At 58.0% G+C, this 57501-nt stretch carries 55 protein-coding genes and 2 tRNA genes (1 of these 57 cut by a window edge); 24 read left to right on the plus strand and 33 right to left on the minus strand.

The genetic code is table 11. From position 1 onward, the window contains the following. The 7 genes from AACV31_RS09540 to tssJ all read left to right on the plus strand — a co-directional run. Positions 1-465 (plus strand): DUF2931 family protein (locus tag AACV31_RS09540; RefSeq protein ID WP_166337081.1); only part of this gene is annotated, 465 nt, incomplete at its 5' end. A 69-nt stretch (positions 466-534) separates the two neighbouring features. Continuing rightward, complete coding sequence (locus tag AACV31_RS09545; RefSeq protein WP_161588890.1) at positions 535-801, plus strand: PAAR domain-containing protein; 267 nt, start codon at positions 535-537, stop codon at positions 799-801. A gap of 3 nt (positions 802-804) precedes the next feature. Next, positions 805-1962 (plus strand): hypothetical protein, encoded by a 1158-nt coding sequence (locus tag AACV31_RS09550; RefSeq protein WP_105596618.1) that lies wholly within the window; start codon positions 805-807, stop codon positions 1960-1962. Further along, the gene (locus AACV31_RS09555) at positions 1946-5344 is read left to right on the plus strand and encodes an ImcF-related family protein (RefSeq protein ID WP_165153781.1); all 3399 of its coding nucleotides are present in this window, start codon (positions 1946-1948) and stop codon (positions 5342-5344) included. The genes AACV31_RS09550 and AACV31_RS09555 overlap by 17 nt, the downstream gene beginning before the upstream one ends. A 449-nt stretch (positions 5345-5793) precedes the next feature. Continuing rightward, entirely contained in the window at positions 5794-7557 is a 1764-nt protein-coding gene (gene tssF / locus AACV31_RS09560) for a type VI secretion system baseplate subunit TssF (RefSeq protein WP_165153783.1), read from the plus strand. Further along, on the plus strand, positions 7512-8609 hold the full coding sequence (tssG, locus tag AACV31_RS09565; protein ID WP_165153785.1) for a type VI secretion system baseplate subunit TssG: 1098 nt from the start codon (positions 7512-7514) through the stop codon (positions 8607-8609). Before tssF ends, tssG begins: the two co-directional genes overlap by 46 nt. Further along, a complete protein-coding gene (gene tssJ / locus AACV31_RS09570) occupies positions 8587-9153 on the plus strand; it encodes a type VI secretion system lipoprotein TssJ (protein WP_165153787.1) in 567 nt (188 codons plus the stop codon). The genes tssG and tssJ overlap by 23 nt, the downstream gene beginning before the upstream one ends. Before the next feature lie 442 nt (positions 9154-9595). Here the strand turns inward: tssJ and AACV31_RS09575 are convergent. The 3 genes from AACV31_RS09575 to mdtK form a co-directional block, all read right to left on the minus strand. Beyond that, positions 9596-9672: transfer RNA gene (locus tag AACV31_RS09575), tRNA-Val, on the minus strand. Between the two features lie 9 nt (positions 9673-9681). Continuing rightward, a tRNA-Val gene (locus AACV31_RS09580) sits at positions 9682-9758 on the minus strand. A gap of 190 nt (positions 9759-9948) precedes the next feature. Continuing rightward, positions 9949-11322: an MdtK family multidrug efflux MATE transporter gene (gene mdtK, locus AACV31_RS09585; RefSeq protein ID WP_165153789.1), complete on the minus strand. Its 1374-nt coding sequence runs from the start codon at positions 11320-11322 to the stop codon at positions 9949-9951. A gap of 236 nt (positions 11323-11558) precedes the next feature. On the opposite strand from mdtK, the gene AACV31_RS09590 reads away from it, so the two are divergent. After that, the gene (locus AACV31_RS09590) at positions 11559-12209 is read left to right on the plus strand and encodes a riboflavin synthase subunit alpha (protein WP_105539087.1); all 651 of its coding nucleotides are present in this window, start codon (positions 11559-11561) and stop codon (positions 12207-12209) included. 16 nt (positions 12210-12225) lie between these two features. Here the strand turns inward: AACV31_RS09590 and AACV31_RS09595 are convergent, their stop codons facing one another. The 5 genes from AACV31_RS09595 to punC all read right to left on the minus strand — a co-directional run bounded on the left by AACV31_RS09595 (position 12226) and on the right by punC (position 18757). Next, positions 12226-13146: a LacI family DNA-binding transcriptional regulator gene (locus AACV31_RS09595; protein WP_165153791.1), complete on the minus strand. Its 921-nt coding sequence runs from the start codon at positions 13144-13146 to the stop codon at positions 12226-12228. 44 nt (positions 13147-13190) lie between these two features. Then, positions 13191-14576: a glycoside hydrolase family 1 protein gene (locus tag AACV31_RS09600; protein WP_165153794.1), complete on the minus strand. Its 1386-nt coding sequence runs from the start codon at positions 14574-14576 to the stop codon at positions 13191-13193. A 54-nt stretch (positions 14577-14630) separates the two neighbouring features. Further along, the gene (locus AACV31_RS09605) at positions 14631-15950 is read right to left on the minus strand and encodes a PTS sugar transporter subunit IIC (RefSeq protein WP_105539086.1); all 1320 of its coding nucleotides are present in this window, start codon (positions 15948-15950) and stop codon (positions 14631-14633) included. Between the two features lie 195 nt (positions 15951-16145). Then, positions 16146-17294, minus strand: a complete 1149-nt coding sequence (gene cfa / locus AACV31_RS09610) for a cyclopropane fatty acyl phospholipid synthase (protein ID WP_165153797.1) — start codon at positions 17292-17294, stop codon at positions 16146-16148. A gap of 287 nt (positions 17295-17581) precedes the next feature. Beyond that, positions 17582-18757: a purine nucleoside transporter PunC gene (gene punC / locus AACV31_RS09615; protein WP_075198417.1), complete on the minus strand. Its 1176-nt coding sequence runs from the start codon at positions 18755-18757 to the stop codon at positions 17582-17584. 111 nt (positions 18758-18868) lie between these two features. Between punC and punR the strand changes: the two genes are divergently transcribed. Then, on the plus strand, positions 18869-19780 hold the full coding sequence (gene punR, locus AACV31_RS09620) for a DNA-binding transcriptional activator PunR (RefSeq protein ID WP_075198416.1): 912 nt from the start codon (positions 18869-18871) through the stop codon (positions 19778-19780). A gap of 18 nt (positions 19781-19798) precedes the next feature. Here punR and purR read toward each other — a convergent pair whose 3' ends face one another. Beyond that, on the minus strand, positions 19799-20824 hold the full coding sequence (gene purR, locus AACV31_RS09625) for an HTH-type transcriptional repressor PurR (RefSeq protein ID WP_007760781.1): 1026 nt from the start codon (positions 20822-20824) through the stop codon (positions 19799-19801). A 292-nt stretch (positions 20825-21116) separates the two neighbouring features. Between purR and cydH the strand changes: the two genes are divergently transcribed. Together cydH and AACV31_RS09635 are read left to right on the plus strand one after the other, a co-directional pair. After that, entirely contained in the window at positions 21117-21206 is a 90-nt protein-coding gene (cydH, locus tag AACV31_RS09630; protein WP_015386754.1) for a cytochrome bd-I oxidase subunit CydH, read from the plus strand. 265 nt (positions 21207-21471) lie between these two features. Further along, positions 21472-22638 (plus strand): MFS transporter, encoded by a 1167-nt coding sequence (locus AACV31_RS09635; RefSeq protein WP_165153801.1) that lies wholly within the window; start codon positions 21472-21474, stop codon positions 22636-22638. A 69-nt stretch (positions 22639-22707) separates the two neighbouring features. Here AACV31_RS09635 and AACV31_RS09640 read toward each other — a convergent pair whose 3' ends face one another. Then, the gene (locus AACV31_RS09640; RefSeq protein WP_105539215.1) at positions 22708-23532 is read right to left on the minus strand and encodes a C40 family peptidase; all 825 of its coding nucleotides are present in this window, start codon (positions 23530-23532) and stop codon (positions 22708-22710) included. Positions 23533-23877: 345 nt separating this feature from the next. Here AACV31_RS09640 and AACV31_RS09645 point away from each other — a divergent pair, with 345 nt between their 5' ends. Next, positions 23878-24225: a Grx4 family monothiol glutaredoxin gene (locus AACV31_RS09645; RefSeq protein WP_007760793.1), complete on the plus strand. Its 348-nt coding sequence runs from the start codon at positions 23878-23880 to the stop codon at positions 24223-24225. 69 nt (positions 24226-24294) lie between these two features. On the opposite strand, the gene rnt is transcribed toward AACV31_RS09645, so the two are convergent. From rnt to eptA, 5 genes are all read right to left on the minus strand, one after another. Then, positions 24295-24966, minus strand: a complete 672-nt coding sequence (gene rnt, locus AACV31_RS09650) for a ribonuclease T (RefSeq protein ID WP_004385023.1) — start codon at positions 24964-24966, stop codon at positions 24295-24297. A 95-nt stretch (positions 24967-25061) separates the two neighbouring features. After that, positions 25062-25469, minus strand: a complete 408-nt coding sequence (gene gloA / locus AACV31_RS09655; protein WP_007760795.1) for a lactoylglutathione lyase — start codon at positions 25467-25469, stop codon at positions 25062-25064. 91 nt (positions 25470-25560) lie between these two features. Next, positions 25561-26658, minus strand: coding sequence for an alkene reductase (locus AACV31_RS09660; RefSeq protein WP_075198413.1), 1098 nt, complete (start codon positions 26656-26658; stop codon positions 25561-25563). 74 nt (positions 26659-26732) lie between these two features. Next, a complete protein-coding gene (locus tag AACV31_RS09665) occupies positions 26733-27314 on the minus strand; it encodes a TetR/AcrR family transcriptional regulator (RefSeq protein ID WP_075198412.1) in 582 nt (193 codons plus the stop codon). Between the two features lie 64 nt (positions 27315-27378). Then, entirely contained in the window at positions 27379-29007 is a 1629-nt protein-coding gene (gene eptA / locus AACV31_RS09670; protein WP_075198411.1) for a phosphoethanolamine transferase EptA, read from the minus strand. A gap of 205 nt (positions 29008-29212) precedes the next feature. Between eptA and AACV31_RS09675 the strand changes: the two genes are divergently transcribed. The 3 genes from AACV31_RS09675 (at position 29213) to sodC (ending at position 31000) form a co-directional block, all read left to right on the plus strand. Further along, on the plus strand, positions 29213-29452 hold the full coding sequence (locus AACV31_RS09675; RefSeq protein WP_015741121.1) for a DUF1289 domain-containing protein: 240 nt from the start codon (positions 29213-29215) through the stop codon (positions 29450-29452). 53 nt (positions 29453-29505) lie between these two features. Then, on the plus strand, positions 29506-30402 hold the full coding sequence (locus AACV31_RS09680) for an aldo/keto reductase (protein WP_165153804.1): 897 nt from the start codon (positions 29506-29508) through the stop codon (positions 30400-30402). 79 nt (positions 30403-30481) lie between these two features. After that, positions 30482-31000 carry a superoxide dismutase [Cu-Zn] SodC gene (gene sodC / locus AACV31_RS09685; protein WP_165153807.1) on the plus strand — a complete coding sequence of 173 codons (519 nt, stop codon included), beginning with the start codon at positions 30482-30484 and terminating at the stop codon, positions 30998-31000. Here the strand turns inward: sodC and AACV31_RS09690 are convergent. From AACV31_RS09690 to AACV31_RS09700, 3 genes are read right to left on the minus strand one after another with little or no spacing between them, the layout of a single operon-like run. After that, positions 30993-33026, minus strand: a complete 2034-nt coding sequence (locus tag AACV31_RS09690) for an FUSC family protein (protein WP_165153810.1) — start codon at positions 33024-33026, stop codon at positions 30993-30995. The two genes, sodC and AACV31_RS09690, sit on opposite strands and share 8 nt — an antisense overlap. A gap of 9 nt (positions 33027-33035) precedes the next feature. Beyond that, a complete protein-coding gene (locus tag AACV31_RS09695) occupies positions 33036-33893 on the minus strand; it encodes an efflux RND transporter periplasmic adaptor subunit (RefSeq protein WP_105580730.1) in 858 nt (285 codons plus the stop codon). A 4-nt stretch (positions 33894-33897) separates the two neighbouring features. Next, a complete protein-coding gene (locus AACV31_RS09700; protein ID WP_165153813.1) occupies positions 33898-34134 on the minus strand; it encodes a DUF1656 domain-containing protein in 237 nt (78 codons plus the stop codon). 175 nt (positions 34135-34309) lie between these two features. Here AACV31_RS09700 and slyA point away from each other — a divergent pair, with 175 nt between their 5' ends. Continuing rightward, a complete protein-coding gene (slyA, locus tag AACV31_RS09705; protein ID WP_015741127.1) occupies positions 34310-34750 on the plus strand; it encodes a transcriptional regulator SlyA in 441 nt (146 codons plus the stop codon). Positions 34751-34865: 115 nt separating this feature from the next. On the opposite strand, the gene slyB is transcribed toward slyA, so the two are convergent. Beyond that, a complete protein-coding gene (gene slyB, locus AACV31_RS09710) occupies positions 34866-35333 on the minus strand; it encodes an outer membrane lipoprotein SlyB (protein ID WP_007760837.1) in 468 nt (155 codons plus the stop codon). Positions 35334-35608: 275 nt separating this feature from the next. Between slyB and anmK the strand changes: the two genes are divergently transcribed. From anmK to pdxY, 5 genes are all read left to right on the plus strand, one after another. After that, the gene (gene anmK, locus AACV31_RS09715; protein WP_075198406.1) at positions 35609-36763 is read left to right on the plus strand and encodes an anhydro-N-acetylmuramic acid kinase; all 1155 of its coding nucleotides are present in this window, start codon (positions 35609-35611) and stop codon (positions 36761-36763) included. Positions 36764-36821: 58 nt separating this feature from the next. Further along, entirely contained in the window at positions 36822-37145 is a 324-nt protein-coding gene (gene mliC, locus AACV31_RS09720) for a C-type lysozyme inhibitor (RefSeq protein ID WP_007760847.1), read from the plus strand. A gap of 56 nt (positions 37146-37201) precedes the next feature. Continuing rightward, on the plus strand, positions 37202-37858 hold the full coding sequence (gene pdxH / locus AACV31_RS09725; protein ID WP_007760850.1) for a pyridoxamine 5'-phosphate oxidase: 657 nt from the start codon (positions 37202-37204) through the stop codon (positions 37856-37858). Positions 37859-37996: 138 nt separating this feature from the next. Further along, a complete protein-coding gene (gene tyrS, locus AACV31_RS09730; RefSeq protein WP_165153816.1) occupies positions 37997-39271 on the plus strand; it encodes a tyrosine--tRNA ligase in 1275 nt (424 codons plus the stop codon). A gap of 74 nt (positions 39272-39345) precedes the next feature. Continuing rightward, complete coding sequence (gene pdxY, locus AACV31_RS09735) at positions 39346-40206, plus strand: pyridoxal kinase PdxY (RefSeq protein ID WP_105538469.1); 861 nt, start codon at positions 39346-39348, stop codon at positions 40204-40206. A gap of 48 nt (positions 40207-40254) precedes the next feature. Here pdxY and gstA read toward each other — a convergent pair whose 3' ends face one another. The 11 genes from gstA to ydgT all read right to left on the minus strand — a co-directional run bounded on the left by gstA (position 40255) and on the right by ydgT (position 50380). Beyond that, positions 40255-40863: a glutathione transferase GstA gene (gene gstA, locus AACV31_RS09740; protein WP_165153818.1), complete on the minus strand. Its 609-nt coding sequence runs from the start codon at positions 40861-40863 to the stop codon at positions 40255-40257. A 108-nt stretch (positions 40864-40971) separates the two neighbouring features. Next, positions 40972-42471 (minus strand): dipeptide/tripeptide permease DtpA, encoded by a 1500-nt coding sequence (dtpA, locus tag AACV31_RS09745; RefSeq protein WP_032807353.1) that lies wholly within the window; start codon positions 42469-42471, stop codon positions 40972-40974. A gap of 592 nt (positions 42472-43063) precedes the next feature. Further along, entirely contained in the window at positions 43064-43699 is a 636-nt protein-coding gene (gene nth, locus AACV31_RS09750; RefSeq protein ID WP_161588878.1) for an endonuclease III, read from the minus strand. Next, complete coding sequence (locus AACV31_RS09755) at positions 43696-44382, minus strand: electron transport complex subunit E (protein WP_007760866.1); 687 nt, start codon at positions 44380-44382, stop codon at positions 43696-43698. Before AACV31_RS09755 ends, nth begins: the two co-directional genes overlap by 4 nt. Then, on the minus strand, positions 44375-45004 hold the full coding sequence (gene rsxG, locus AACV31_RS09760) for an electron transport complex subunit RsxG (RefSeq protein ID WP_007760868.1): 630 nt from the start codon (positions 45002-45004) through the stop codon (positions 44375-44377). Before rsxG ends, AACV31_RS09755 begins: the two co-directional genes overlap by 8 nt. A 9-nt stretch (positions 45005-45013) precedes the next feature. Then, positions 45014-46066, minus strand: a complete 1053-nt coding sequence (rsxD, locus tag AACV31_RS09765; protein WP_165153820.1) for an electron transport complex subunit RsxD — start codon at positions 46064-46066, stop codon at positions 45014-45016. Next, positions 46067-48400 carry an electron transport complex subunit RsxC gene (rsxC, locus tag AACV31_RS09770; RefSeq protein ID WP_165153822.1) on the minus strand — a complete coding sequence of 778 codons (2334 nt, stop codon included), beginning with the start codon at positions 48398-48400 and terminating at the stop codon, positions 46067-46069. Beyond that, entirely contained in the window at positions 48393-48971 is a 579-nt protein-coding gene (gene rsxB, locus AACV31_RS09775) for an electron transport complex subunit RsxB (protein ID WP_075198400.1), read from the minus strand. The genes rsxC and rsxB overlap by 8 nt, the downstream gene beginning before the upstream one ends. Next, positions 48971-49552, minus strand: coding sequence for an electron transport complex subunit RsxA (rsxA, locus tag AACV31_RS09780; RefSeq protein ID WP_165153824.1), 582 nt, complete (start codon positions 49550-49552; stop codon positions 48971-48973). The genes rsxB and rsxA overlap by 1 nt, the downstream gene beginning before the upstream one ends. Positions 49553-49626: 74 nt before the next feature. Further along, a complete protein-coding gene (locus AACV31_RS09785) occupies positions 49627-50070 on the minus strand; it encodes a DUF2569 domain-containing protein (protein WP_032806474.1) in 444 nt (147 codons plus the stop codon). 94 nt (positions 50071-50164) lie between these two features. Next, on the minus strand, positions 50165-50380 hold the full coding sequence (gene ydgT / locus AACV31_RS09790; protein ID WP_007663080.1) for a transcription modulator YdgT: 216 nt from the start codon (positions 50378-50380) through the stop codon (positions 50165-50167). Between the two features lie 639 nt (positions 50381-51019). Here ydgT and AACV31_RS09795 point away from each other — a divergent pair. Beyond that, a complete protein-coding gene (locus tag AACV31_RS09795; RefSeq protein WP_007760881.1) occupies positions 51020-52063 on the plus strand; it encodes an oxidoreductase in 1044 nt (347 codons plus the stop codon). Positions 52064-52216: 153 nt separating this feature from the next. Then, the gene (locus AACV31_RS09800) at positions 52217-53215 is read left to right on the plus strand and encodes a bile acid:sodium symporter family protein (RefSeq protein WP_105538474.1); all 999 of its coding nucleotides are present in this window, start codon (positions 52217-52219) and stop codon (positions 53213-53215) included. A gap of 14 nt (positions 53216-53229) precedes the next feature. Here the strand turns inward: AACV31_RS09800 and add are convergent, their stop codons facing one another. The 3 genes from add to malX all read right to left on the minus strand — a co-directional run bounded on the left by add (position 53230) and on the right by malX (position 57110). Then, positions 53230-54231, minus strand: coding sequence for an adenosine deaminase (add, locus tag AACV31_RS09805; protein ID WP_165153826.1), 1002 nt, complete (start codon positions 54229-54231; stop codon positions 53230-53232). Positions 54232-54337: 106 nt separating this feature from the next. Beyond that, complete coding sequence (locus tag AACV31_RS09810; protein WP_165153827.1) at positions 54338-55507, minus strand: MalY/PatB family protein; 1170 nt, start codon at positions 55505-55507, stop codon at positions 54338-54340. A gap of 13 nt (positions 55508-55520) precedes the next feature. Continuing rightward, a complete protein-coding gene (malX, locus tag AACV31_RS09815) occupies positions 55521-57110 on the minus strand; it encodes a maltose/glucose-specific PTS transporter subunit IIBC (protein ID WP_165153828.1) in 1590 nt (529 codons plus the stop codon). Positions 57111-57284: 174 nt separating this feature from the next. Here malX and AACV31_RS09820 point away from each other — a divergent pair, with 174 nt between their 5' ends. Next, a protein-coding gene (locus AACV31_RS09820; protein ID WP_105538478.1) for a Mal regulon transcriptional regulator MalI crosses the window boundary here: on the plus strand, positions 57285-57501 show its 5' end (the start). The gene runs 812 nt beyond the window's last position; only the first 217 of its 1029 coding nucleotides appear in the window; its start codon is at positions 57285-57287; the stop codon falls past the right edge of the window.

A 57501-nucleotide genomic window follows, 5' to 3' on the forward strand; every position in this document is an offset into this window, starting at 1 on the left:
AAGGTTTTCCGCACGATAGACCAGCCGCAGGGCGACAGCGTGGGAAGCTGGGACCAGTATGTAGGGCTTGGGCCATCTCCGTTTAACCAGGCGGTCTCTCCGCCGAGTATGATGATCTTCTGCTGGGATTCCATCATTGACAGGAAAGTGTATGAAACCTCGCTGATATTCTCGCCAGAGACCTGGCAGAAAATGCTGCGTACGGAAAAAAGTAACTACAGTCCGAAAGAGACCTATTACTTCCGGTATTTGGTTATCGGGCTTGCGCCGGAAGGAAAAGTCCGGGTGTGGCTGAAGAATAATGGCCGCCCTAACCTTGAGCAAACGAAGACGGAGATTAAAACCCGGTCAGGGAAAGATCTCAATATGTGCAAGGGAGTTACGGGAAGTGATTTTTCCAAAGGCTATAGCAACACTACAACAAAATTTATAAAAGATAAAACCTATCCCTACGGTAGCTGGTGAGCTAACAGATATTTATTTCGATACAAATGAAACCTGTATTCAGGTTCTGCTAATAAACGGAGAATTAAATTGTCAAAAGGATTAATATTACTGGGCGATAAAACTACCCATGGCGGTGTGGTGATTTCTGCCTCGTCAACAATGATAGTGAATGGGCGAGTAGTAGCTCTGATAGGGGATAAAGTGAGTTGCCCGGTTCCAGGGCATGGTACTAATAAAATTATTGAAGGCTCGCTAGAGTGGATTTCAGATGGCAAAGCTCTTGTTGTGAATGGGTGTCGGTGTGAATGTGGCTGCCAGGTCATTTCTGGTGACCCGGAATGTTCAATAGGATGACTAATGAGCTGGAAAAGGAAAAAAGCTGTTGTAACCGAGTTGCCTCCGGCACCATCAATATATCGATGGTTGTGCGCAGGCGTGTTAGCATTTATTGTAGGCTCAATGCTATTTGTTATTCATGCGTCCAGTAAAATAAAAGTGTTATCGGCGCTTAACATCTGGGTAATTTCTTTATTACCAATAATAGTCTGGCTTTTAATGTTTTTTGTGAGGTGCTATTTACGGCTGCGGGAGGTGAAAAAGCATATTTTTTTGCAGAAAGAAGCGCAATACAGCCAGCAACAATGGATGCAGTGGGCTGAACGCTATGTAGCCATTTTGGCAAGCGCTGTCATGCTGCCTGACCATTTCTCTGCCCGCTCTTTTGGGACAGAAAGCGTTCAACAATACGGGTTTGCTCGTAGATTAGTTTTTCCTTCCCGTGAGAAGATGAATGATATCCGTATCCTAAAATTACTGATAGGTGCTGTAGAAAATGAGTTGAGAGATGTTTCTCGAATGTTGCCTTTGCAAATTACGATAGTGAAGGATTGCCCTTCTGATCGGTTGACGGATCATTTCTTTAATGTCTGGCAGGAATATCTATATCAACCGATTGCACCTGAAAATTTACAAATTACAGCTTCACTCTCTTTTTCGGCCATGGAAGAACGACTGAAAAATCCAGAGCTGGCGGCTGAATTAATTCTTGTGATGCAACTAGGCGGCGAAGAAAACTACTCCGATGGTTTGGCGGTTCTGCTGCTGGTAAGTGATGACGTAGCGCGCAACTGTTTAATGCCACATCCTGTGCGCTTGCTCAGACCCATGCAGCTCGATACGACCCGCTTTGAAACGGAGCTCAAGGTGTTTCTCCAGACACAGACCGCCGCATGTAGAACAAAAAATATTATTGGCGATGCAAAAAGCTGGAGTAGTTATTTTGCTGCGCTGATCACTACCGGTAACACTTTTGGCACAATATGGAAACCGGAAGAAAATGAACTACTGGAGAAATGGTGCGGTAAACCAGGGCCATTCTCGCCGTGGCTTTTAACAGCGTTTGCTGCTGATTGGGTGAAATTACATAACTGTTCCGTGTTGGCGCTATTTTCGCATGAGCAGGACTACTTTATTAGTTCATTAACTCCAGGGAGCGGAGATGAAGATACCAGGTAGTTACCTTGGCAGGTTTGGTCTGGCAGGGTTGACGATAGCAGGGCTAATATTTCTCGGCTGGCTCATTAACACTTTTGGTCCTGCGTGGGGAATCAATACCCCGAAAGAACAACTTTTTGCTTTTTTACTGATAACTCTGCTGGTAATTTTTGTGCGCTTTTTACCTGCACTTCACCATAGCGCTCAGGAGCGTTTGTATCGTCATAAGGCACAACTGGCAAATGTTTTACCTGCTGATGATAAGCGACTCGCGCCTGTCGCTCCCTTGAATGTTACCGTTAGTGATATCAAAGATATGATGCGCCACCTTTACGGGCGCTTGTGGGTAAGCAAAATCCGTATTCTGTTGGTCGTTGGTTCAGTTAGTGATGTACAACGGCTTGTTCCTGGCCTTTCGCAGGAGTGCTGGCAAGAAGATCAGGGTACGCTGTTGCTATGGGGAGGCGAGTTGTCTGGTGATATTGATACCGCCTGGCTTTCCGCGCTGCGCAAACTGCGTCGTCGGCCCATTGATGGCGTCGTGTGGGTGACATCTGCTTTCGACACGCCAGCCAATGATGACAGTTTTTCTCATGATAACGTGATGTCCCAGGAGGCGATGAATACCTTCGCCCACGTTTTTTATAATCTTTATGACGCGCTGGGTTGGCACCTTCCACTGTACATATGGTCGTTGCATTCGCAAATCGTCGATCAAACCGGATATGTCACCCAGCCCATTGGCTGTCTGCTGCCGCCAGACTGCTCGCCTGAAAACCTTTCTACGCAACTTTCCTCACTCTCTGCATCATTGATGACTCATGGAGTGCAGCACATTTGCGAAGTACCCAGGCACATGTTTTTACTGAGTCTTGCAGACAGGCTCATCCGCAAATCAGAAACCATCGCCGGACCGCTGGCGGTATTGCTAAATGCCTGGCGTCCTCTACCGCTGGCTGGCCTCTTGTTCAGCATGCCCTCACTGGGAGCAGCGCGGAGTATGCGCCATCACTGGTGTAAAGATAAACGCTGGGACGTATTGCCGGAGTCCGCACGCGCGCTGCCCGCAGGGCTGCGCCCCCGCAAGCCTGGGCCTGACTGGCGGCGGGTGATGGCCGCTTCACTGGCTCTGTTGATGACGCTGTGGGGCGTATGGATGCTGGTTTCCTACACCAGTAACCGCAACATGATCAGTCATGCTCAGGAACAGGCGTCGCTTACCGCACAACAAAATCAGCCTTTAGCCTCTCGCCTGAGTTCCCTGTCTGAACTTCAGAAGACGCTGGAGCGCCTGCAGTACCGTTCAGAACACCGCGTCCCCTGGTATAACCGCGCCGGGTTAAGCCATAACAACGAACTGCTGGCCGCCCTCTGGCCACGTTACCGCGACAGCGCGCTGCCGCTTCTGCGCGATGCAGCGGCGGCGCATCTTCAGCAACAGTTAACCGCTTTTGAACAGTTGCCACCGGATAGTCCGCAGCGGGAGATGAGGGCGAAAGCCAGCTATGACCAGTTGAAACTCTACCTGATGCTGGCGCGTCCTGAGCGTATGGATGCGGCCTGGTTCGGCCCGGCGCTGCTGCGCGCGTGGCCGCAGCGCGACGGGATAAGCGACGGCGTCTGGCAGGGGAGCGCGCCGTTGTTGCTGTCGTTTTATGGCGCGAATCTGGCGGCGCATCCGCAATGGCGCCTGCCAGCGGATGAGGCGACGATAAACCAGGTGCGTTCGCTGCTGATTCGTCTGATGGGAATGCGTAACAGCGAGTCTTCCCTGTACCAGAAAATGCTCTCACAAGTGGAACATCTGTATGTCGATATGCGCCTGGAAGACATGACCGGCGACACCGATGCGTCACGGCTGTTTACCAACGTTGAAGTGGTGCCGGGGATGTTCACCCGTCAGGCGTGGGAGCAGGCCATTCAGCCCGCCATTGAGAAAGTGGTGGAAGAGCGGCGCGATGAAATGGACTGGGTGCTGACGGACAGTAAACAGGCACCGCTGGGCGATGGTTCGCCGGAGGCGCTGAAAAAACAACTGACTGAGCGCTATTTTGCCGATTTCGGCGGCGCCTGGCTGGGGTTCCTCAATGCGCTGCGCTGGCAGCAGGCCGCCACGCTGTCAGACGCTATCGACCAGCTCACGCTGATGGCCGATGTACGCCAGTCGCCGTTGGTGGCGCTGATGAATACGCTCAATATCCAGGGGCGTACCGGCCAGACCGGGGAGGCTATCTCCGATTCACTCGTGAAATCGGCGAAGAACCTGCTCAGTAATGAAAACAGCGACGCCATTGACCAGAACGCGGGCCCGCATGGTCCGCTGGACGCTACCTTCGGCCCGGTGCTGGCGCTGATGGACAAAAATCACGCCGGCGAGCAGGCTCAGAGCCTGCAGGCTTACCTGAGCCGCGTCACCCAGGTTCGCCTGCGTCTGCAGCAGGTGACTAACGCCGCCGACCCGCAGGCGATGACCCAGACCCTGGCGCAGACGGTCTTTCAGGGTAAAGCCATCGACCTGACGGAAACCCGCGACTACGGCAGCCTGATAGCGGCGGGGCTCGGCCAGGAGTGGAACGGTTTTGGCCGGACGGTGTTTGTTCAACCCATGGAAGAGGCCTGGCAGCAGGTGCTGGCGCCAGCGGCGGACAGCCTCAACGTCCAGTGGCAGCAAGCGGTGGTCAGTGACTGGAATGAAGCGTTTGGTAGTCGCTATCCATTTAACAACTCTGACAGCGATGTCTCCCTGCCGTTGCTGGCCAAATATCTCAATGCCGATTCAGGGCGTATTGCGCAGTTCCTGCAAACCCGTCTGAAGGGCGTGCTGCACCGCGAGGGCAGTCACTGGGCGCCAGACAGCGTGAATGCGCAGGGGCTGACCTTTAATCCGGCATTCCTTACCGCCATCAACACCCTCAGCAACATCTCGGATGTGGCCTTCACCGAAGGCAACGCCGGAATGAGCTTTGAACTACGGCCGGGGACGGCGGACGGCGTGATGCAGACCGACATGATTATTGACCATCAGAAGCTGAACTATGTGAACCAGATGCCGCACTGGAAACGCTTCACCTGGCCTGCGGATACCGACGCGCCGGGCGCGACATTAAGCTGGATAAGCACCCAGGCGGGAACTCGCCAGTATGCCGATATGGCTGGCGCCTGGGGCTGGATACGCCTGCTGGATGAAGCCTCCGTCGCGCCTTATCCGGGCATCGGCAGCAGTTACAGTCTGCGCTGGAAAGCCCAGGACGGGCGTTATCTCAACTACACCCTGCGCACCGTCGCCGGTGAGGGGCCGCTGGTGCTGCTTAAACTGCGTAATTTCCGTTTGCCGGAAACTATCTTCAGCGTCGATGCGTCGCAGGCTTCCTCTGAAATGGATGACAGGAAGGAGGCTGACTGATGTCATCGCTGAATGCGCTGCTGAACGCCTGTCAGACCAAACAGAAAACTCCCTAAGGGGCTGATGACATCGGGCCAGCAGACGCTGATCGATATGGTTGTGGCGTACCTGAAGGGCTTACTGACGTGCCTGCACAGTCTGAAAACACTGATCTTTAACGATGGCACTTGTTTGTCGATGAGTGACGCAGAACTGGATACAGCAGGATGAAATGGCGTCAGCCAGTGACTGGCGTCCTGAGGCGCTCGTTGCAGCTGGTAGTCGTGCTGACAACGACACTCTGCAACTGAAGCCGGAAGCGTCGTCAATTGCCGACAGCGACAGGGTTAAGGCCGACCTGAAATCATTGCACCCCCATCATGAAACACCTGCTCGCCGGGCTGATTGCCATCGACCCGGCCCGCGCGGCGGTGCTTTGTGGATAACACTCAACGGAAAAACGAAAACGAATGGAAGATTTAACCCTGCGCTATTTCGACGCGGAAATGCGCTACCTGCGCGAAGCGGCGAAAGAGTTTGCGCAAGCCCATCCTGACCGGGCGGCGATGCTCGATCTGGATAAGGCCGGAACGCCGGACCCTTATGTTGAACGTCTGTTTGAGGGCTTCGCTTTTTCGGTCGGACGCCTGCGCGAGAAAATTGATGACGACCTGCCGGAGCTGACGGAAGGGCTGGTCAGTATGCTGTGGCCGCACTACCTGCGCACCATTCCGTCGCTGTCGGTGGTCGCCTTCACGCCCGCGTTGCAGTCAATGAAAATGGCTGAGCATGTACCCGCCGGGCTGGAGGTTTACTCCCGTCCCGTGGGGCCGAAAAACACGGTCTGCCGCTATCGCACCACCCGCGACATGATGCTTAACCCGCTCAGCGTGTCGGGCGTCACGATGACGATCGAGCCGGACGGGCGTTCGTTACTGCGTATTCGCTTCGCCTGTAGCGAACAGGCTGACTGGTCGCAGGCCGATCTCAGCCGCCTGAGTCTTTATCTGGCGACGGAGGCGCCGGTCAGCAGCCATCTTCATCTAATGCTGACCCGGCGGCAGGCGGCGATGTATCTCCGTCTGCCCGGCCAGGTCGATCGCATCCGGCTTGAGGGTTACTTCTCACCGGGTGGTTTTCGCGAAGAAGACAGCCTGTGGCCGCAAGGCGACTCCGGCTTCAGCGGGTACCAGCTCCTGCTGGAGTATTTCACCTTCCGCGAAAAATTTATGTTTGTCGATCTCCACGGACTTGATGGCATTACGCCGCCAGCAGGCGCTGCCTGGTTTGATATTGAAGTGGTGTTGAACCAGTCATGGCCCTCCGATCTGCCAGTCACGGACGATGCCATTCGCCTGCACTGTGTGCCAGTGATTAACCTGTTTTCTCTTGAAGCGGACCCGCTGACGATTTCCGGGCTGGAGAGCGAATATTTGCTGCGCCCGAAACGCCTGCAGGACGGACATACTGAAATTTACTCGGTGGATGCGGTGATGGGCTCCGGGCGGACGGGAGATGCCGAATATGTGCCCTTCAGCAGTTTTCGTCACAAGGGCGGGATGATGCGCCGCCAGGCGCCGCCCCGTTACTACCACACCCGGGTGAAGCGCGGCGTCACCGGGCTGCATGATACCTGGCTTATTCTTGGCGGGCACCAGTGGGAGGATGATCGCATTATCTCCCGTGAGACGGTGTCGCTGCGCATAACCGGCACTAACGGTCAGCTTCCACGTCGCGCGCTGCAAAGCTCACTCCTGGATCGCTGCGAACGGGTGGTGCAGACCCCGGTCTCTGTCAGAAATCTCTGCAAACCGACGCTGCCGGTCTGGCCGCCAGCGGAAGATCGCTTTCACTGGCGGGTGTTAAGCCACCTGGGCTCCGGCTTCCTCAATATGATGAGTAGCGCGGAAGTGCTGCGCGGCACGCTGGCGCTTTACAACTGGCAGGAGGATGAACTCAATAACCGTCGCCTGGAGGCCATCCAGCAGGTTGAACATCACCGGATCCAGCGCTTCGAGCAGGGATGTTTACTGCGCGGCCTGGATATTGAAGTGACGCTCGACAGCAATGGCTTCACCGGTGAGGGCGACGTTTACCTGTTCGGCGAACTGCTTAACCGCTTTTTCGCCCTCTATGCCGACATGAACCAGTTTAACCAGCTCACGCTGATTGTTCAGCCAGAAGGAAAATGCATACGGTGGAAAGAAAATCACTGTCCGCGCCTGCCCGGCTGATGGAAACGCTGGGTGACCAACTGCCCTACGTCAATTTTTATCGTTTCTGCCAGTTGCTGGCGCAGAGTCAGCCGGATAATCCCGTCATCGGCAGTACCTGGCAGGTTCGTCTGGAGCCGGTGCGCTTTCGCCCCCATCCGGGAATGGGCTTCCCGGCCACGGAAATTAAGGGGCTGGATGCGCCGGAACATGCCTGGCAGCCGCCGTCCATTCGGGTCACCTTTATGGGGCTCTACGGGGTGGAGTCGCCGCTGCCCACGCACTATATCGATGACATCGTCCAGCGCAGAGAAGGCTATGAAGCGACGACCGATTTCCTCGATATTTTCAATCATCGCCTGATTGCCCAGTATTACCGGATCTGGCGTAAATACTCTTATCCGGCGACGTTTGAGGCCGGAGGAAAGGACAACACCTCGCAATATCTGTTGGGGCTGGCGGGGCTGGGCATTAACGGCTGCGCGGAAAATATCGCCACGCCGGCGTCGCGTTTCCTGGCGCTGCTGCCGGTGATGCTGCTGCCGGGGCGCACGGCAGAAGGCATGGCATCGCTGGTCAGGCTTCTGGCACCGGATAGCCGGGCGAAAATCTGGCACCATGACCGGCGGCGGGTGCCGGTGAAGAAAACACTGACCATGAGCGTACGCCAGCCCGTTAGTCTGAAAGGGCGTCCGGTGATGGGGGCATATGCGACCGACGCCAACAGCCAGGTATTGATGCGGATTTCCACCACAATTTCGCAGGAGGTGCAGGGCTGGCTGCCAGGCGGCGAGCTGCACGGCGACCTGATGGCGCTGTTGCATGTCTACCTTGGCTCGCGGCTGGATGTGCGTCTGCAACTGTGCGTGGACCGTCGTCTGCTGCCTGATGCCCGGATGAGCAGCACGGCGGGCGCGGACAGCGTTCAGCTGGGGCGAACGGCGGTGATGAAACCGTTGAATGCCGCTGGGGCGAAGTCAGACAGGACAATCACCATCAATCTGGGGCGTTACGAGCATGTTCAGGAAAATATTAACCGAAGGGAGGCTGATGAAGATGGCAATTACCACTAGTGAAAGCACGGGTAAAAGCGCAGGTAAAACCCCGCTTCTGATTCTGGCGTCAGGATTCACGCTGCTGCTTGCCGGCTGCGGGCTGACCCAGAAAGTCACCGATAGCACGGTGGCGGTGACCAAATCCATTTTTTATAAACAGGTAAAAACCCTGCATCTTGATATTCATGCGCGTGACGCCGTTAACAGCAATGACGGTGGGGTGGCGCTTTCCACCGTAGTGCGTATTTATCAGCTAAAAGATCGTAAAGCGTTTGACGACACAGATTATCCGTCGCTCTTCGCAGACGACAGTAAGGCGATTAAGGCTGACCTGGTGGCGGAAAAAGACATCAGCCTGCGGCCGGGCGGGGCGGTGATGTTGGATATGCCCATGGAGGAAAGCGCTCAGTATGTTGTGGTGGCGGGCATGTTTATGTCGCCGGACCAGGCCGACAACACCTGGCGCGTGGTGCTGAGCCGCGACGATCTTGATCCGGATGAGCCGCGTGTCATCGAAGCCGGTAATAATCGCCTGACCCTCAAAGCAGTGAAGGAGGGCTGATGTGCTGCATGCCTCCTTCTGTATAAATGCGCGGGAAACGGCGTAACCCCTTTTCTCGCCGGTTTATTCCAGGGAGTGGCTTCATAAAATCATTCGCCATATTTTGCTGTGCCTGTTCTTCGCCTGTTGCTGAGTCCGTCGGCGCAGGCGAAGAGCCATAAAGCACGGGGTGTGCCTGGCATACCTCACAATGAAACCAATGATCTGGCGCTGAAAATCCTGGTCTGTCGGGGGAAGCGCAGGTAACTGAGCGTGGGGATATCCATTTAAGCGACGCGACTGTTTATTTCCGGATGGCGAAAAGCAGAAGCCAGACCCTGAATGCGCAGTCAGAGATTAGAAAGGGTAAAACCACGAGCTGGACGGAGCTTGTCGCTGTTTGAACAACGCGGCGTGAAAGGCGTTCTCGATAAAAAACAGGAATCACTGAGGATTAACTGAATGGTGCGTCCGAGTGGACTCGAACCACCGACCCCCACCATGTCAAGGTGGTGCTCTAACCAACTGAGCTACGGACGCACATTAGGATGGTGCGTTCAATTGGACTCGAACCAACGACCCCCACCATGTCAAGGTGGTGCTCTAACCAACTGAGCTATGAACGCAATGCTGTGTGACAGCGGGGACGAATATTAACGGCAGCCCCGGCGCCTGGCAAGGGGCAAACGTCAATTTTCTTTCATATTTCACGCGATTGCCGCGTATTTGCGCAGAATGATGGCAAAGTGATCGGCGTAGCGGGCTGGCGCACATCAAGCGGATAAAAAAACGCCGCCCACAGGGGCGGCGCAGGAATTAGCGCGCGGCGCGCGCCAGGATGGTTTCCGACGGCTGGCGTTGCAGGTAACGCATACGCCACATCATCATAATGGCCGCCGAGGTCAGGCCGAGGATAAAACCGAACCAGAAACCTGCCGGGCCCATCGGCTCCACAACCCAGTCGGTGAGACCCAGAATGTAGCCGCTTGGCAGGCCCAGCACCCAGTAGGCGATAAACGTGATAAAGAAAATTGAACGCGTATCTTTATAACCGCGCAGCACGCCGCTGCCGATCACCTGAATCGAATCCGAAATCTGGTATATCGCCGCCAGCAGCATCAGGTGCGAGGCGAGGGTGACCACTTCCGGATTGTCGTTGTAAAGCAGGGCGATAGGCTCGCGGAACACCACGGTAAAGAGCGCGGTCATGACGGCGAGGCAGATACCGACCGCGATGCCGGTGCGCGCGGAGGTCTGCGCCTCAAGCGTCGAGCCCTGGCCCAGACGGAAACCCACGCGAATCGTCACCGCCGCGCTCATCGACATCGGCAGCACGAACATCAGCGAGCTGAAGTTGAGCGCTATCTGATGACCCGCCACATCGACAATCCCGAGCGGCGACACTAACAGCGCTACCACCGCGAACAGCGTCACCTCGAAAAACAGCGCCAGCGCCACCGGCATCCCGATCTGAGCCAGACGACGAATGACCAGCCAGTCAAAGCGGCTGGCATCCGGCTGCAGGCGAATATCACGCATCGAGCGCGCGCGTTTGACCCAGTAACGCATACAAAAGAACATCACCCAGTACACCGACGCCGTCGCCACGCCGCAGCCGACGCCGCCCAGTTCCGGCATACCGAAATGGCCATAGATGAAGATATAGTTCACCGGAATATTCACCAGCAGGCCGATAAAGCCCATCGCCATGCCCGGCGTGGTTTTAGCAAGCCCTTCGCACTGGTTACGCATCACCTGGAAGAAAAGATAGCCCGGCACGCCCCACAGCAGCGCGCGCAGGTAATTCACCGCTTTGTCGGCGAGCAGCGGGTCGATGTTATGCATCGCGCGGATGATATGCCCGGCGTTCCACAACACAATCATAATAAGCACAGAGACCAGCCCGGCCAGCATAAAGCCTTGCTGTACCTGATGGGCGATACGGTCGCGGCGGCCTGAGCCGTTAAGCTGGGCGATGACCGGCGTAAGCGCCAGCAGCAGGCCGTGACCGAACAGAATAGCAGGCAGCCAGATAGAGGTCCCGATAGCGACCGCCGCCATATCCGTGGCGCTGTAGCCGCCGGCCATAATGGTATCGACAACCCCCATCGAGGTCTGGGCGATTTGCGCGAAAATCACCGGGATTGCCAGAGCTAATAACTGACGCGCTTCGACAAAATACTTCTGCACGTGAACACCTGTATATTGTTGTTATTTGAGAGACAAAAAAGCCGCCGCAACGGGCAGCAAGAAGAAAATGCAGGGGAATTAGTCAGACTATTGTAGCGAGAGTTCACTATTAAGCCAGTGAAATAATGCGCTTAAGACCGCTCAGGCTGGCAAGGGCATATTCCACCTGTTATTGTTCTGGTTATGAATCTCGCGGCCGCGCGCCGCCATGTTAGCGAATCCAGGAGTGGCAAAATATGTTTACCGGTATTGTTCAGGGCACCGCGAAAGTCGTGGCTATCGATGAAAAACCGAATTTCCGCACCCATGTGGTGGAGCTGCCGGACGCGCTGCTGCCGGGGCTTGAGACCGGCGCATCGGTGGCGCACAACGGCTGCTGCCTGACGGTAACGGAAATTAACGGCAACCGCGTCAGCTTCGATTTAATGAAAGAGACGCTGCGTATTACCAATCTCGGCGATTTACAGACCGGCGATGTGGTGAACATTGAGCGCGCCGCGAAATTCAGCGATGAAATTGGCGGTCATTTAATGTCCGGGCATATTATGACCACGGCGGAGGTTGCGAAGATCCTGACGTCGGAAAATAACCGGCAGATCTGGTTTAAAATTCAGGACCCGACGCTGATGAAGTATATCCTGCACAAAGGCTATATCGGCATTGACGGTATCAGCCTGACGGTCGGTGAAGTAACGGCGACCCGCTTTTGTGTTTTTCTGATCCCGGAAACGCTCCAGCGCACTACGCTTGGCGCCAAAAAACTGGGCCAGCGGGTGAATATTGAAATTGACCCGCAGACCCAGGCGGTCGTGGATACGGTTGAGCGTGTATTAGCCTCTCGCGAAGCCGCCGCGGCGATTACCGCGCAGTTGCACCCCGCAGGATAATGCTCTGCTGGTGGGCTCAGGCGCTCACCAGCGTACCCCGCACCCGTTCGCCCGGCGCGCCGCCGGAAAGCAGCGCCACCGCCTGCCGGGCGATACTCTCCAGCGAATAACAGATCGCCGGAACGCTCTCCAGCCCCATGCCGCGCCCGGAACTCTCAAGACTAAACACCAGCACCTGCTCCGGCACCGCGAAACGGTATTCCCGCAGCATCGCCACGGCTTCTCGCGCCTGGCTGTCGTCCGTTACCAGCAGCGCGCTGAATTTCACGCCGCTATTAATAAGCTTTTGCAGCGCGATACGCAGCACCGGCTCATCTTCAATCACACGCTGGCGGTGAAACGGGATCAGGTGGTTTTCCGCCGCCTGACGATACCCCTGTAAAATCTCTGCCGCCGCGTCGCCCGCCGGAAAGTTAATCAGCGCGATATCGCGCCGCTGGTGGCTGCACAGATATTGCACCGCCGTCTGGGCCGCAAAGAGCCAGTCAAACTGAATGCCCTGCGCCGTGGCGGCGCTTAAACAATCGACAAGAATTACATCATCATCAAGCGCGGGCAGGGGAAAGCGGGCGCCGACAATCATCAGCGCGTCGCACAGGCCGGAATCCAGCTCGGCGCGGGCGCGCGTTACCTCTGGCGCGGAACTCGCAAAGCGCAACAGCAGATGTTTACCGTGCTGGCTGAGCTCTTTTTCCAGCGCCTGTAGCCAGCAGGTGGCCTGCTGAACATGTTCGCTGGCGCAAATCACGCCGATGCAGTGGGTCATCTGGCTGGAGAGGGACTGCGCAATGGCGTTTGGCTGGTAGTTCAGCATCTCGGCGGCGCGCAGCACCGCAAGACGGCTCTCTTCCTTCACGCCGCGATTGCCGCTCAGCACGCGGGAAACGGTGGCTTTCGAGACGCGCGCCAGGCGCGCGACATCATTAATGGTGGACATCGTATTTTCCTGCAAAGCGTGGCGGCGCCGGGGCCGCCACTCGGTTACTCATCAAACCCGTTCTTTGCCGCCACCTGGCGGTACCATTCACCGCTCTTTTTAATCGTGCGTTTCTGGCTTTCCAGATCGAGTGACACAAAGCCGTAACGGTTCTTGTAGGCGTTGCACCAGGACCAGTTATCGATAAAGGTCCACATGTGGTAGCCCAGACAGCGGCTGCCTTCGCTCAGGCCCTTGTGCAGCCATTTCAGGTGATCGCGCACAAACTCGATGCGGTAATCATCCTGAATCTGTCCGTCGCGCTCGAAGCGCTGTTCGTTCTCAACGCCCATGCCGTTTTCGGAGATATAACAGCGCGGGTTGCCATACTCTACACGCAGGCGGGTGAGGATGTCGTAGACGCCTTTCTCATAAATCTCCCAGCCGCGATACGGGTTCATTTTGCGGCCCGGCATTTCATAGGCGCTGAAGAACCACTCCGGCATAAACGGGCTGTCCGGGTTTACCTGCGAATCACGGCACTGAATGCGACGCGGCTGATAGTAATTGATGCCGAGCAAATCCACCACACCCGCCGCCAGCAGCTCTTTGTCGCCAGGCTGGCAGGCGGGCAACTGATCGTACTGCGCCAGCAGCGCCACTAAATCTTCCGGGTAACTGCCGCGCAGCGCCGGATCGAGGAAGCTGAGGTTAAACATCAGATCGGCGATCTGCGCAGCTTTCACATCCGCCGGGTTTTGCGAACGCGGATAAGAGGGCGTGAGGTTCAGGATAATGCCGATTTCGCCGCCGTCGTTACGCTCGTGATAGGCTTTTACCGCGCGGGCGTGGGCCAGCATCGTGTGGTAGGCGACCGTCGCCGCGCGCCGGAAATCGACCACGTTCGGGTAGTGGAAGTCATACAGGTAACCGCCTTCCACCGGCACAATCGGCTCGTTGAAGGTAAACCAGTGGGTGACCCGGTCGCCAAACAGTTCAAAACAGGTGCATGCGTAAGCTTCAAACGCGTCAATGACCTTGCGGTTCTCAAAGCCGCCCTGTTCCTGAAGCGATAACGGCATATCGAAATGGAACAGGTTGATAAACGGCGTGATGCCCTGGCGCAGCAGTTCATCAATCACCTGGTTATAGAAGGCGACCGCCTCCTGGTTTACCGCGCCGGTTCCGTCCGGGATAAGGCGCGCCCAGGAAATGGACGTGCGGAAGGTATTGTGGTTAAGCGCCTTCAGCAGCGCGATGTCTTCTTTCCAGTGCTGATAAAACGTGGAGGTTTGCGCAGGGCCAACGCCGTGGTGAAAACGCTCCGGCTGCAGGCGGAACCAGTGGTCCCAGGTGGTGGGCGTTTTGCCGTGGCTCAGGCTTTCACCTTCGGTCTGCGGCGCCGAGCTGGCGCTGCCCCACCAGAATCCTTCGGGAAATGAGTAGTGCATATCCATCCTCATAGCTCAGTCAGGCGCCTGCCGGAAAGGCAGGCGCAGTAAAAATCAGGCATTATTCGTGACAGTGTCACCTTCGGTGGCGTCCTGTGCCGCTTCCTGTTTTTGGAGCGTGCGCTCATAGGCTTTCACAAATGGGTAGTACATCAGCGCCGACATCACCATGCAGATAAGACACATGACAACCGGGCTGAAGGCCCAGTTAGCGGCCCATGATGCCCCGATGGGCGCGGGCGTAGTCCACGGCGTCAGCGAGACTACCTGCGCCAGCCAGCCCAGTTTGGTCGCGGTCCAGGCAAGAACGGCGTTCACCATCGGCACCAGAATAAACGGCAGGAAAAAGACAGGGTTCATAATAACCGGCGCGCCGAACAGAATCGGTTCATTGATGTTAAACATGCTCGGCACGACGCCCATTTTACCGATGGTACGCAGGTGCACCGCGCGGCTGCGCAGCAGCAGGAACGCCAGCGGCAGGGTGGAACCTACGCCGCCGATCAGCAGGTAGTGATCCCAGAATCCTTGCAGGTAAATATGCGGCAGCGCCTGGCCCGCCGCCAGCGCGGCCTGGTTGGCGGAGAGGTTCGCCATCCAGAACGGGTTCATGATGCCGGTGACAATCAGCGCGCCATGAATGCCCGCAAACCACAGGATCTGGCAGATTAAAACGGAAATCAGAATCGCCGGCAGGGAGTCGGACGCGGCCACCAGCGGAGAGAGCAGATGCATAATCGCTTCCGGCAGGATCATACCGGTAGTGGATTCAATCAGCAGGTTGAGCGGGTGAAGCGTAAAGACAATCACCACCACCGGGATCAGAATCTCAAACGAGCGCGCGACGCCGGTCGGCACCTCTTTCGGCAGGCGGATAGTAATATTGTGGCGCTTCAGGAAGGCATACATTTCGCTCGCGTAAATCGCCGTGATAAGCGCGGTGAAAATGCCCTGGCCTGAGAAATATTGCGTGGAGATCTGCCCGTCTTTATAAGGCGCCGCCACCAGCAGAAACGCCATAAACGCCAGCAGGCCGGTCATGATCGGATCAAGCTGATAGTGCTTGCCGAGGCTTGCGCCAATGCCGACCGAGATAAAAAACGTCATCACGCCCATGCTGAGGTTAAACGGCAGCATCAGCTGTTCGCGGTATTTCAGCGAAATATCCAGCCACGCGCGGCAGAAGCCGATTTGCGTATCCGGCGAGAAGGGCGGAAAGATAAAAACCAGCAGGAACGAACCGATGATCATAAACGGCAGGGCGGCGAGAAAACCGTCCCTGATCGCGACCACGTGACGCTGCGAACCCATCGCGCCCGCCAGCGGCGTGATTTTGTTTTCAATAACATGGACCATACTCTGGTACAGACTCATGAGGCGTTTCCTTTATCAGGCAGGGGGGAATAGCGCTCAGTTTGAAACAAAATGGAAACCGGTTTCCATGTGTCTGTGGCCTGATTGTCGCCGCGATCACTTTTATGAAAGGAAACGTCGTGAAAGCGTGAGTAGTATCACAAAGCGGGGAAGAGTGAGTGGCAAAAAGCCCCCGGCATGCGCCGGGGTGAATGCTTAACGGGCGACGCGCAGGCCGTTTTCCACGCCGCGGCTAAAGACCACCTGCCACAGCTGGATATCCCGCGCGCGAAAGGCGCCCGCGCAGGCGTTGAGATAATAGGTAAACATGCGTTTAAACCGCTCAGAGTAGTTATCGGCTATCTCCGGCCAGGCGTCGAGGAAACGCGCATACCAGGCCATCAGCGTTTTATCGTAGTCCGCCCCGAAGTTATGCCAGTCTTCCATCACGAAATGCGGCTCGCTGGCGGCGGCAATCTGGCGCGCCGACGGCAGGCAGCCGTTCGGGAAGATGTACTTGTCGATCCACGGGTCAACGTTGTTATCGGTTTTCCGCGAGCCGATGGTATGCAGCAGGAAGAGTCCGTCAGGCTTGAGGTTACGGTCGGCGACGTCAAAATAGGTGGCGTAGTTTTTCGGGCCGACATGCTCAAACATACCGACCGACACGATGCGGTCGAACTGGGAATCGAGATCGCGGTAATCCTGCAACAGAATGGTGACGTCCAGCCCTTCGCAACGCGCCTGGGCCATTTTCTGCTGCTCGGCGGAAATGGTCACGCCGGTGACCGACACGCCATAGTGCCGCGCCGCGAACGCCGCCAGACCGCCCCAGCCGCAGCCGATATCCAGCAGCGTCATGCCAGGCTCAAGCGCCAGTTTGTCGCAGATAAGCTTCAGCTTCGCCTGTTGGGCGTCCTCAAGGTTATCGGCCTCTTTCCAGTAGCCGCAGGAGTACTGCATATACGGATCGAGCATCCGGCTGAAGAGATCGTTGCCGAGATCGTAATGCTCTTTGCCGACAATCCAGGCGCGTTTTTTCGATTGCAGATTAAACAGACGAGCGCCGAGAATGCGCAGCGTATCTTTCAGATGGTGCGGCAGCTGGTCTTCCAGCCCCGCGCGCAGCACTTTGGTGAAGAAGAGATCGAGACGCTCGCACTCCCACCAGCCGTCCATATAGCTTTCGCCAAGACCGAGAGAACCTTCCTGCAAAACACGCTTAAAAAAGTCAGGGTTTTTCACCTGAATGTCGGAAGGGGCTGCGCCGTTAACGGCGATCCCGGCCCGGCTGAGCAGTTCAGTTGCGATGCGATACCAGTGATTGTCCGGTATGCTGACTTCTTCTATACACGATGAACTCATAGCTTCTCCATCACTGATGTGATCAGAACCTTCAAACAGCGTAGTCGCAATTTTCGGTATGTGAGAAATATCACGGAAAGGTCCGCGAGCCTGATATCCGACGTAGAACAGAGGAAGGGAGATGACCCTTGCCAGAAATGTCATTCCAAATAAAAAAGGGAGCCAGCGGCTCCCGTTACTACATAATATTTATGCTAATTATCGTAGAGCCGCGAACCAGTATAGGCCTCGTTTTACGATGATTCAACCGTTGACCGTTAGCAAGCTAATCACAAAATTTCATATTATCACGCGACTGATGACTGCGTGACCCGATGACGCCCGCGCAGCAGGAACCCCAGGCCCGCCAGCAGTACGGTTGCCAGCATGACGCTGGTGGTCGAAAGCAGCGGCGTGGCGACCAGCCATGACACCACCAGACTTGCCACAAAACAGAGCCCCAGCTGGAGCGTATTTTGCAGCGCGGCGGCGCGTCCGGTGGCCTGCGGGAACGGCAACAGCGCGGCGGCGACCACAATCGGGTAGATGGCGCCGTTCGCCATGGCCATCAGGCAGAAGGGGATGAGCAGCGTGGTGAGCGTGACCGCCTCGCTTAACCCTACAAGCCAGGTGGCGAGCACGCTTAACGCGAAGCCTGCCAGCAGCCACGGCAGCAGCGTCTCGCCCTGCCATTTTTGCAGCGCGCTGCGACAGCCGTAACCACCAATCAGAAATGCGATGGTTTGCGGCACATAGCTCAGGCCAATCACCGCCGGGCTGTAGCCCATCTCATGCAGGATAAACGGCGAGCCGGTGAGCCAGGCGAAAAAGCTGGCGGAGCAGGCGGCGTAAATCAGCACATTGCCGCTGTAGACGCGCGAGCGCAGCAGCATCATAAAGCTCAGCGGTTCGCCGCCTTTATTGCCCTGCGGCGCGCCGGAAGGCAGACGCAGCGCCGGAATAATCAGCAGTACCGTGATGGCAAACAGCACCACGAAAATCGCCTGCCAGGAAAAGTGGTTCAGGATCCAGCTGCCCAGCAGCGGCGCCAGCGCCGGAGAAAGGCCGACCAGCGGCATGATGGTCGCGAAAATGCGGCGCGCCTGCTGCGCCGGGTAGCGGTCGGTCACCAGCGCCTGCCAGCTCACCGCGGCGGAGCAAACTCCCACAGCCTGAATAAAGCGCAGCGCCAGCAGCGCGCCTGCGGTCTCTACCCAGACGGTGCCAAGGCAGGCGAGGGCGAAAATCCCGAGCCCCGCCAGCAGTACCGGGCGACGGCCAAAACGGTCAGAGAGGGGGCCCCAGACCAGCTGCGCCAGCGCGAATCCCGCCAGGAACAGGCTCAGAGAGGCGCTGATGGCCGATGGCGCCGTGTGTAAATCCGCCTCGATAACGGCGAACGCGGGCAGGTACATATCGGTCGCCAGAAAGCCGAGCACGCTCAGCCCGGCCAGCCAGCAAAGAAATCCTTTATCAGGTCGCATCACAATGACTCACTTCTTAATACGCGAAAGAGCCCGGAGTGTACGGAGTGCAAACCGGCTTGTGAAACGCTAATATTTGCCGTTTCCATTCAAAAATTTTGCAGGCAGAAAATGTGGTCTGAATATTCTCTGGAAGTCGTCGACGCCGTCGCGCGCACCGGCAGCTTCACCGCGGCGGCGGCGGAACTGCACCGCGTGCCTTCTGCCGTCAGCTATACGGTGCGTCAGCTTGAGGAATGGCTCGCGGTGTCGCTCTTTGAGCGACGCCATCGCGATGTGGTGCTGACGCCCGCGGGCGCCTGGTTTTTACGCGAGGGGCGTTCTGTCATCAAAAAAATGATGATCACCCGCCAGCAGTGCCAGCAGATAGCCAACGGCTGGCGCGGGCAGCTTTCCATCGCGGTGGACAACATCGTGCGGCCTGAGCGCACCCGCCAGCTGGTGCTCGATTTCTACCGACACTTTTCCGATGTTGAGTTGCAGGTGTCGCAGGAGGTGTTTAACGGTGTCTGGGATGCGCTGGCGGACGGGCGCGTGGAACTTGCCATCGGCGCCACGCAGGCGATCCCTGTGGGCGGACGGTTCGCGTTCCGCGATATGGGCATGCTGAGCTGGCGCTGCGTGGTGGCGCATCATCATCCGCTGGCGCGGCACGAAGGCGCGCTAAGCGATGACAGGCTGCGCGATTACCCGTCGCTGGTGCTGGAAGACACCTCGCGTTCGCTGCCCAAACGCATCACCTGGCTGCTGGATAACCAGCGGCGCGTGGTGGTGCCGGACTGGCTCTGCGCCGCTGATGCGCTTAGCGAAGGGCTCTGTATCGGCATGGTGCCGACGCATTTCGCGAAGCCATGGCTGGACCGCGGGGAGTGGCGCGCGCTGACGCTGGAAAACCCGTTCCCGGACGCCGCCTGCTGCCTGACGTGGCGACAAAGCGACGCCTCGCCCGCGCTGCGCTGGCTGCTTGATTATCTGGGGGATAGCGAAACGCTGAACACGGAGTGGCTGCGGGAGCCGCAGTGATACGGCTCCCGGAAGGGATTAACGACGATAGTCGCGGAACGGGCCGTCCGCCACCGAGCGGCGTTCGATAAGGCGCGGGTGCACCTCGATGGTCTGCGACTCTTCGCGTTTGTTAACGATGCGATCGAGCAGCATATTGAACGCAGTCTGACCCAGCGTCTCCTTCGGCTGATGGATGGTCGTCAGCGCCGGGCTGAAGAAGCGTGCGTTACGCACGTTGTCGTAGCCGATAATCGAAATATCCTGCGGCACGCGCAGACCCATCTCATCGGCGGCGCAGATAGCGCCCATCGCCATAATATCGCCGCCGCAGAAGACGGCGGTGGGGCGCTGCGGCTGCGAGAGGATCTGCTGCATGGCGCGATAACCGGATTCCGGCTCGAAATCGCCCTGCACGATCCAGTTTTCCGGCACCTTGATGGCCGCTTCTTCCAGCGCTTTCATGAAACCGGAAAAACGCCCGACGCCGGTGTTGCGCTCAAGCTGCCCCGGGATCACGCCGATATCGCGATGGCCGCGCTCGATAAGATAACGCCCCGCGAGATAACCGCCCTGGAACGCGTTATCGATAACCGAGTCGGTGAAATCCGCTTTCGCTTCGCCCCAGTCCATCACCACCATCGGGATATGACGGTACTCTTCAAGCGTTGCGAGCAGCGGCTCCGGGTATTCCGAACACATCACCAGCAGGCCGTCGACGCGCTTTTGCGCCATCATCGACAGATACGCGCGCTGTTTTTCCAGATTGTTATGCGCATTGCCGAGGATCAGCGTATAGCCTTTCGCAAAGCAGCTGTTTTCTACGGCCTCGATGATTTCTGCAAAGTAGGGCGCTTCGCTACTGGTCGCCAGCAGCCCGATAGATTTGGTGTGGTTCACCTTCAGGCTGCGCGCCACGGCGCTTGGCGAATAGTGTAATTCTTTGATAGCCGCCCATACCGCGTTGCGCGTCTCTTCCGCCACAAAACGGGTTTTGTTAATTACATGTGAGACTGTTGTTGTGGAAACGTTGGCTCGCTTCGCGACGTCTTTAATTGTTGCCATTAATAATCACTCCAGACCCCTGGCTGAGCCCTGCAAAATCACGGGTTAATCGTTTGCCTGTACACACCCCTGTGTGCCACGAGGGGACGTGCGGCATGCCGGGAAACGCGACATTTATCGTGAGGAGGGGTCGATGGCCGGTACCGAATAAAGTAGCGACGAATTTTGGCTTATCTTTATCGAAAGGGGAAGAGGGAAAACGCATATCTGGTTAAATGTCGCAGGATTTTTCGGCCCGTTTATGCAAAAATGCGCACTACCTGATTTTTATGGGGTCTTTAAGGAGAATATCATGAGTACCGATCTGAAATTTTCGCTGGTCACTACCCTTGTTGTGCTGGGTCTTATTGTGGCGGGCGCTTTTACCGCCATCCTGCATTAAGCGCCAGGCGGGAGTGCGCCTGCGTTCTCCCGCTTTCTTATACCATTCCTGCGCTTAAACGCCTTTCGCTCGCCGTTTCCTTTCTTTTTCACGCTATTCCCTTATGATTCGCTAATAACAACTTTTGCGTGTTCTTTAACACTCGCGCAATAATATTTTGCTGTTTTTGTCACTTATCTTTTCCGGCTGAAAGTGCCATCCTTTCTGCATCCTGCTGTAACGTCGGGCATTCCCCGGCGCTGTTGTACAATTTCTGGAGTAATGAATGAAAGTCAATTTCCCGTTACTGGCACTGGCGATTGGTGCTTTTGGCATTGGCACGACCGAGTTTTCCCCGATGGGGCTGTTGCCGGTAATAGCGAACGGCGTCAACGTCTCGATTCCGGCCGCCGGTATGCTGATAAGCGCTTACGCGGTTGGCGTGATGGTGGGGGCGCCGCTGATGACGCTTCTGCTGTCGCACCGCGCACGACGCAGCGCGCTGATTTTCCTGATGGCGATCTTTACGCTCGGCAACGTGCTCTCGGCGCTGGCGCCGGATTACATGACGCTGATGGCCTCGCGTATTCTCACCAGCCTTAACCACGGGGCGTTTTTCGGGCTCGGCTCGGTTGTGGCGGCAAGCGTGGTGCCGAAGCATAAACAGGCGAGCGCCGTCGCGACGATGTTTATGGGGCTGACCATCGCCAATATCGGCGGCGTGCCGGCGGCGACCTGGCTTGGCGAAACCATCGGCTGGCGAATGTCGTTTCTGGCGACCGCCGGTCTTGGGCTGGTGGCGATGGCGAGCCTCTGGTTCTCCCTGCCGAAAGGCGGCAGCGGCGAGCGTCCGGATGTGAAAAGCGAACTCGCGGTGCTGATGCGCCCGCAGGTAGTGAGCGCGCTGCTGACCACGGTGCTCGGGGCGGGCGCGATGTTCACGCTCTATACCTATATCGCGCCGGTGCTGCACCATATCACTGACGCCAGCGCGGCGTTCGTCACCGCCATGCTGGTGCTGATAGGCGTCGGGTTTTCCATCGGCAACTATCTGGGCGGCCGCCTCGCGGACCGCTCGGTGAGCGGCACCCTGAAGGGGTTCCTGACGCTGCTTATTATCATCATGGCGGCGATCCCGTGGCTTGCGAAGACGGAAATCGGCGCGGCTATCAGCATGGTGGTGTGGGGCGCGGCGACATTCGCGGTGGTGCCGCCGCTGCAGATGCGCGTGATGCGCGTCGCCAGCGAAGCGCCAGGCCTGTCGTCATCGGTCAATATCGGTGCGTTTAACCTTGGCAACGCGCTTGGCGCGGCGGCGGGCGGCGCTGTTATTCACGCAGGCTTCGGCTATAACGTGGTGCCGGTGATGGGGGCGCTGATTGCCGCGCTCGGCCTGCTGCTGGTGCTGCTCTCCAGCCGTCGCGAGGCGCAAACGGCGTGCAGCGCCGAATAACATAAGCGCAGTAAAAAAGTAAACGGAGAAGGGCGACCTTCTCCGTTTTTTTTGGTGCAGATAAAATGATTAACGAATGGTGCGCGGTGTCATCACCCGGCGCGCACCGACATAGTGACGCTGCCAGTAATCTTCGCTCAGCGACGTTATCTGGATTTCCTGACCGCTGCGCGGCGACTGAATAAACTTGCCGTTGCCGACATAGACGCCCACGTGATCGGCGGTGCCGCGGCCCTGGGTGCGGAAGAACACCAGATCGCCGCTTTCCAGCTCGCCACGGTTAACCGGCGCGGCGTCACGCAGGTGATACATTTCGTTGGCGGTACGCGGGATACGGAATTTCACCAGATCTTTATACGCATACCAGACCAGGCCGCTGCAGTCGAAACCGGTGCGCGGCGACGTGCCGCCCCAGTGATACGGCTTGCCAATCTGGTTCATCAGCTTGTTCATGGCGGTTGTCTGCGCTTTTTTCACGCGCGCTTTATGGGCATCCGCGATGGTGAGCGGCCCGCTGACGCATTTGGTTTTGCGATTTTTGCGCGTTTTGCTGCAGGTCTGGGCGCTCAGGCGGTTGCTGGCCTGTTTAACGGAAGAGGTGGAAGCGCGGCGGGAAGCGGTTTTACTGGCGGTAGAAGTGGTCTTGCTGGTGCGTTTTGCGGTGGTGTTTCGCTTCTCGCTGGCGGTTTTCGCCGTTTTCGTTTTGGTCTTCGTTTCGTTGTTGCTTTTTTTTGCGGTTTTTGTGCTGGTTTTCTTTTTCACCGTACTGGCGTGCGCCTTTTGTACCTTCGAGGCGCGCGTCTGCTCCGACGCCTGCGCGAACGGCGCAAATGCCAGTGATGAAGTCATTAATAAAGCACAGAGCGTGAGAGCAATTTTTGTTTTGCGCGCCACTGAGCATTCCCCTGCATAAAGCCGGCAATCATGCCAACGGATGAATTTTAAGAGCTTGCTGATTCTAATCTAAAAAATTGTCCGAAGTTAAGCAGCAAATCGTCTTTACAACGCAGTTTCGTTAACCGGCGCACTCTTTTTCGCCAGTTGCCGCTGCGTGGATGCGCATTTTAGCGCGCCTTCTTAGAGGAGAATATCGGCAGCTTACAGAAAAGTGTTATTATTTGCTTCTCTTTCACCACGGCACGGCGCCGGGCTTAAGCGCAAGATTATGCATTTTCGGGACGCTCCGGAGCCGCTACAATGTAAAGCTAACGCCGTAATGACGCTTGAGGAAGTAAGACAATGAGCACTACGCTTGAAAAAATTCAACGCCAGATCGCTGAAAACCCGATTCTGCTGTACATGAAAGGCTCCCCGAAACTGCCGAGCTGCGGCTTCTCCGCACAGGCGGTACAGGCGCTGTCCGCCTGCGGCGAGCGTTTTGCGTATGTCGATATCCTGCAAAACCCGGATATCCGCGCGGAACTGCCGAAATACGCTAACTGGCCGACCTTCCCGCAGCTGTGGGTGGATGGCGAGCTGGTCGGCGGTTGCGACATCATTATCGAAATGTATCAGCGCGGCGAACTGCAGCCGCTTATCAAAGAGACGGCGGCGAAGCACAATCCGGCCACCCCGGACGCGGAATAATCCCGTCGCGCCTTATCGCGCAAACAAAAAAGCGGCCCTGGAGGCCGCTTTTTTTTGCGCTGCGTTAGCTCACTCGCCGTCTTGCGGCGTCGCGTCTTCCGCGGCGAGCGGCGGCACCGGCCAGCCGCCCAGGCGTTTCCAGCGGTTGACAATTTCGCAAAACAGCAGGGCGGTTTGTTCGGTGTCATAGAGCGCCGAATGCGCCTGGGTGCTGTCAAACGGCATGCCCGCCGCGATGCACGCTTTCGCCAGCACGGTCTGGCCCAGCGCCAGCCCGCTTAACGCCGCGGTGTCGAAGGTCACAAACGGGTGGAACGGATTGCGCTTGAGCGACGCGCGCTCCGCGGCCGCCATCATAAAGCTGTGATCGAACGTGGCATTATGCGCCACCATGATCGCGCGGTTGCAGTTGCTCTCTTTCATGCCCTTGCGCACCATTTTAAAAATGGCGTGCAGCGCGTCATATTCGCTGACGGCGCCGCGCAACGGGTTATGCGGATCGATACCGTTAAACGCCAGCGCTTCGGGCTGGAGGATGGCGCCTTCAAAGGGCTCAACGTGAAAATGCAGTGTTTCATCAGGGGTGAGCCAGCCGTCGGCATCCATTTTCAGCGTCACGGCGGCGATTTCCAGCAGCGCGTCGGTTTTGGCGTTAAAACCGGCGGTTTCCACATCGATGACAACAGGGTAAAAGCCACGAAAACGGTCGGACAGACCGGTCAGTTGAGCGTTATCGGACATCAGCGTCTCTTAAGTTTGGGGAATTAAAGCAGCGCGCATTATGGCAAATTTCACGACGGGATGCAGCAAGGCGGGCAGAACGCCCGCCGGAGGGATCAGTTGCCGAGGCCGCGACCTGCGTCTTTCTCTTCGATAAGCTCGATTTTGTAACCGTCCGGATCTTCAACAAACGCGATTACCGTGGTGCCGCCTTTAACCGGGCCCGCTTCACGGGTGACGTTGCCGCCATTGTTGCGGATGCGCTCGCAGGCTTCTGCGGCGTTATCCACGCTGATGGCGATATGGCCGTAAGCCGTGCCGAGCTCATAGCTCTCCACGCCCCAGTTGTAAGTCAGCTCGATCACCGCTTCTTCGCTCTCCGGACCGTAACCGACAAACGCCAGCGAATATTTGTATTCCGTGTTTTCACTGGTGCGCAGCAGTTTCATGCCAAGAACGTTGGTGTAGAAATTGATGGAGCGTTGCAGGTCGCCAACGCGCAGCATGGTGTGAAGTAAGCGCATAAGATCCTCTTAAATAAACGGCTTGTGATGATGCTTTTGGGTGAAACAGGATTTTAGTATAGCGGCGGAAGGCCGCCGCTATCAATTTGGATCACAGGGTAGGGTAATCGATGTAGCCTTCCGCGCCGCCGCCGTAGAAGGATTCCGGGCGCTGCGGGTTGAGCTCGGCTTTTTTACGCAGGCGCTCGACGAGATCCGGGTTAGCGATATAGTCGCGACCAAACGCCACCGCGTCGATAAGCCCTTTCTGGATCAGCGCTTCGGCTTTCTCGCGGCTGTAGGCGCCTGCGCCGATAATAGCGCCGTCGAAACGTTCGCGGACTTTCTGGCGGAATTCGTCGGTGTAAGGCACGCCGCCCGCCCAGTCCGGCTCGGACATATGCAGGTACGCGATGCCGCGCCTGTTCAGCTCTTCAATCAGGTACAGCGCATCGGCTTCTTCGTTCGGGCCGTTGTCGACGTTCTGGAAGCTGCCAATCGGCGACACGCGGATGCCGATGCGGTCAGCGCTCCACTCTTTGCTTACGGCGTCGACCACTTCCAGCACCAGACGCGCGCGGTTTTCCACGCTGCCGCCATACTGATCGGTACGTTTGTTAGAGGACGGCGACAGGAACTGGTGCAGCAGGTAACCGTGGGCGGAGTGCAGCTCTGCCATATCGAAACCGGCGTCGCGCGCATTGCCGACGGCTTTGCGGAAATCATCGACGATGCCCGGAATTTCGTGCGTTTCGAGCGCGCGCGGGGTGGTGGTGTCGACGCGAATAGCCTTGCCGTTTTCATCACGCAGCGAGGTGCGGGTGCCCGCATTAATCGCGGAAGGCGCGACCGGCGCTTCGCCGCCAGGTTGAATGCTGCTGTGCGAGATGCGGCCGGTGTGCCACAGCTGTACGGCGATACGGCCATCGGCCTCGTGTACCGCGGCGGTGATTTTCTTCCACGCGGCGATTTGCTCATCGCTGTGCAGACCCGGCGCGCCCGCATAGCCTTTGGCCTGTGCGGAAATCTGGGTGGCTTCGCTGATGATAAGCCCGGCGCTGGCGCGCTGGCGGTAATATTCCGCCATCATTGCCGTTGGAATATCGCCCGGCTCAATGCTGCGCAGGCGGGTCAGCGGCGCCATGAATACGCGGTTAGGGGCGGTAATGGCACCCACTTTCAGCGGGGTAAACAGCTTTTCGTCTTGCATAGTCACTCCTGAGTAGACCGGTCGTCTTGTAACGAGCGAAATAAAAAAGCGCTGCCTTTCGGCAGGCGCTCTGTTCAAAGCATTTCTTTGACGTGCGCCAGCGCGTTTTCAAGCGGCGTGCCGCTGCGCGACACTTTGGCCTGCAGGCTTGCGCCAAGCCAGAGCACGTATAACACCTGCGCCCGCTGCTGGGCGCTGCCGTTAAAGGTCAACGCCTGTGCGTCGCGGCCGCGCTCCAGCGCGCCTGCCAGCAGGGCGATAACCTGCGCCGCGCCTTTATCAAGCGCGCCGCGCATATCTTCCGACAGATCGCACACTTCGGCTGAGAGCTTCACCGTCAGGCAGCCCGTCATTTTGCCCGTCTGGCAGTAATGACGAAGCGTATCTTCAAACCAGGCGATCAGCTGCTCGCGCGCCGGACCTGCCGGGTTGAAATGCTGCTCAAGGCAGGCCTGATACCGGGCGTAATGGCGCTCCAGCATCGCCACGCCAAACGCCTCTTTAGAGCGAAAGTAGTGGTAGAAGGAGCCTTTCGGTACGCCCGCGGTTTTTAACAGCTCGCTTAACCCCATGCCGGTAAAGCCGCGTTGCAGGCAGAGCTGCTCGCCGGTGGCAAGGAGGTGTTCGCGCGTATCGTGTTCAGGTGTTCGGTTCATACAATCCAATCTAATAGACCGGTCGGTCTAATGCAAGTCGCCTTAGCGAAAACCGCCAGAAACGTTAATTTTTCCGGCAGGCGCTAAGCATATCCTCCTGCGGCTGATAAAGCGAAGTCTGGATATTCATGATGCCCAGCACCGTCGAGAAGAGGTTGTCCTGCGACACCTGGTCGGCCGCCGCACGTTTGCCAAGGCAGTCGGTATCCACGCCGTACTGGCGCGCGTAATCGCCGGAGAGCCAGAAGAGGAGCGGAATGTGCGTCTGCTGATCGGGCGCCAGCAGGTACGGCGCGCCGTGCAGATAAATGCCGTTCTCGCCGAGCGATTCGCCGTGATCGGAGAGATAGACCAGCGCCGTGTTCATGGTGTCCTGATGCTTACGCAGCGCATCAATGGTGCGGCTCAGTACATCGTCGGTATAAAGAATGGTGTTGTCATAGGTGTTAATGAGCGCCTGACGGTCACAGTTCTGGATCTCGTTGGTGTCGCAGGTCGGCGTAAAGCGGCGGAAATTATCCGGGTAGCGGCGGTAATACGCCGGGCCGTGGCTGCCCATCAGGTGCAGGACAATCACGGAATCCTGTTTCAGGCCATCCAGCACGTTATCGAAACGCCACAGCAGCGCGTCGTCGAGGCAGGAGCCGTCTTTACACAGCTCGTTAAGCTTCCATTCAGTCATGTCTGTATGTGGAATGCGGTTGCAGGCGCCTTTACAGCCGCCATCGTTATCCCGCCACAGCACGTTAACGCCCGCATGCGCCAGCACGTCCATCAGCCCTTCCTGATGATGCGCCAGTCCGGCGTCGTAATGCGCGCGCGGCATCCCGGAGAACATGCAGGGCACCGAAATGGCAGTTTCCGTGCCGCAGGAGGTGGCGTGCGGATAAAACACCACGCCCTGTTTTTTCAGCTGCGGGTTAGTGTCGCGATCATAGCCGCCAAGCGAATAGTTCTGCTCGCGGGAGGCTTCGCCAATCACCACCACCAGCACGGTTTTTTTGGTCTGCTGGCGAATGACCGGGCCTTTTTTGGCATCTTCGCCGATGCGCACCAGCGTCTGGTCGCCCGCGAAAAAGCGTGAGTGGGTATATTTGACGATGCCGCTGATGTAGTTAGCGGGCGTGACCATCTTGGCGATATTTTTATTGTTGCGAAACAGCGAGGCGTAGTCCTTATAAAACAGTGACGCCACGAGAATGATCACCAGCAGGCTCGCGAGAATACTGACCAGACGGCGCAGCGCCGTCCAGAGTAAACTGCCGGACACCACCTCAATGCGGCTCAGCAGCAACGCCGGTACGACGCCCGCAACCACAAGCCATCCGATAAGCTGCGGCGTTATCAGCGCCCCGGCTTCCTGGGAGTTGGTCTCGAAGATATTGACCATCATGTTCTGGTCAATCACCGCCCCGTAGGTATACATAAAATAGCTGCTGGCCGCCGAGCCGAGGAGCAATATGGCCAGGACCGGTTTGCGTAGCCACGGTAGATTAATGATGCTGAAAATCACCAGCCAGGCGCAGAACAGCACCAGCGGTACGCTCGCGGCGAACAGCACGTCGTGCAGATGATGTGGGGCGATAAGCGTCCAGCAGCGGCCAATAAACAGCGCATTCATCAGCGTGAAGAGCAGGGCGCTGAACAGGTTGAAACGCAAGTCGCTCCAGCGCAGTTTTTTAATAGTTGCCATTATAAAAACTCCATTAACGATGCAGGCAGTCTACGGCGCAAAGATTAGTGAAACCTTAACCTGCCTTTAACAGCACGCCAGGCAGGTTCAACGAAAGCTCAACGACAACACAATTGTTGCAATTACGTGGCGCTCTGGTGAGCAAACTTGCATCCCGGCGCAGTTCAGGCTTCAATTGTAACTATCATGTTAACGAGGAGCCGTTGTGGCCGAGCAGCTCGAGTTTTTCCCTGTTCCCAGTCCGTGTCGCGGGATTTGCCAGTCGGATGAACGCGGCTACTGCCGTGGCTGCATGCGTAGCCGCGACGAGCGTTTCAACTGGCAGAAGATGAACGACGCTCAGAAGCAGGAGGTGTTACGCCTCTGTCGCCAGCGCATGCTCCGTAAACTGCGCGCCGGTCGCGCCGAACCTGACGAAGAACCGCAGCAGCCTTCACTGTTTTAACCGCGTCGCTTGCGTATAATCCCCGGCAGTTTTCCTTTCTGAGGTAAGTACTTATGGTTGAGCGTATTCTTATGGCGCCCCAGGGGCCGACGTTTTCACGTCTGGTAATGGGGTACTGGCGTTTAATGGAGTGGAATTACTCCGCCCGCGAGCTGGTGGGGTTTATCGAGCAACATCTGGAGCTTGGCATTACCACGGTCGATCACGCCGATATTTACGGAAACTATCAGTGTGAAGCCGCTTTCGGCGAGGCGCTGCGTCTGGCGCCGCATCTGCGCGAAAAAATGGAAATCGTCACCAAATGCGGTATCGCCACCACGGCGAAGCCGGAAAACGCCCTTGGTCATTACATTACCGATCGCGCGCATATTGTGCAGAGCGCGGAAAACTCCCTGCGCCACCTCAGTACCGATGTGCTGGATCTGCTGCTGATCCATCGCCCCGATCCGCTGATGGATGCCGATGAGGTCGCCGAAGCGTTCCTTGCTCTGCATAAAAGCGGCAAAGTCCGCCATTTTGGCGTCTCAAACTTTACGCCAGGGCAATTCTCGTTATTGCAGTCGCGCCTGCCGTTTACGCTCGCGACCAATCAGGTTGAGATTTCGCCGGTACATCAGCCGCTGCTGCTTGACGGAACGCTGGATCTGCTACAGCAGTTACGCATTCGCCCGATGGCCTGGTCATGCCTTGGCGGCGGGCGGCTGTTCAGCGAAGAAAGCTATGGACCGCTGCGCGCAGAGCTGCAACAGGTTGCAGAAGAGACGGGCGCGCAGACCATTGAGCAGGTGGTCTACGCCTGGGTGATGCGTCTGCCGTCGCGCCCGCTGCCGATTATCGGTTCCGGCAAAATCGATCGCGTCAAAAGCGCGATGGGCGCGCTGTCGCTTGAGCTGTCGCGCCAGCAGTGGTTCCGCATTCGCAAAGCCGCGCTCGGTTACGACGTTCCCTGACGGCGCTATTCCCTCCTTTCCGGTGAAAATCGCCAGTCTGATATAGACTTAACGGGAATTACCTGAACCTGGAGGGAATATGAAGCGATTGACTCTGGCGGCGATGGCGCTGCTGACATGCGGCGCCGTACAGGCCGCCAGCCAGGAAGTGGACCTGCATCTGGCTACCGACAAGGGCGTCGGCCAGTCGGCCGGTACGGTCAAAATCACTGAAACCGATAAAGGCCTCGAATTCGCGCCCGATCTTAAGGGCCTGCCGCCCGGCGAGCACGGTTTTCACATCCACGCCAACGGCAGCTGCGAGCCCGCCATGAAAGACGGCAAAATGGCGGCGGCAGAAGCGGCGGGCGGTCATTTCGACCCACAAAAGACCGGTAAACACGCCGGGCCTGAGGGCGACGGGCATTTAGGCGATCTGCCGGCGCTGGCCGTGAATAATGACGGTAAAGCCACCGAGCCGGTGACCGCGCCGCGCATTAAAACGCTCGATGAAATCAAAGGCAAAGCGCTGATGGTGCATGTCGGCGGCGATAACATGTCCGATCATCCGAAACCGCTTGGCGGCGGCGGCGCCCGTTACGCCTGCGGCGTTATTTAACCGCTCCCCGGGCGTTGCTCTCCTGCGGTGAGGGCGACGCCTGTTCAAGCTGCGACAGCGAACACCACAGACGCCAGATAATCCCCGCCAGCCGTCGGGCATCGGGTTGATGATGACGCGCGAGCGTCAGGCTGATGCGCTCAAGCTCGCCGAGCGCCGCCGCCAGCGGACGCTGACGCACCCCTTTGACGCTCATTACATCCCGGAGTGTTTCAATGCAGACATCGCGCACCTGCGAGAGCGGATCGGCGCGAGTTTCCCATTCGCGCAGTTGCCAGACCACGTGGGAGCAATTCAGCAGCACCACGCCCCAGCGCAGCAGCCAGCGGCGGGTCGCCTCGTCCTTGCTGTTACTGAGCTGGCTGATATGGTGATAAACCAGCGATTCAAACGCCGCTTCGCCCCGCTGGGGAACACGACTGAGCTGATCGATAAACCCGCGACGCAGGGCGCGAATATGACGCAGCCCTTTGCGCCGGTCGGAGCCAGGACGCAATACCGCGAACGCCACCCAGCAACACGCCACGCCGCAAATCTTCGCCAGATTGTCATTTAAAAAATCCGCCAGATCGTAAACCGGCGGGTTCGTCACCGCGATAAACGAGCCCATAAACACAATCAGCTGGCCCCACAGCCCGGCAAAACGCGGCTGTTGCAGCTTCATGAGCTGCATCGTGGTCAGGAGCGGAAATAAAAACAGCAGAAACTGCCAGAGATCGGTGACCTGAACCATCAGCCCGAACTTCACCACAAAGCTGAACAGCGTCAGCAGCAAGAGCGTGCGCAGCAGCAGATTGAGCGAGTTGTGCGGCGATGGCGAGGCGGAGTAGAGTACGCAGCTTATCGCCGCCAGCGTCAGCGCGCCGCTGCCCGCCTCCCAGCGGGTATTGATCGCCCATGCGCCGATAAGCGTGATGACGCAAAAGGTACGCAGCGCGCTCCAGAGCGCTTCGGCGTTATCGGTGTGGCGCGCCAGCGGCGGCGCGGTGGGAACGGTTAACGTGTCGTCAGGAAGGGGGGTATCGAGCCGCGCAATCCAGCGCTGGCAGTTCATCCACACGCGGCAGAAATCGCGCAACCGCAGCCAGAAGGCCTGATGACGAAAATCGCCGTCCTCAGACGGCGCCAGCGCCGCCAGCAGACGAGCCACCCGTAACGGGCAGGGCCTGGGTTGCCCGAGTTCGTCAAGCAGCGCATCGAGACCCGCCCAGAGGCTGTGCGGCGGTTCAGGCCAGTTCATCAGCAGGCGGCGCAGACCGGAAATATAGCTGGTCAGGCGCAGTTGCTGATGCAGCAGATAATTGAGCAACTGATTCTGCTGACGGATGCGGTAATGGCTCCAGAAAGCCTGAATACGCAACAGGTTGAGCGTTAACACCTGCGTAATCACGCCCTCATGGGCGGTGCGGATGGCGTCGGTGGTTTGCGGTTTCCACAGCAGGCTGGCGTGCTCCAGCAGTCGCGCCTGCATTTTTCGCAGCGCCCCGAGAAACGTCACGCTGTCGGGCTGGCCGGGCATCACCATCATCATCAGCCCGCCGCACAGAATGCCAACGATCACCTCGCAGACGCGCGACTGGGCGATATCCCACAGCTCTGTCGTTTCAATGGTGTTGACCAGCGGAAAGGCGATGATGGCGGCCGTGTATCCCGCCAGTTGGAAGGCGTAAGCCGCGTTATTGTGGAAATACCCGGAAACCCAGGTGCAGAGCGCCAGCCATAGCGCCATCGCCCACGTGAATAACCACGGATCGTTAAGCGTGTGCCCGGCGATGATCAGCGCGGCGCTGGCACCAAGCAGACTGCCCACGATGCGCCCGAGACTTTTGCTGATAACGCCGCCGACCGTCGGGAAACTCACTACGGCGGCGGACGTCATCGCCCAGTAGGGCTCATCGAGATCCAGCGCGTAAGCGATGGTCAGCGCGAGCGACATCGCAATGCCGTTGCGCAGCGCGTAACGCCACTGCGCGGGCGTCGCTTTGCCCCATGGGGAGCGCTGCCAGGTGAGCCAGTCAAGATTCATGCGCGGCGCTTAGTCGGTGAGCGAGACGGTGCAGGTGGTGCCGGACACCAGCGTGACGCCGTCTGGCAGGCTGTCGAGCGCGATGCGCACCGGCACGCGCTGCGCGAGCCGCACCCAGGGCACGTTAGGTTTGATATCCGCCACCAGGCTGCTATCGCTCTCGACGCTCTGATCGTAAATAGCGCGCCCGATGCTTTCTACCTTGCCATGCAGCGGCGTATGGGTGCTGTAGAGCAGGATCTGCGCGCGGGCGCCTTCGCGGATGTGACGCAGTTTGGTCTCTTCGAAATAACCCACCACATAGAACGAGCGGCTGTCCACCAGCGCGAAGACCGGCTGGCCCTGCGTGGCGTAATTCCCCACGCGACTGGACAGGTTCGTCACCCAGCCGTCAACGGGGGCGACCACGCGCGTCTGCTCCAGCTGCCAGCGCGCCTGCTCAAGCGACGCCTCGGCCATTTTCAGCGCCGCCTGCGCGGCTTTGACGCTAATGTTGGCGGTATCGAGATCTTCGGCGGAAATATAGTTATGCGGGAGATGGCGGCGGCGGTTGGCTTCGTTATTCGCTTTGGCGAGATCGGTCTGCGCGCGGGCAATCTGGGCTTCGGCGTTCAGCACGGCGATGCGGTAGGGCGTATCGTCAATGGCGAACAGCAGTTCGCCGGCTTTGACTTTCTGGTTATCGCGCACCAGCAGGCGTGTAATGGTGCCGGAAACCTGCGGCGTAATATTCACCTGTTCGGCGCGTACTTTGCCATCGCGCGTCCAGGGTGACTGCATGTAGTAATTCCAGACCAGCCAGCCTGCCAGCAGGGCGGCGGCCACCACGAAAAGGGTGGAAAAATATTTCAGGGTTTTCAGGCGCATGCGGTTACCACACAATCAGAATGACCAGCCCGAGGCTGACTGACAAGACAAACAGGGAGAGATCCATCAGGGTCGGGTGCCAGATATCGCCCGCGTACATCCAGTCGCGCAGCAGGCGATGCGCCATCAGCCAGATAAAAAAACCGAGCATCACGGCCTTAAACAGCGGTGGGAAATAAACCGACGCGCCAGCGATAAGATCCGAAAGCGCAAACCCTGAAGTGAACAAGCGCGATATCACGAAAGATTAATCCTTGAAAAACGGAGAGATGGTAGCCGTTTCAGATACGCCGTTGTGGTCTAAAATTATAGACGTCGCGGTATTCATCGCCAGTGCGGTTATTTGTTTTAGCTACCTAAATACTGCACACTAGTCTAAAATCAGCATAATAACTTAGCAAGCTAATTATAAGGAGATGAAATTGGAATCGCCATTAGGCTCTGACCTGACAAGACTGGTGCGCATCTGGCGTGCTCTGATTGACCATCGCCTGAAGCCTCTGGAATTAACGCAGACCCACTGGGTGACACTTCATCATATCCACGCGCTGCCGCCCGATCAGTCGCAAATTCAACTGGCCAAGGCCATCGGTATCGAGCAACCGTCGCTGGTGCGCACGCTCGATCAACTCGAAGAGAAGGGGCTGATTGCCCGCCATACCTGCGCCAGCGACCGACGCGCCAAGCGCATCAAGCTGACGGAAAAAGCCGCGCCGATCATTTCGCAGCTGGAAGACGTTATTCTGAAAACGCGCGGTGAAATTCTCTCCGGCATTTCTCAAGAAGAACACGACCAGATGCTGCGCATCGTGGCGCGCCTTGAGAAAAACATTCTGGCTTTGTCGGCGAAAGAGTAAACGGTCTATTTGACAGGCGTATGAAGGCACAACATCACAATCAAAAATAGCGCATAAAAAAACGGAGGGGCAGATGCTCCTCCGTTCTTGTTTGTAAACCGGTATTCCGTGCGACTTAACGCGGAGAGACGGTCACCTGGCTGCCGTTGCTTGCCAGCACTACGCGCTGACCTGCAGAGAAATGGGTATTGCCCTGTTTCTGAACCACCATGATGGTGTTGCCGTCGTCTTTGCGGATTTCCAGTTCAACGCCTTGCGTTTTGTTCACCGCGCCCTGTACACCCTGACCGGCTACGCCGCCTGCGATAGCGCCCGCCGCCGTGGCAAGTGAACGACCGGTGCCGCCGCCGACGGTATTACCCAGCAGGCCGCCCAGCACCGCGCCGCCCAGTGCGCCGATTACGTTGGTATCATCCCCGCCCTGGATTTTCACCGGACGAACGTTCACTACGGTGCCGTAAGTGACGTTCTGTACCTGTTTGGCTTCAGAGGCGGTGTAAACATCACCCGAAAGGCTATCGTTGTTGACGCAGCCCGCCAGCGTTAAACCTGCCAGTGCAACAACCAGTACACGTGAAATCATGTAAATCTCCTGTTCACCAACAAATGCTCACCTGAGCATCCATCATGTTCAAATTATATGGCATAAGACCGCGATATTTCACATTCTTCACGGAGCCGATGATAAAAATCGTAAAATAACCTGCCTGAACGGTAAATCAACGGCGCGGCAAAAGCGGGCTTTTTGCGCCGGGCGGGATTATTCCGTTGCTCAATCAGAGTGAATGTTTATGATTGAGGGTCGCGAGCGCGGGCTCGTTGTCCCGCACGTTTTCACACAGGGGTTAAGGATTGCGTATGAAATCAGGTCGCTACATTGGAGTGATGTCCGGCACCAGCCTCGACGGGGTGGACGTGGTGCTGGCCGCCATTGATGAACATATGGTGGCGCAGCAGGCGAGCCTGAGCTGGCCGATGCCGCAGGCCATTAAAACGGCGATCCTCGATATCTGTCAGGGACAGCCGCTGACGCTCTCCCAGCTCGGCAGGCTTGATAACCAGCTCGGCTGCCTGTTTGCTGATGCGGTCAACGCGCTGATGCAGCAGCAAAAACTTAACCCAGAAGATGTAATGGCGATTGGCTGCCACGGCCAGACGGTCTGGCATGAGCCTGCAGGCAGCGCGCCGCATACCATGCAGATAGGCGATAACAATCAGATCGTGGCGCGAACCGGCGTCAGCGTCGTGGGCGATTTCCGCCGTCGCGATATGGCCCTGGGCGGGCAGGGCGCGCCGCTGGTGCCCGCGTTTCATCAGGCGTTGCTGGCGCACCCGACGGAGCGGCGCATGGTGCTGAACATCGGCGGCATCGCGAATCTTTCACTGCTCTTTCCGGGCCAGCCGGTAAAAGGCTTCGACACCGGGCCTGGCAATATGCTGATGGACGCCTGGATTTGGCGCCAGAAGGGCAAACCTTTTGATAAAGACGGCGAATGGGCCGCCAGCGGCAAAGTGGTGCAGCCGCTGTTGCAAAAGATGCTGAGCGACCCGTATTTTTCGACGCCGGCACCCAAGAGCACCGGCCGGGAATACTTCAATTACGGCTGGATAGAGCGCCAGCTCTCGTCCTTCGCCGGGCTGCCTGCGCAAGATGTGCAGGCGACGCTGCTGGAGCTTACCGCCAGCACCATCGCGCGCGATGTGCTGCTAAGCGGCGGCGCGGAGCGGCTGATGATTTGCGGCGGCGGCGGGCGCAATCCCCGGCTGGTGGCGCGTCTCGCCGCGCTGCTGCCGGGCACCGAAGTCTCCTCAACGGATGAGATGGGAATTCGCGGCGACGACATGGAAGCGCTGGCCTTTGCCTGGCTGGCGTACCGCACGCTGAGCGGCAAATCAGGGAATCTGCCCTCCGTTACCGGCGCACGCGAAGCCAGCGTGCTCGGCGCCGTGTTCCCGGCCAACCCCTTAAATAATCGGAGTTTGCCGACTTTTCCTGCTCCGCTAAGCCGATAGACTGAATGCGTTACGGGGGCGTCCGGCCCCCTTCAGAAATACGCTTTCAGGATATGCCATGAAGAAACTGCTTGTCGTTTTGCTCCCCACGCTGCTTGCTGGCTGTAGCTACTATGACGCTATGGTTGAGCGCATGAACACCGATACCCTCGAATATCGCTGCGATGAAAAACCGCTGACGGTCTCGCTCAATAAACCGCGCGAGCAGGTCAGTTTCGTGCTGGACGATAAAATGCTGCACCTGAATCAGGGCCGCGCGGCCTCGGGCACGCGCTATACCGATGGCATCTATGCGTTCTGGTCGAAAGGCGATGAGGCGACGGTCTACTATCGCGACAATATTGTGTTAAATCACTGTCAGTTACAAAATCCGAAGCGTTGAGATTTTAGCGGGTGGGGCGCACAATAGCGCCTCCCGATCCTCACTGGTTCAACGCTATGTCTGATATTGACCACCTGCAACAGATTGCGCATCTGCGCCGCGAATATACCAAAGGCGGGCTGCGCCGCCGCGACTTAACCGACCAGCCGCTGCCGCTGTTTGAACGCTGGCTCGCGCAGGCGTGTGAGGCGAGGCTTGCCGATCCTACCGCCATGGTCGTCGCCACCGTCGATGAACAGGGCCAGCCGTATCAGCGTATCGTGCTGCTTAAGCATTTCGACGAGCGCGGCATGGTGTTTTACACCAATCTGGGCAGCCGCAAGGCGCACCATCTCGAAAATAACCCGCGCATCAGTCTGTTATTCCCGTGGCATATGCTGGAGCGCCAGGTGATGGTCACCGGCAAAGCCGAACGTCTCTCGACGCTGGAAGTCGTCAAATATTTCCACAGCCGCCCGCGCGACAGTCAGATTGGCGCCTGGGTCTCTAAGCAGTCGAGCCGTATCTCCGCGCGCGGCGTGCTGGAAAGTAAATTCCTCGAACTCAAACAGAAGTTCCAGCAAGGCGAGGTCCCGTTGCCCAGTTTCTGGGGTGGTTTTCGCGTCTCGCTTGACCAGGTAGAATTCTGGCAGGGCGGCGAACACCGGCTGCATGACCGCTTTTTATACCAGCGCGATGCCGACGGCTGGAAAATCGACCGTCTCGCCCCGTAAGTGAGCGATTTTCTTATGCAAGCGCTGGCGCTCCCAGGGCTTGCGCTTTATTCTATGCCTCCCTGAATTTTTTCTTTCGCCAGTGGGCGAAAAGCCGTGTACCGGCAAAGGTGCAGTCGTAAATACATGGAGAAATCGATGGCAAGCAGCAATTTGATTAAACAATTGCAGGAGCGGGGCCTTGTGGCTCAGGTGACGGATGAAGAAGCGTTAGCGCAGCGACTGGCGCAGGGGCCGATCGCCCTTTATTGCGGCTTCGATCCCACCGCCGACAGCCTGCACTTGGGCCATCTGGTTCCCTTGTTGTGCCTGAAGCGCTTTCAGATGGCGGGGCACAAACCGGTTGCACTGGTCGGCGGCGCCACCGGCCTGATTGGCGACCCGAGCTTTAAAGCGACCGAACGTAAACTCAATACCGAAGACACCGTCCAGGAGTGGGTGGATAAAATCCGCCGCCAGGTGGCGCCGTTCCTCGATTTCGACTGCGGCGAGAACTCCGCTATCGCGGCGAACAACTATGACTGGTTCGGCAGCATGAACGTGCTGACTTTCCTGCGCGATATCGGCAAGCACTTCTCGGTCAACCAGATGATCAACAAAGAAGCGGTGAAGCAGCGTCTGAACCGCGACGATGTGGGCATCTCCTTTACCGAATTCTCCTACAACCTGTTGCAGGGTTACGACTTCGCCTGCCTGAATGAACTGCACGGCGTGGCGCTGCAAATCGGCGGTTCCGATCAGTGGGGGAACATCACCTCGGGCATCGATCTGACCCGTCGTCTGCATCAGAACCAGGTGTTTGGCCTGACCGTACCGCTTATCACCAAATCTGACGGCACCAAGTTCGGCAAAACCGAAGGCGGCGCGGTATGGCTGGATCCGAAGAAAACCAGCCCGTACAAGTTCTACCAGTTCTGGATCAACACCGCTGACGCCGATGTTTATCGCTTCCTGAAGTTCTTCACCTTTATGAGCCTTGATGAAATCAACGCGCTGGAAGAAGAAGATAAAAACAGCGGTAAAGCGCCGCGCGCCCAGTATGTGCTGGCCGAGCAGGTCACCCGTCTGGTACATGGCGACGAGGGCCTCGCCGCGGCGAAACGCATTACCGAAAGCCTGTTCAACGGCAATCTTAATGCGCTGAGCGAAGCGGATTTCGAGCAGCTCGCGCAGGATGGCGTGCCGATGATTGAAATGGAAAAAGGCGCAGATCTGATGCAGGCGCTGGTCGATTCCGAGCTGCAGCCGTCCCGCGGCCAGGCGCGTAAAACCATCGCCTCCAACGCCATCACCATCAACGGCGAGAAGCAGGCCGATCCGGAATATACCTTCAGCGACAGCGACCGCCTGTTTGGTCATTACACGCTGCTGCGTCGCGGTAAGAAAAACTACTGCCTCGTCTGCTGGAAATAACATTCAGCCAGTCAAGGGCGTGGGAAACCACGCCCTTTATTTTTAACCCGACCTCTCGTTTCACCCGGAAAATCATGAAGAACATTCTCGCCATCCAGTCTCACGTGGTGTTTGGTCACGCCGGCAACAGCGCGGCTGAATTCCCGATGCGCCGTCTCGGCGCCAATGTCTGGCCGCTAAATACGGTACAGTTCTCCAACCACACGCAGTATGGGCAGTGGACCGGCGCGGTGATGCCGCCGTCGCATCTGACCGAGATCGTGCAGGGCATCGCGGCTATCGGCCAGCTGTCGCGCTGTGACGCGGTGCTGAGCGGCTACCTCGGGTCGGCGGAGCAGGGCGAGCATATTCTGGAGATTGTCCGCCAGGTGAAAACGGCCAATCCGCAGGCGAAGTATTTCTGCGATCCGGTGATGGGCCACCCGGAAAAGGGCTGTATCGTGGCGCCGGGCGTGGCGGAGTTTCACGCACGTTTCGCGCTGCCGGCGAGCGACATCATCGCGCCGAACCTGCTGGAGCTGGAGATGCTGAGCGGCCATGCGGTGGCGAGCGTCGACGAGGCTGTCGCGACCGCACGGGAGCTTATCGCCCGCGGCCCGCAGATTGTGCTGGTGAAACATCTGGCGCGCGCAGGCTATCATCAGGACCGTTTTGAAATGCTGCTGGTGACATCTGACGAGGCCTGGCACATCAGCCGTCCGCTGGTGGATTTCGGCGCGCGTCAGCCGGTCGGCGTCGGCGACGTGACGAGCGGTCTGCTGCTGGTGAAACTGTTACAGGGCGCGACGCTTCGCGAGGCGCTGGAACATGTGACGGCGGCGGTCTACGACATTATGGTGACCACCAAACGCATGGAAGAGTATGAACTGCAGGTCGTGGCGGCGCAGGACGGCATCGCGCAACCGGAGCACTACTTTACCGCGGTAAAACTGTAAAAAAACGCCGCGCCTGAAGCAGGCGCGGCGCTGCACTGCACTTCTCTGTTACGCGCTCAGGCCTTCCGCCTTCAGCGCCGCCGCGACGGCAGGACGCGCTTTCACGCGGGCCTGGTAGTCGGCGATATTTTCAAACGCCTGCATCTCAAGCCCAACCGCTTTCGCCCAGTTCAGCACGGTAAACAGGTAAGCATCCGCCACGCTGAAGCGCAGCCCCATCAGCCACTGCTTCTGCGACAGCGCGTCATTCACATACTCAAACTTCTTTTGCAACTGCTCGCGCGCGATAGTTTTGTACTCGTCCGGCGTACCAGGGCGGAACAGAGGCGTAAAGCCCTTGTGCAGCTCTGTGGCGATATAGTTCAGCCACTCCAGCGTATGGTAGCGGGTCATGCTGCCGACAGGCGCCAGCAGCTGGCGGTCCGGCACTTTATCCGCGATATACTGCACGATAGCAACGCCCTCTGTCAGCAGCGTATTGTCATCCAGCAGCAGCGCCGGCACCTGACCCTTCGGGTTGATAGTCAGATAGTCTTCGCCGTTCTCCGTGCGCTTCGCGGCCAAATCCACCGCCACCAGCGTAAAATCGATATCAGCTTCGCGCAGAATGATGTGCGGCGAAAGCGAACACGCGCCGGCTTTGTAAAACAGTTTCATGGCAATACTCCCTTTTCATGAATGAACCAAATTATGGTAGAGCGCGATCGGGTAAAAAAAAAGCCGTCAGCATAAAATCTGACGGCCTGAATAACGTTTCCCGAATAATTACGCGTGCGCGGTATCCGTTTCTTTCGGTTTGTCTTCCTGCGTCATGCGGTTAAGCAGCGGCGCAGTGAGCAGCATCAGCACAGCGATAACGCCGGTGGCGATACCAATCTGCATGAAGACGCGGCCGTAGACTTCCAGCGACTGCAGCGGGTCGGACACATTTTCCGGCACCGCCATGAGGTTAGCCACTTTACCGGCGATCATTGCGGCGCCGGCGGTAGTCAGGAACCAACTGCCCATAATGAAGCCCATCAGACGCTGCGGCACCAGCTGTGCGACCATCGCAAGGCCAAGGCCCGAGATCATCAGCTCGCCGATACTTTGCAGCGCGTAGCTCAGGATCAGCCAGTTGACGGAGACGATACCGGCTTCCGAGGCGAATTTCGCGCCCAGCGGCAGCACCAGGAACGCGCCAGAGCACAGCAGCATACCGATGGTGAATTTAAACGGCATCGGCAGACGGTCGCCCATTTTGTTGTAGATAGCCGCCAGAATGGGGCTGCCAATCATGATCCAGAACGGGTTCAGCGCCTGGAACTGCTCCGGCTGGAACGCGATACCCAGAATGGAGTGCTCTACGTTACGGATGGCGAAGAAGTTCAGGGACGTCGGCATCTGCTGATACAGCACGAAGAACACAATCGCTTCGAGCATCAGGATAAACGCGACGATCATTTTGCGACGTGCGGCGCCCTGCATGGCGAACGCTTCTTTCGCGAAAATAATCACGATACCGAGAGCGACCACGCCCAGCACCAGACGCGCAATGCCCTGGTTATGGAGCAGCCAGGTGGCGATGGCGACCAGTACGACGATACCCACGATAGTCGCCAGCAGTTTACCCACATGCAGCGGGGCGAAATCGGGTTTGGAGCCGTAATCCTTCACCCACTTCTTACAGAAGATGAAGTTGACGAGAGTTATCAGCATCCCGACGAAGCTCAGCGAGAACGCCACGCTCCAGCCGAATTTCTCAGCCAGCCACGGGGTCGCCAGCATAGAGAAGAACGAACCGATGTTGATAGCCATGTAATACATGGTGAACGCGCCGTCGAGACGCGGGTCATCTTTCTCGTAGCAGGTTGAGAGCAGGGACGACGGGTTGGCTTTAAACAGGCCGTTACCCACCGCGATGGTCGCCATACCGAAGTAAACGATCGCCGCGTCATGACCGGACCACGCCACCAGCGCATAGCCGATAGCCAGCACAATCGTGCCGAGCATAATCACGCGTTTGGTACCGAGCACTTTATCGCCCAGCCAGCCGCCGATAGCCACCAGGCCATACACCAGCGCGCTGAAGGAGGAGAACAATGTAATGGAATCCGCTTCCGACATACCCAGCTGTTTAACCAGGTAAACGGCCATGATCCCTTGCAGGCCGTAGAAACCGAAACGCTCCCATAACTCAATAGAGAAAATGAGATAGAACGATCTCGGTTGTTTGAAAGCGTTCATACTCACGCTTTCTGCTGGTTTTTTGTTTGCAGTCGACACATATACCTCTTTTTTTACAGCCCGCATTAACCGCGGGGGTGGTATGCGCGTGGTGCCTGGCGGCATGCGCTTTTATTGTTATATGAAGTGAGAAACGGCGGGTAATGTTCACTATCCTGACCGCTGGCACAAGGCTTTTGTAATAATCTGTTACATATAAGCCGGGCGGGATAATCAGCCATTCGTTTCGCTAACAGTCAGCGTTAAATTTCATGATAAGAGCAATTGTAGATTTTTTAACTGCTGAAGTGCGAGCTGAAGCGGTTTGTGGTTATATGTTCTGCTGATTAACCTGTCAGGTAGTCAGATAGACCTGAATATCAGAGAAAGCCCGATATTTATGTTATTGGTGACAGTGATAACCGAGGTGGCGCAAGGCTTACAGCTGAATGTTGCAACGGAAATTTAACAAAATGTTGCAAGTGTGATAATTCTCACAAATCTATAGAAAATTCCTGTCGAAAAAAAACGATTAACCTGACGAACTGATTTAAGACGGGAGAATGGACGTGACAGTGGGGAGATAAAAAGCCTTCTGGCGACGATAATGGCGCGACGAGGGTATCTGAGATGACAACCGTCGCGCCGTTAACTACTCGTACACTTTTTCTGCGTATTCGCAGAGATCTTCTATGATGCAGGAGCCGCAGCGTGGCTTACGGGCGATACAGGTGTAGCGGCCATGGAGGATGAGCCAGTGGTGACAATCAACTTTAAATTCCGCCGGCACCACTTTTAACAGCTTCTCTTCGACGGCTTCGACATTCTTACCGGGCGCGAATTTGGTGCGGTTGCTGACGCGAAAAATATGCGTATCAACGGCGATCGTCGGCCAGCCAAACGCGGTATTCAGCACCACGTTCGCTGTTTTACGCCCGACGCCCGGCAGCGCTTCCAGCGCCGCGCGATCTTCCGGCACCTCGCCGTCGTGCTGCTCAAGCAGAATGCGGCACGTTTTTATCACGTTCTCTGCTTTGCTGTTAAACAGCCCGATGGTTTTGATGTATTCCTTCACGCCGTCAACGCCGAGCGCCAGCATCGCTTCAGGCGTGTTGGCGACAGGGTAGAGCTTCGCCGTGGCTTTATTAACGCTCACGTCGGTGGCCTGCGCTGAGAGCAGAACGGCAATTAAAAGCTCAAACGGGCTGGTGAAATGCAGCTCCGTCGTCGGATGCGGATTGTTCTCGCGCAGTCGGGTAAGAATTTCGATACGTTTAGCCTGGTTCATGACGCTTTTTCCGCAGCCGCCTCCACCACAACCGGTTTCGCAGCGCGGCGTTTCATTCGCTCGTCAATCAGGTATTTCACCGCCAGCATCATACCTAGGCCGATAAAGGCGCCCGGCGGCAGCATCGCCAGCAGGAACGGCGTATCCGTATGGAACACTTCGACACGCAGCACGCGCGCCCAGCTGCCGAGCAGGCCGTCAGCGCCGTCAAACAGCGTACCGTTGCCGAGGATCTCACGCAGGGAGCCGAGCACGAACATCGCGCCGGTGGCCCCCATGCCGATGGCAAAGCCGTCGAGCGCCGAGAGCAGCGGGCCGTTTTTGGCGGCGAACGCTTCCGCGCGGCCGACCACAATACAGTTCGTGACGATAAGCGGGATGAAAATGCCGAGCGACTGGTACAGCCCGAACGCATAGGCGTTGATCAGCATCTGCACGATGCTCACCACCGCCGCGATAATCATCACGTAGATGGGAATACGGATCTCACCCGGCATCCAGCGGCGGAATGTCGAGATAGAGGCATTGGTCAGCACCAGCACCAGGGTGGTGGCAAGGCCGAGGCCGAGCGCGTTGGTGGCGGTAGAGGTCACGGCCAGCAGCGGACACATGCCGAGCAACTGCACCAGCGCCGAGTTATTTTTCCATAACCCGTTAACCAGAATTGATTTCACGTCATTCATGGGTGTCTCCACAGGAAGGCAGGGCAGCAAGCTGCGGCGGCAGCGTCTGCGCGTACAGGCCCGCGCGTTTTACCGCGTTCACCACCGCGCGCGGGGTGATCGTCGCGCCCGTAAACTGGTCAAACTGGCCGCCATCTTTTTTCACCGCCCAGCGGGTATCATCCGGCCCGTGGATCACCTGACCGGTAAAGCCGGTGATCCAGTTGCTGATGCGGGTTTCGATTTTATCGCCAAGCCCTGGCGTCTCATGATGCTCCGTGACGCGGGTGCCGAGCACGGTGCCGTTGAAATCCGCGCCGACCAGCAGTTGTATCGCGCCGGAATAACCGTCAGGCGCCGTCGCCTGCATCACGACCGCCACCGGCGTATCGCCTTTACGCGCTACCCACAGCTGCTTTTCGCCGCGGCCGAGCGCGGGGGCATTCACAAGATAGCAGCTTTGCTGAATATCGTTGTCATACATCTCGGGCGGCAGCACCTGATCGAACAGCTGTTTCTGCTGGAGCGCCGCCTGGCCTTCAATCGTGGTTTTCGTCAGCGCGTTGACCATTGCCGTAAGACCGGTAGTCAGCGCCGCGAAAACGGCGAGCGTCACGCCATGTTTCTGAATCGTTTTTAGCATAGGCTCCCCTTACCGGTGACCGTAAACCCGCGGGCGGGTGTAGTAATCGATGAGCGGCACGGTGATATTCGCCAGCAGTACGGCAAACGCCACGCCGTCCGGGTAGCCGCCGAAGCTGCGAATCAACCACACCAGCAGGCCTGCCAGCGCGCCGAAGACCAGACGCCCTTTGTTGGTGGTGGAGGCCGTCACCGGATCGGTAAGGATAAAGAACGCGCCAAGCATCGTCGCGCCTGACAGCAAATGCATCAGCGGCGACAGGAATTTCTCCGGCGCGATAAGCCAGCCGAGCGTCGAGCACACCGCAAGCGTGACCAGAAAACTCGCCGGGATATGCCAGCGGATCGTGCCGCGCGCGAGCAGAAACAGACCGCCCGCCAGATAAGCCAGATTGACCCACTGCCAGCCGAGGCCCGCCAGCGCGCCGCCGTAAATCGGCTGTGCCAGCAGTTCGCCTGCCGGATGGCCGGCGTGCAGGCCGGTTTTAAAGGTATCCAGCGGCGTGGCCTGGCTTACGCCGTCAATGCCCATACGTAACTGTGACATGGTATCGCCGCTGGCGGTCACGCCGTGGAAAATGACCTGTAACGCGTCGAGAAAGCCCGGCGCGGTGGCGGCGATCTGCTGCGGCGGCAACCAGTTGGTCATCTGTACCGGGAATGAGATAAGCAATACCACATAGCCAATCATCGCCGGGTTAAACGGGTTATGTCCAAGCCCGCCGTAGAGCTGTTTGGCGATGATGACCGCGAATACGGTGCCAAGTACCACCATCCACCACGGCGCCAGCGGGGGAATGCTCACGCCCAGCAGCAGACCGGTCAGCAGGGCCGAGTTGTCGCCAAGATGGCTTTTCAGCGACAGTTTGCGCATGCGAACCACCAGCGCTTCGCTGGCAAGCGCGCTGACGATGGCTAACAGAATCTGCACCAGGCTGCCGTAGCCGAAAAAGTACCACTGCACGGCGATGCCCGGCACGGTGGCCAGCGTCACCAGCATCATGATACGCGACGTCTGGCGCTGGTTATGGGTATAAGGGGAACTCGCGATTCTGAAAACCATTTAATCCTCGTTAACAACCTTTTCGGCAGCCTTGCGCGCCTGCACACGGGCAATCGCGGCGGCAACGGCGGCCTTGCGCGGTTCGTCCGCTTCATCTTCTTCTTCGTTCGCCGCCTGCGCGCGCTCATTCACCTGCGCCGCTTTGCGGGCTTTGGCGCGGGCGATGGCGGCTTCCACGGCGGCTTTGCGCGGGTCGACCGGCCCGGCAAGTTTTTCATCTGCGGTCGCGTTTTCCCCGGCCTGCGCCGCTTTGCGGGCTTTGGCGCGGGCAATGGCGGCTTCGACGGCGGCTTTGCGCGGGTCGACCGGCTCGGCCGGTTTTTCGTCTGCGGTCGCGTTTTCCCCGGCCTGCGCCGCTTTGCGGGCTTTGGCGCGGGCGATGGCGGCTTCCACGGCGGCTTTGCGCGGGTCGACCGGCTCGGCCGGTTTTTCGTCTGCGGCTGCGTTTTCCCCGGCCTGCGCCGCTTTACGCGCTTTGGCGCGAGCAATGGCGGCTTCCACGGCGGCTTTGCGCGGGTCGACCGGCTCGGCCGGTTTTTCGTCTGCAGTCGCATTTTCCCCGGCCTGCGCTGCTTTGCGGGCTTTGGCGCGGGCAATGGCCGCTTCGACGGCGGCTTTGCGCGGGTCGACCGAGTCTGCCGTCGCGTCAATTTCAGGTTCGGTCGCTTCGTGCGCAGGCACGGAGCTGTTGGCAGCCATTGCCTGCTGGACTTTCTCCGCCTGACGCGCACGCGCCTCCGCCTTGCGGGCTTCACGCGCGGCGATTATGGCGCTGTTATCCGGTTTTTCGCCTGCGGCGACCACAACCGGCTGGTCATCGGCTTTCTTGCCGCGCACGCGGGCCAGCGCCGCCTGAATGGCGTCCTGATCCTGGCCGGAAGGCTGTACAGCCGATTTTTTATGACGCTCAAGACGCGCGGCTTTTTCACGTTCGAGACGGGCCTGGCGCGCTTCAAAGCGCGCTTTGGCTTCGGCGGCGCGTTTTTCTTCTTCGGCGATGGCGCGAATTTCCGCTTTTTCCTGACGGAAATATTGCACCAGCGGAATATTGCTCGGGCAGACATAGGCGCAGGCGCCGCATTCGATGCAGTCAGCCAGATTGTGGGCAGTGGCTTTATCGTGCTGCTGGCCGACGCTGAACCAGTAAAGCTGCTGCGGCAGCAGATCGGCCGGGCAGGCGTCAGCGCAGGCGCTGCAACGGATGCAGTGCTGCTCTTCCTGCGGCGCGCCCATCTCGGTTGCCGAGGGAGCCAGCAGGCAGTTGGTGATTTTCACGACCGGCACGTCAAGGCCGGGCAGGGTGAAGCCCATCAGCGGCCCGCCCATGATCACCAGTTGTTCGCTGGTCGGGATAAATCCGGCGTGCTCCAGCAGGTGGCGCACCGGCGTGCCGATACGCGCCCAGACGTTACCCGGACGGCCCATGGCTTCGCCCGTCAGCGTCACCACACGCTCGGTCAGCGGCTCGCCGTCAATGATGGCGCGCTTGACCGCAAAGGCGGTGCCGACGTTCTGCATCAGTACGCCGATGTCAGAGGAACGACCGCCGTGCGGCACCTGTTTACCGGTCAGGATTTGCGTAAGCTGTTTCGCGCCGCCCGACGGGTATTTGGTTGGGATCACGCGCAGGCGGATTTTATGCTCGCCATGCAGTACGGCGCGCATCATCGAGATAGCCTGCGGTTTGTTGTCTTCAATGCCGATCAACACTTCGCGCGGCTGGAGAATGTGCGCCAGGATGCGCACGCCGTCGATAATCTGCGCGGCGCAATCCTGCATCAGGCGGTCATCGGCGGTGATATAGGGCTCGCACTCCGCGGCGTTGATAATCAGCGTCTCGATTTTATCGCCGCCGCCCTGTAGTTTGGTGCCGGTCGGGAAACCGGCGCCGCCGAGGCCCGCCACGCCGAACTGATGAATACGTTCAATCAGCGCCTCGCGGCTGCGGCATGAATAGTCGCTCCAGCCGTCGCGAGGGATCCACCTGTCTTCGCCGTCGGCGTCGATAATTACGGAGAGCTCCGGCAGGGCGGAAGGATGCGCTGTCGGGTGCGGCATAATCGCCGTCACGGTGCCGGAAGTCGGCGCGTGCACCGGCAGCATCCGGCCGCGTCCCAGGGTCAACGGCTGGCCGCGCAGGACTTTATCGCCCGGCGCCACGCAGATCTCGCCTTCGCTGCCGATATGCTGTTTAAGCGGAATGATGAAACGGCCCGGCAGCGGCAACTGACGCAGCGGGGTGCCGTTAGACTGGGTTTTCATCTCCGGCGGATGAATGCCGCCGTTGAAATCCCAGACTTTCTCTTTTCTGAACGCAGAAAATAACTTAAGCATGTTGTTCCACAGGAATGTTACGCACCGGAATGGTGTTGAGATCCCACTTCCAGTTATCCGTTGTGGTGGCGGCCGGGCGCAGTTCAATACACTGCGTCGGGCAGGGGTCTACACAGAGATTACAACCGGTGCAGAGGTCGCTCATCACGGTGTGCATGGCGCGGGTGGCGCCGACAATGGCATCTACCGGACAGGCCTGAATACATTTGGTGCAGCCGATACAGTTCGGCTCGTCGATAACGGCCAGCATGCGTACCGGCTCCGCCACCGCGGCGTCGCCGTCGAGCGGCTGCGGTTCGACATTAAGCAGCGTGGCGATTTTCTGCATGACCGGCTCGCCGCCAGGCACGCAGCGGTTGATCTGCTCGCCGTTATTGGCGACCGCTTCGGCATACGGGCGGCAGCCTGGATAGCCGCACTGGCCGCACTGGCTCTGGGGCAGCAGTTCGTCGACCTGATCCACCACGGGGTCTTCTTCGGCGGCGAAGCGGCGCGAGGCGTAGCCCAGCAGCATGCCGAACAGCAGGGCAAGTAGCGTCAGCGCGATAACCGCGATAACAATCATTTCCATCAGAACTTCACCAGCCCGCTAAAGCCCATAAAGGCCAGAGACATCAGGCCCGCCGTCACCAGCGCGATCGCGTTGCCGCGAAACGGCAGCGGCACGTCGGCGACGACCAGACGCTCGCGAATAGCAGCGAACAGCACCATGACCAGCGAGAAGCCGACGGCGGCGGAAAAGCCATACAGCGCCGACTGTAAAAAGGTGTGGTTCAGATTGATGCTCAGCAGCGCCACGCCCAGTACGGCGCAGTTCGTGGTAATCAGCGGCAAATAAATGCCCAGCAGGCGATAGAGCGCCGGGCTGGTTTTGCGCACCACCATTTCAGTGAACTGCACCACCACGGCGATCACCAGAATAAAGGCCATCGTGCGCAGGTAGACCAGCTCAAGCGGCACCAGAATCAGGTGATCGATGATCCATGAGAAAATGGTCGCCAGCGTCATCACGAACGTCGTCGCCATGCCCATGCCGCTCGCGGATTCCAGTTTTTTGGAAACACCCATAAACGGACACAGGCCGAGAAACTTCACGAGAACGAAGTTATTGACCAGCACCGTTCCAACAAACAACAGCAGATAATCAGTCATTATTCGACCTGAAACGAAAAAAGCCGCTCATTATCGGACATCCGACAACGCGCGACAACGGGGAATCTGTAAGGTTATTTTGCCCTGACAAACGTCTGCTTCACGCGCGCCGAGCGCTTGAAATAGGGTACCAGCAGCGCGGCGGCCAGCAGCGGGAACAGCAACTGACGCACCGCCAGCGCGTCGCTCACCGGCGAGAACGCGAAAGATTTAATCGCCAGCAGGACGGTGAGCAGCAGCCAGATAATATAGTGGCGCGGCACGCCCTGACGGCGCCTGAAAAAAGCGATAGTCAGCCAGAGCGTATAGCCCCACATCGCCATGGCGCACAGCATCGAGCCATACCAGAAAAGCACATCCGACGTGCCTTGCGCGCTGAGCATTTGGTGCACCTGCGGGGAAGCCAGCCCCATGACATAGAGCGCGACAGCAAGCGAGGTGCTGAGTAAAGACATCAATAACCAGGCGAGAGGGGCGAGCAACCAGCCTCCGATGCGCGCTGGAGACGCGTCGGTCATATAACCTCCCGGGATATAAGTTCAACAAATGGCTAAAGAATAATTACAGCGCAAAGATTATAAGGATTTTCTGTCTGATTGCTACCTTTGCGGCTTACTGCACGTAACGCCAGACGGTTTTCGGCACCTGACCGAGATCGTACAGACGACCGCCGGACACCAGTTCCGCGCGGCGGTGATCCGCGGCACGATACATATTGATAATTTCCTGATTATCAGTAAGGGTGTAATTAAGGTGATCGAACAATTTTTCCAGACTTTCAAGCGTGCTGATTTTACGAAACTTTAATAAATAGTCCTGTACGGTCATGTTAATCGTTATCCGCGCAATAAAATAATAAAGGAATGTCGCCGTAAAAGGCGGGCCGGGTAAAGAATAAACGCAAAAACGGGGTTATGCAGGTTTAATAAAAGCCTGAATAACATTTAAGAGTTTTCCTTGAGAATTAACGCAGGCCCGGCGCCCAGAGAGAAAGAGTAACGCGCTTCGCCTACGCTGGCAATATCCCGTTTGTGCCGGTTTCCCGCCTTTTTACGACAATATGTAAACCACAGCCGGAAGCCGTGTACGCCGCATGCCCCCGGCGCTATTGATAGCAGACCTGCTATTTCCAGGGGTTTTCAGCCGAGCGGATTGCGCGTTCAGATTTTATTCACTCCTGTTACGCGTCAATAATGACGAGATAAACGCCACGCTATTTCTTTTAAGTCGTGTTGCTTATTTCATCAAAACAATAAAGCGCTCACGTCTCGCCGCATGATGGTTTGTTCTTAATGGAATGCGGCAGAAGGGGATGTCTTCACCTGCTCGGCAGAATGATTCTTACCCTTGTGAAAAAAATGATGAAAATTCTGAAATAAGCCGTTTATTTTCGTTTGGTTATGAAAGCGTTGAGGCCGCATTGGGAATGGTGTCAAATACGAGGGTTAACTCAGCAGAGGAATGAACATGAAAGATAACGTCCGGGTGGGATTAATCGGTTACGGCTATGCCAGTAAAACCTTTCACGCGCCGCTTATCGCCGGCACGCCAGGGATGGAACTTGCCGCCGTCTCCAGCAGCGACGCCGCGAAAGTCCACGCCGACTGGCCGGGAATGCCGGTGGTGTCCGATCCCAAACAGCTGTTCAACGATCCGCATCTCGATCTGATTGTCATTCCCACGCCGAATGATACCCATTTCCCGCTGGCGAAAGCGGCGCTGGAAGCCGGTAAACATGTAGTGGTGGATAAACCCTTTACGGTCACGCTGTCGCAGGCGCGCGAGCTTGAAACGCTGGCGAAAAGCTTAGGCCTGGTGTTGTCGGTGTTTCATAACCGCCGCTGGGACAGCGATTTCCTGACGCTCAAACAGATTATCGCCGAAGGGCAGATTGGCGAAGTCGCCTATTTCGAATCGCATTTCGACCGCTTCCGCCCTCAGGTGCGCGACCGCTGGCGCGAGCAGGCCGGGCCGGGCAGCGGCATCTGGTACGATCTGGCGCCGCATCTGCTGGATCAGGCGGTACAGCTGTTTGGATTGCCGGTGAGTATTAACGTCGATCTGGCCGAACTGCGTCCGAGCGCGCAGGCGACTGACTATTTCCACGCGGTGCTGGCGTACCCGGAACGCCGCGTCGTGCTGCACGGCACCATGCTGGCGGCGGCGGAATCCGCGCGTTATATCGTGCATGGCACCCGGGGCAGCTATGTGAAGTTCGGGCTTGATCCGCAGGAGGAACGCCTGAAGGCGGGGGCGCGTCCGCCGCAGGAAAACTGGGGCTACGATATGCGCGACGGCGTGCTGACGGTGGCGCGCGGCGAGATGCTTGATGAGCAGACCCTGCTGACGGTGCCGGGCAACTATCCGGCCTATTACGCCGCCGTACGCAGCGCCATTCGCGGCGAAGGCGAAAACCCGGTGCCGGCAAGCCAGGCCATCGTGGTGATGGAGCTGATTGAAGCGGGTATTGAATCCGCGAAACGCCGCGCCGCGGTCTGCCTGCGCAGCTAATGTATGACGCCCCGGCGCGGGTCGTCGGGGCGTCGCTTTTCCCGCCTTATTAAACGGCGCGTCACTCAGGCGCGCGGTTTCACCCGCATTACTCGCCAGGATCGGCTTTTTGTTGCAAAGTAGATTAACCTGCAACATTACAAGGAACTGACAATGAACTGGCTGAAGCGCCTGAAAATCGACACTTTTTTACTGGTTATGATTGGCGTCGTGATTGTCGCGTCGCTGTTTCCCTGTGAAGGGCGAGTCAAAACGGTGTTTGAATACCTCACCACGGCCGCTATCGCGCTGCTGTTTTTTATGCATGGCGCGAAACTCTCCCGCGAGGCGATTCTGGCCGGAATGGGGCACTGGCGTTTGCATCTGATGGTGTTTCTCAGCACGTTCGTGCTTTTCCCGCTGATCGGTCTGGCGATGAAGTTTATTCCGCACAGCATATTGCCGCCGTCGCTCTATATGGGCTTTCTCTATCTCTGCGCGCTGCCGGCGACGGTGCAGTCGGCCATCGCGTTTACCTCTGTTGCGCGCGGCAACGTGGCGGCGGCGGTGTGCAGCGCCTCGGCGTCGAGCATTCTCGGGATTTTCCTCTCGCCGGTGCTGGTGGGCGTGATGATGCAGGCCCAGCAGGGCGACACCAATACGCTGGACGCCATCGGGAAAATTGTGCTGCAGCTGATGGTGCCGTTTGTGGTAGGCCATCTGTCGCGCCCGCTGATTGGCCGCTGGGTCGACCGTCATAAAAAGCTTATCAATATGACCGACCGCTCATCGATTCTGCTGGTGGTCTACGTCGCCTTCAGCGAAGCGGTGGTGGAGGGGATCTGGCATCAGGTGACCGGGCTGGCGCTGCTGGCGGTGGTAGTGGTGTCGCTGGTGCTACTGGCGATTGTGCTGGTGGTGAATGTCTGGATGTCGCGCCTGTTTGGCTTTAATAAAGAGGATGAGATAACCATCGTCTTCTGCGGCTCCAAGAAGAGCCTCGCGAATGGCGTGCCAATGGCGAATGTGCTGTTTCCGGCAAGTCAGGTGGGGATCATGGTGCTGCCGCTGATGATTTTCCATCAGATCCAGCTGATGGTCTGCGCGGTGATGGCGCAGCGCTATGCGCGCCGTAACGAGCAGAAAACAGGCCAGAAGGCCTCAGCCTCCTGACCTGACGGCGCGGCTCAGGCCGCGCTGACTTTAGCGACCAGCGCCTGTTTTTCCGCGTCTGTCAGGAACGCGATTTTCAGGCCATTCTCCTGTGCGGTGCGGATCTGCGCCGCGCTCAATCCCGCCGCCGGTGCCGCCACCTCATATTCATGACCGATATCCACGCCCTGTACGCCCGGATCGTCAGTATTAATGGTGGCCAGGATATTGTGCTCCAGGAACGTCTTCAGCGGATGATGCGCCAGCGACGCCACCGTGCTGGTCTGGATATTCGAGGTCAGGCAGGACTCAATGCCGATCCCCTGTTCCGCCAGGAAATCCATTAGCGCCGGATCTTCCACTGCTTTCACGCCGTGGCCGATACGCTCGGCGCCCAGCTCGCGAATCGCCTGCCAGATGCTCTCCGGGCCTGCGGCTTCACCGGCGTGAACAGTAATATGCCAGCCCGCGTCACGCCCGCGGTTAAAGTGAGTCAGGAACAGGCTGCCGGGGAAGCCCAGCTCATCGCCCGCCAGATCCAGCGCGGTGATGTGATCGCGATGCGCCAGCAGGCCTTCCAACTCGGCCACGCACGCCTCTTCACCGAAGGTGCGGCTCAGGATGCCGATAAGACGGGCGTCCACGCCGAAGTCACGGCGGCCCTGACGCACGCCGTCAATCACGGCTTCGACCACGCCTGCCACCGGCAGATTGTGCGTCATCGCCATATATCCCGGCGAGAAACGCAGCTCCACGTAATGCAGACCGTTGCGCGCGGCATCTTCCATATTTTCGTACGCCACACGGCGGCAGGCTTCGAGCGAGCCGAGCACCTTCACGCCCCAGTCGAGTTTGGCGAGAAAGCTCACCAGATCCGGTTCGTTTTTGGTTATCTGTACGTGCGGGCGCAGCGTCTCCAGCGTATCGGCGGGCAGGGCGAGATTAAACTGGCGGCCCAGGTCAAGAATGGTTTGCGCACGGATGTTGCCGTCAAGATGGCGATGGAGGTCGGTAAGGGGAAGGCGGGTATCAATCATGATGGCACTCTTTTTTTAGAATAAAGTGCATAACATTATAAAAATAATTACCGCTTAAATGCTACGTTGCGCAACAAAAGAGGGGCCATAAAGGCCCCTTTTGCGGTTAAAGTGAACGAATTGCGCAAATTAGCCGCTCCACGCCCTGCTCAAGTTTGCTGCGCGGGCATCCCACATTCAGGCGAAGGAAGCCGCGTCCTTCCTCGCCGTAAGTGTATCCGGGCATGATAGCCACCTTCTCACGCTCAATCAGCGCCTTTTGTAGCGTCTCGTCATCAAGGCCGAGAGGGCGTAAATCGATCCAGGCGAGATACGTCGCCTCGGGCGGTTGCCAGTTGAGTTGCGCAAACGCGCCATTGAGCTGCTGCGCCACAAACTGCAGATTCTCCTGAAGGTAATCGCGTAGCGCATCAAGCCAGGGCGCGCCGTCGCGATAGGCAGCGATATGCGCGACCAGCGATAACACGGCAGGGGACGAGAGCCCGTCGCGGCCTTTCAGCGCCTGAAGATACGCCTCGCGGTCGTCTTCCGTCGCGATAAGCCCCCAGGCCCCGGTCAGCGCCGGAATATTGAAGCTTTTCGACGCCGACGAGAACAGCGCCCAGCGCCCCCGTCCTACAGTGCTCCAGGGGATATGCGGGTGTTCGCTCCAGACCATATCCATATGAATTTCGTCACTTATCACCCGCACACCGTGACGCGCGCAGAGCGCCGCCATCGTCTCCAGCTCGTCGCGTCGCCACACTTTTCCGGTGGGATTATGTGGGCTGCACAGGAGCATGATTTTGCACGCAGGGCGCGCCAGTAGCGCCTCAAGCGCCGTCATGTCGCACTGCCAGCCATGCGCGTTTTGCGTGAGCGGGGCGCTGAGCACGCGCCGCCCGTTGCCTTCAATGGTTTTCCAGAACGCGTCATAGGCGGGCGTGTGGATCAGCACTTCGTCATCGGGCGCAGACCACTGGCGAATCAGCTGCGACACCATCCAGATAACCGACGGCCCGTAGACCAGCGCCTCGCGCGGAATATCGCAGTGAAAGCGCGTGGCGTACCAGTGCGCAATCGCACCGGTAAACTCAGGATTCTGCCAGCGGCTGTAACCCAGCACGCCGTGGGCCAGCCGCTGCGACACCGCCTCCAGCACGCAGGGCGCGGTCGGGAAATCCATATCGGAAATGGTAAAGGGCAGGAGATCGTCCGCGCCAAACCGGTCTGCCACGTAATCCCACTGGGTACACCAGGTGCCGCGACGATCCACCGCCTGTGAAAAATCGAACATGTTGCCTCCCGTTTTACGCCTGCACCGTGTGCATCAGGCTGTCCATCTCATCTTTGACTGACTGCACCTGCGGGCCGATCACCACCTGCAAATTGTGCTGGTTAAGCTGCACCACGCCGATGGCGCGATTGGCCTTAAGCGCGGCGCTGTCCACCCGCGACATCTCCTTCACGGTGAGACGCAGACGGGTAATGCAGTTATCGAGCGACGTAATATTCTCCGCGCCGCCGAGCGCCTGCAAAATGGCCGGGACGTCATAGCCCGATTTGCCCGTATGGCCTGATGGCGTGACATTCACCGCCGCGGTTTCGGCTTCGCGGCCCGGCGTTTTCAGGTTAAAGCGGGCGATGGCGAAGCGGAAAATCGCGTAATACGCCACAAACCAGACGCCCGCCACAACCGGCACCCAGTACCATTTGGTGGAAAGCCCGTGCAGCACGCCGAAGACCACAAAATCAATGATATTGCCGTCGGTGTTGCCAATGGTCACGCCAAGGATCGCCATCATGGTAAAACCTAGACCGGTCAGCAGCGCGTGGATGAGGTAGAGCGCAGGCGCCACAAACAGGAACAGGAATTCCAGCGGCTCTGTGGTGCCGCCCACCACGCAGGCGATCACGCCGGAAATCAGCAGCCCTTTGATCTTGTGACGGTTCTCCGGGCGAGCGCAGTGGTACATCGCCAGCGCAGCCCCAGGCAGACCGCCCAGAAACGCCGGCATTTTCCCCTGCGACAGGAAGCGGGTGGCGCTTTCGGCAAAACCGTGCGACGTCGGGCAGTTAAGCTGCGCCTGGAAAATAGTTAACGCGCCGGAAACGCTATGCCCGCAGACGTCCATCGTGCCGCCCGCCTCGGTAAAGCGGATCAGCGCCACCAGAATATGTTGCAGGCCGAACGGCAACAGCAGGCGCTCGCCGGTGCCGAAAATCATCGGCGCGAAGCTGCCGGTGCTGTTAATCAGCCACCCCAGGGCGTTAATACCTTTGGCGAAGAAGGGCCAGATTAGCGGAATCGTCAGCCCGACCAGGCCCATCACCACGGTGGTGACGATAGGCACGAAGCGCGTGCCGCCGAAAAACGCCAGCGCGTCCGGCAGGCGTACTTTATGAAAGCGCTCATGCAACAGCCAGATGATCACCCCTGCGATCACCGCGCCCAGAATGCCGGTGTCGATGGACTGAATGCCGAGCACCGACTGCACGTTGTTGGCTTTCAGCAGCGCCGCGTCCTGCGTCGGCAAAATGCCTTTGGCGGTGAGCCAGAAATTGACCGCCAGGTTCATCACCGCGTAGCCGACGAAACCGGCAAACGCCGCCACGCCTTTGTTTTCACGCGCCAGCCCCAGCGGAATGGCGATACAGAACATCACCGGCAGAAAACTGAAGGCGAAAGAGCCCATCTTGCTCATCCAGGTGAAGATGAGCTGCAACACGCCGTTGCCAAGAAACGGCATCAGCGTAATGACGTCGTGACTGCTGAGCGAACTGCCGATGCCCATCAGAATGCCGCAAAACGACAGCAGCGCCACCGGCAACATAAACGTTTTGCCGAGCTGCTGCATAAATCCCCAAAGCGTATTTTTTTGACCCGTATTCGCCGTCATAAACGACACCTCGCGTTAAATGATCCCATCGCCTGAACGAAGGATCGCAAGATAAAACGTTTTACCAAAGTTTAATGCGCGTTGAATCACAGAACATTACCCAGGCCTGACCGTTATAATAGCGCGACAGGTAAAAGGTTTTATCTGCCAGTAGCGGAGCAAAAAGCGTAGCCAATGACACAGGCGAAAAGAATCACTATCAATGATGTCGCCCAGGCGGCGGGGGTCTCGGTCGCCACCGTTTCGCTGGTGCTGAGCGGCAAAGGACGGATTTCCAGCGCCACCGGCCAGCGGGTGAATGACGCCATTGAGCAGTTAGGATTTGTGCGCAACCGGCAGGCCTCGGCGCTGCGCGGCGGGCCAAGCGGCGTGATTGGGCTTATCGTGCGCG

This window comes from Cronobacter sp. EKM101R (assembly GCF_963888145.1).
Lineage (GTDB): Bacteria > Pseudomonadota > Gammaproteobacteria > Enterobacterales > Enterobacteriaceae > Cronobacter > Cronobacter turicensis.

Bases quoted from the DNA above. Each gene is read 5' to 3' on its own strand.
- AACV31_RS09550 (WP_105596618.1), top strand. From the start codon at position 805: ATGAGCTGGAAAAGGAAAAAAGCTGTTGTAACCGAGTTGCCTCCGGCA.
- AACV31_RS09555 (WP_165153781.1), top strand. From the start codon at position 1,946: ATGAAGATACCAGGTAGTTACCTTGGCAGGTTTGGTCTGGCAGGGTTG.
- tssF (WP_165153783.1), top strand. From the start codon at position 5,794: ATGGAAGATTTAACCCTGCGCTATTTCGACGCGGAAATGCGCTACCTG.
- tssG (WP_165153785.1), top strand. From the start codon at position 7,512: ATGCATACGGTGGAAAGAAAATCACTGTCCGCGCCTGCCCGGCTGATG.
- tssJ (WP_165153787.1), top strand. From the start codon at position 8,587: ATGAAGATGGCAATTACCACTAGTGAAAGCACGGGTAAAAGCGCAGGT.
- AACV31_RS09590 (WP_105539087.1), top strand. From the start codon at position 11,559: ATGTTTACCGGTATTGTTCAGGGCACCGCGAAAGTCGTGGCTATCGAT.
- AACV31_RS09595 (WP_165153791.1), bottom strand. From the start codon at position 13,146: ATGTCCACCATTAATGATGTCGCGCGCCTGGCGCGCGTCTCGAAAGCC.
- AACV31_RS09600 (WP_165153794.1), bottom strand. From the start codon at position 14,576: ATGCACTACTCATTTCCCGAAGGATTCTGGTGGGGCAGCGCCAGCTCG.
- AACV31_RS09605 (WP_105539086.1), bottom strand. From the start codon at position 15,950: ATGAGTCTGTACCAGAGTATGGTCCATGTTATTGAAAACAAAATCACG.
- cfa (WP_165153797.1), bottom strand. From the start codon at position 17,294: ATGAGTTCATCGTGTATAGAAGAAGTCAGCATACCGGACAATCACTGG.
- punC (WP_075198417.1), bottom strand. From the start codon at position 18,757: ATGCGACCTGATAAAGGATTTCTTTGCTGGCTGGCCGGGCTGAGCGTG.
- punR (WP_075198416.1), top strand. From the start codon at position 18,869: ATGTGGTCTGAATATTCTCTGGAAGTCGTCGACGCCGTCGCGCGCACC.
- purR (WP_007760781.1), bottom strand. From the start codon at position 20,824: ATGGCAACAATTAAAGACGTCGCGAAGCGAGCCAACGTTTCCACAACA.
- cydH (WP_015386754.1), top strand. From the start codon at position 21,117: ATGAGTACCGATCTGAAATTTTCGCTGGTCACTACCCTTGTTGTGCTG.
- AACV31_RS09635 (WP_165153801.1), top strand. From the start codon at position 21,472: ATGAAAGTCAATTTCCCGTTACTGGCACTGGCGATTGGTGCTTTTGGC.
- AACV31_RS09645 (WP_007760793.1), top strand. From the start codon at position 23,878: ATGAGCACTACGCTTGAAAAAATTCAACGCCAGATCGCTGAAAACCCG.
- rnt (WP_004385023.1), bottom strand. From the start codon at position 24,966: ATGTCCGATAACGCTCAACTGACCGGTCTGTCCGACCGTTTTCGTGGC.
- gloA (WP_007760795.1), bottom strand. From the start codon at position 25,469: ATGCGCTTACTTCACACCATGCTGCGCGTTGGCGACCTGCAACGCTCC.
- AACV31_RS09660 (WP_075198413.1), bottom strand. From the start codon at position 26,658: ATGCAAGACGAAAAGCTGTTTACCCCGCTGAAAGTGGGTGCCATTACC.
- AACV31_RS09665 (WP_075198412.1), bottom strand. From the start codon at position 27,314: ATGAACCGAACACCTGAACACGATACGCGCGAACACCTCCTTGCCACC.
- eptA (WP_075198411.1), bottom strand. From the start codon at position 29,007: ATGGCAACTATTAAAAAACTGCGCTGGAGCGACTTGCGTTTCAACCTG.
- AACV31_RS09680 (WP_165153804.1), top strand. From the start codon at position 29,506: ATGGTTGAGCGTATTCTTATGGCGCCCCAGGGGCCGACGTTTTCACGT.
- sodC (WP_165153807.1), top strand. From the start codon at position 30,482: ATGAAGCGATTGACTCTGGCGGCGATGGCGCTGCTGACATGCGGCGCC.
- AACV31_RS09690 (WP_165153810.1), bottom strand. From the start codon at position 33,026: ATGAATCTTGACTGGCTCACCTGGCAGCGCTCCCCATGGGGCAAAGCG.
- AACV31_RS09695 (WP_105580730.1), bottom strand. From the start codon at position 33,893: ATGCGCCTGAAAACCCTGAAATATTTTTCCACCCTTTTCGTGGTGGCC.
- slyA (WP_015741127.1), top strand. From the start codon at position 34,310: ATGAAATTGGAATCGCCATTAGGCTCTGACCTGACAAGACTGGTGCGC.
- slyB (WP_007760837.1), bottom strand. From the start codon at position 35,333: ATGATTTCACGTGTACTGGTTGTTGCACTGGCAGGTTTAACGCTGGCG.
- anmK (WP_075198406.1), top strand. From the start codon at position 35,609: ATGAAATCAGGTCGCTACATTGGAGTGATGTCCGGCACCAGCCTCGAC.
- mliC (WP_007760847.1), top strand. From the start codon at position 36,822: ATGAAGAAACTGCTTGTCGTTTTGCTCCCCACGCTGCTTGCTGGCTGT.
- pdxH (WP_007760850.1), top strand. From the start codon at position 37,202: ATGTCTGATATTGACCACCTGCAACAGATTGCGCATCTGCGCCGCGAA.
- tyrS (WP_165153816.1), top strand. From the start codon at position 37,997: ATGGCAAGCAGCAATTTGATTAAACAATTGCAGGAGCGGGGCCTTGTG.
- pdxY (WP_105538469.1), top strand. From the start codon at position 39,346: ATGAAGAACATTCTCGCCATCCAGTCTCACGTGGTGTTTGGTCACGCC.
- gstA (WP_165153818.1), bottom strand. From the start codon at position 40,863: ATGAAACTGTTTTACAAAGCCGGCGCGTGTTCGCTTTCGCCGCACATC.
- nth (WP_161588878.1), bottom strand. From the start codon at position 43,699: ATGAACCAGGCTAAACGTATCGAAATTCTTACCCGACTGCGCGAGAAC.
- AACV31_RS09755 (WP_007760866.1), bottom strand. From the start codon at position 44,382: ATGAATGACGTGAAATCAATTCTGGTTAACGGGTTATGGAAAAATAAC.
- rsxG (WP_007760868.1), bottom strand. From the start codon at position 45,004: ATGCTAAAAACGATTCAGAAACATGGCGTGACGCTCGCCGTTTTCGCG.
- rsxD (WP_165153820.1), bottom strand. From the start codon at position 46,066: ATGGTTTTCAGAATCGCGAGTTCCCCTTATACCCATAACCAGCGCCAG.
- rsxC (WP_165153822.1), bottom strand. From the start codon at position 48,400: ATGCTTAAGTTATTTTCTGCGTTCAGAAAAGAGAAAGTCTGGGATTTC.
- rsxB (WP_075198400.1), bottom strand. From the start codon at position 48,971: ATGGAAATGATTGTTATCGCGGTTATCGCGCTGACGCTACTTGCCCTG.
- rsxA (WP_165153824.1), bottom strand. From the start codon at position 49,552: ATGACTGATTATCTGCTGTTGTTTGTTGGAACGGTGCTGGTCAATAAC.
- AACV31_RS09785 (WP_032806474.1), bottom strand. From the start codon at position 50,070: ATGACCGACGCGTCTCCAGCGCGCATCGGAGGCTGGTTGCTCGCCCCT.
- ydgT (WP_007663080.1), bottom strand. From the start codon at position 50,380: ATGACCGTACAGGACTATTTATTAAAGTTTCGTAAAATCAGCACGCTT.
- AACV31_RS09795 (WP_007760881.1), top strand. From the start codon at position 51,020: ATGAAAGATAACGTCCGGGTGGGATTAATCGGTTACGGCTATGCCAGT.
- AACV31_RS09800 (WP_105538474.1), top strand. From the start codon at position 52,217: ATGAACTGGCTGAAGCGCCTGAAAATCGACACTTTTTTACTGGTTATG.
- add (WP_165153826.1), bottom strand. From the start codon at position 54,231: ATGATTGATACCCGCCTTCCCCTTACCGACCTCCATCGCCATCTTGAC.
- AACV31_RS09810 (WP_165153827.1), bottom strand. From the start codon at position 55,507: ATGTTCGATTTTTCACAGGCGGTGGATCGTCGCGGCACCTGGTGTACC.
- malX (WP_165153828.1), bottom strand. From the start codon at position 57,110: ATGACGGCGAATACGGGTCAAAAAAATACGCTTTGGGGATTTATGCAG.